Raw genomic sequence first — 57,671 nt, forward strand, 5'->3', positions numbered from 1 at the left:
GTAACGCTTCAAGAAGATGAATTTCGCTTGTACAAAACCATGTTTGACATCATCCACAAAGAAATGCCAAAACCTGATTTGTATGTGTATTTGTATCAAAATACCGAAAGATTGTTGGAAAACATCAAAAAGCGTGGCAGAAGTTACGAGCAAGAAATTCCAGCGGATTATTTAGAAAAAATCAATCAAGGCTACTTAGATTACATCAAAACACAAACCGATTTGAATGTGCTAATTATTGATGTTTCGGATTTAGATTTTGTGAAAAAACAGGAGGATTATGTGTTTTTGTTGAATGAAATTAACAGGAAAATAGTATTAGCACGCGGATGAAACGGATTCGCTTAGCGAAACGCCGATTTTTACGGATTTTCTATATTTACTCTGTAAAGTGCAACGTCTAAAATCAACACAAAGTAACTCTATTGTGTCTATGTGTTTAGAAAATTTATTTCAACTTCTGAAACAAATCCCAAATCACAATTCCAGCACTCACCGAAATATTCAACGAATGTTTACTTCCTAATTGCGGAATTTCAATCACGCCATTGCTTAAATTAATAGCTTCTTGTGAAACGCCTTTTACTTCGTTTCCAAAAATTAAGGCATATTTGGTATTGATTTCTGGTTGAAAATCATCCAACATAATAGCATTTTCGGTTTGCTCCACCGAATACACTTTTACATTTTCTTGTTTCAATTGGTTCGCTACATCTAAAACGTCATTTGCATATTCCCAAGCAACGGTTTCTGTAGCGCCAAGAGCTGTTTTATGAATTTCTTTATTCGGAGGGACAGCCGTAATTCCACATAAATAGATTTTCTCAATCAAAAATGCATCCGAAGTTCTAAAAACCGAACCAATATTGTGCAAACTTCTAATATCGTCTAAGATGACAATAATGGGTGTTTTTTGAGCTTCTTTAAACTCGTTGATGTTTTTACGTTCTAATTCTGCGTTGGCTAATTTTCTCATGTGGCAAAAATAGATATAATGTGGCAATTAGGCAATTAGTTTTTAACCACAAAGAATACAAAGAAGGCACAAGGCTCAATAATTTTTATGGAAATAGCTTTGAGAACTTTGCGAAAAACTTTGCTCCCGAAGCTTCGGGATTTCCGTTAAAATTTTAAACTTGAAATTGAACTTGTTCTTGCAATTGAAAATTGTTCTTGCTCTTGCCCTTGAAATTGTTATTGAAATTATTACCTTCGCAATCATACTTAAAATTTGAAATTGTGGCTAAAAAATCTGCAGCAACTCCCGATAAAACACCCAAGGAAACACCTTTAATGAAGCAATACAACGAGATAAAAAACAAATATCCCGATGCTTGTTTATTGTTTCGTGTGGGCGATTTTTATGAAACCTTTGGAGAAGATGCAGTGCGTGCAGCCGGAATTTTAGGAATTACCTTAACTAAACGTGGTGCAGGTTCTGAAACTGAAACGGCTTTGGCAGGATTTCCGCATCATTCCATAAATACGTATTTACCCAAGTTAGTTAAAGCCGGACTTCGAGTGGCGATTTGCGACCAATTAGAAGATCCAAAAATGACTAAAACCATCGTAAAACGTGGTGTTACGGAGTTAGTTACCCCTGGAGTTTCAATGAATGATGAGGTGTTACAGTCGAAGTCGAATAACTTTTTAGCATCGGTTCATTTTGGGAAGAAAATGGTTGGTGTTTCATTTTTAGATGTTTCTACAGGTGAATTTTTGGTTTCACAAGGTAATGAAGAATACATCGATAAATTATTGCAAAACTTTCGTCCAAGTGAAATTTTAATTCCAAAACAGTTTAAAAATCAGTTTAATTCGGTTTTTGGAGACGATTTTCATACCTTCTTTTTGGAAGATTGGGTGTATAAAGAAGATTATGCGTTAGAAAGTTTAACCAAACACTTTCAAACCAATTCGCTAAAAGGTTTTGGAGTAGAAGAATTAACAGAAGGTTTGATTGCTTCTGGAGCAATTTTGTATTATTTATCGGAAACGCAGCACAATAAAATTCAACATATTACCAATATTCAGCGTATAGCAGAAAATGCTTACGTTTGGATGGATAAATTTACGATTCGAAATTTAGAATTATATCACAGTTATAATCCCAATGCGGTAACGCTTTTGGATGTTATTGATAAAACGCTTTCGCCAATGGGTGCAAGGCTTTTGAAACGTTGGTTGGCGCTTCCGTTGAAAGATATTGCAAAAATTAGAAGTCGTCATGAAGTGATTTCATATTTGAAAACCAATCCAGAAGTTTTACACCAAATTCAATATCAAATCAAACAAATTTCCGATTTAGAACGTTTGATTTCAAAGGTTGCTACGGGAAAAATTTCGCCAAGAGAAGTCAATTTTCTGAAAGATTCGTTAGATGCTATTATTCCAATTAAAACATTGGCTTTAGGTAGTGAAAATGAAGCATTACGAGTAATTGGAGATAGTTTGCATGCTTGTGAATTATTGCGCGAAAAAATCAAAACGACCATTCAAGAAGATGCACCAGTAAGTGTAAATAAAGGAAATGCAATTGCTGTTGGAGTTCATTCGGAATTAGATGAATTGAGAGCGATTTCTTCAACCGGTAAAGGCTATTTGGAAGAATTAGAACAGCGAGAAAGTGCTGCTTCTGGGATTCCCTCATTAAAAATCTCGTTTAATAACGTTTTCGGTTATTATATCGAAGTTAGAAATACGCACAAAGATAAAGTTCCAGCCGAATGGATTCGCAAGCAAACCTTAGTGAATGCCGAGCGTTACATTACGGAAGAACTAAAAGAATACGAATCTAAAATTTTAGGTGCCGAAGAAAAAATCCATCAATTAGAAAATCAGTTGTTTGAGCAATTGGTGAATTGGATTGCGACTTATATCAAACACGTTCAGTTGAATGCCAATTTAGTTGCGCAATTGGATTGTTTGACTTCTTTCACTCAATTAGCGATTGATAACAAATATGTTTGCCCTGATTTAGATGAAAGTTTCGATTTAGAAATTAAAGAAGGTCGTCATCCTGTTATTGAGAAGCAATTGCCTGTTGGTGTGCCGTATATTTCAAATGATGTGTATTTGGATAGAGAAACCCAACAAATCATCATGATTACCGGTCCGAATATGTCGGGTAAATCGGCTATTTTGCGTCAAACGGCTTTGATTGTGTTAATGGCGCAAATGGGGAGTTTTGTTCCAGCAGAAAGTGTTAGAATGGGTGTGGTGGATAAAATTTTTACTAGAGTAGGGGCAAGCGATAATATTTCGATGGGTGAATCTACATTTATGGTGGAAATGAACGAAACAGCTTCTATCTTGAATAATATTTCAGAAAGAAGTTTGGTTTTGTTAGATGAAATTGGACGTGGAACTTCAACTTATGATGGAGTTTCGATTGCTTGGGCGATTTCAGAATATTTGCACGAACATCCAAACAAACCGAAAACCCTTTTTGCCACACATTATCATGAATTAAACGAAATGGAAGTTACATTTGAACGCATTCAGAATTTCAATGTATCGGTGAAAGAATTAAAAGATACCGTTTTATTCATTCGTAAATTAGTTAAAGGCGGAAGCGCACATAGTTTTGGTATTCACGTAGCAAAAATGGCAGGAATGCCTCAAATTGTAATTCAAAAAGCGCAAAAACTATTAAAGCAATTAGAAAAAAGACATTCCAGCGAAGAATTATCAGGAATTAAATCGGCAAATGATGAATTACAATTGAGTTTCTTTAATTTAGATGATCCGCTTTTAGAAGATATTAAAGAAGAAATCATGAATATCGACATCAATACCTTAACTCCTGTGGAAGCTTTAATGAAGTTAAATGAAATAAAACGAATGTTGGTAAAAAAATAATTTTAAAATAAATAATTCGTTATCAAAAGGTTATAAAAAAGTTTCAATTTTTATTTAAAAAGTGCTTGCAAGAATAAAAATATGTACTATATTTGCACTCGCAATACGGAACAAGTATGGCGACGTTCTTTAAAGATTATAATACGAAACGCGAAAATAGCTCAGTTGGTAGAGCGCGACCTTGCCAAGGTCGAGGTCGCGGGTTCGAACCCCGTTTTTCGCTCTATACCAAAATATTTGCTTGAGTGGTGGAATTGGTAGACACGCTGGACTTAAAATCCAGTGGGTAGTAATGCCCGTGCGGGTTCAAGTCCCGCCTTGAGTACAAAAGCTCCGAACAATGTTCGGAGCTTTTTTTGTTTATAAAATTCTTGTTTTAGAATTTTCTGTTATCTTTAAAGAATTCTTTATAAATTATCAATCTAAACTATGGGTACATTTGTAATCGCACAACGATTAAGCGGGGCTTATAAATATGAGTTTGTTTCTAGAAAAGGGAAAACTATTTTTACGAGCAACGATTTCGAATTGCGTTTTGAATGTGAAGAAGAGATAGAAAAGCTTAAAAACTCTTTGGAACGATGTGTTTTTATGCGTTTTAAATCTTCTAGTGGAAAATTTTTCTTCAGATTGTTGTTGAATGGTCATGAAGTGGCTGTTAGCAGAAGGTATACTACGCAATTGCTACTTCAAAAAGGAATTGACGAGATAATAAAATATGCTGATAAGGCAGAATTTTTGGACTTTTCTTCTGCTGAGGATATTTTTGGTTCAGAAGCAAATGAATAGTAATAAAAAAGCCCTACAATTTTTGCAGGGCTTCGTGTTGAAATGTGGTAATGTTACTCGTCAACTCTTTTTAGACTTACTTTAGCTGTTTCTTCAACTTTAGCAACAGTAGAATCTACAACAACAGCAGTAGAATCTACAACAACAGCAGTAGAATCCATAACTTCAGTTGCAGTTTCTTCAACTTCTGTTGTAGTTGAGTCAATAGTGTTTTCAACTTCAGTAGCAGCTTCTTTACAAGAAACGAACATAGCAAATACAATAGCTAAGCTTAATACGATTTTTTTCATTTTATTTTATGTAAAAGGTTATTGTTAAAATGGACTTTGATTAATCTACTTTTTTTATATTAAAAAAGCCCCACTTGGTGGAGCTTAATTTTTTTCTGTCAGCAATTAATTAGTGAGCAGGTGCAGCTTCAGCTGGTGCAGCCTCAGCAGGTGCAGCAGTAGTATCAACTGCAGTAGTATCAGCTACTGGAGCAGCCTCTTCAACTGGAGTTTCAACTACTGTAGAATCTACAGTTTCTGTAGTTTCAGCAGCATTTTCTTTACAAGAAACGAACATAGCAGCAACAATTGCTAAACTTAAAACAACTTTTTTCATCTTACTAAATTATAAAGGTTAATTATTAATTCGGAGCAAAGATATAAATTTTTTAACATGTCAAAATATTTTTAGACATTTTTTTTTATTTTTTTTCTTTGGATTCCGAAATGCTTTATTTCAAATGGCGTGCCAAACTTTTTATTTTTAAAAATATTTGTAATTATTTGGCTTTTTGTGACTTAGGGTAAACAATTGTCATCTCATCAATAAGGTTTTTCGCGCCAGCAAACTTGTCAATTACAAACAAAATGTATCTTGCATCTACCATAATGTTTCTACAGATTTCTGGACTGTAATAAATGTCGCTCATAGTACCTTCCCAAACTCTATCAAAGTTCAATCCAATAAGGTTTCCTTTTGCATCTAAAGCTGGACTTCCAGAGTTTCCACCAGTAGTGTGATTAGTAGCAATAAACGCTAAAGGCATTTTCCCGTTTTTATCGGCATATCTTCCGTAATCTTTTGCATTATACAAATCGATTAGTTTTTTTGGAACGTCAAATTCGTAATCGCCAGGAACGTATTTTTCGATAACTCCATCTAAATAACTTACAGGTTCGTAAATAACTGCATCGCTTGGTTTGTAGCCTTTTACTTTTCCATAAGTTACACGTAATGTGCTATTGGCATCAGGAAAAATCCTATCGTTAGGGAAGAATTCCATAATCCCTTTCATGTAGGTTCTTTGTAAAGCAATGTTTTTTAAATTGATTTCATTAAACTTAGGTGCTACATTTTTTTGGTAACTATCAGCAATCGATTTTACCAATTGATAACCTTTATCCTGATTTAATTTTTCTAAAATCGATTTCGCATCTCCATTTAATAATTCTTTTAAACCATTGTAGTTTGTTAATTTAGAAGAACCAAAAACATTTGCTGTTAAATTTGAAGCATTAACATTAATCAAACTTTCAGGTAAAAACTGTTTTGGTGATTTCGTAGCATACAAATTGATTAATTGCTCAAAAACTTTCTCATCAACTTGAGCACTATAATCTTTATACAAACCTTCGAATCCTGAAATTAAATTGTTTTTTCTATCATTAAATGCTTTTTCACCTTTTGTATTGTAAACTTGTTCCAATTGGTACAAACGGTATCCAAACGATAAAATTTCTGAATTACGTAAAACTACTTCGCTAAAATAGTCTCTCGCAATAGCGTATTCTCTAATGTCTTTGTAGTTCTTTTCGAAATCAGCTAAAATAGTTCCGTATTCAGCTTGTTTTCCTGCTTTGTTAACTCTTTCTTGGAATTTCTTTTCGAAATCTTTTTTGATAGCAACTGCATTCGATTTTTTCAAACCTTTAGTTTCACCAATCCATTTTTTCCAATAATTCGCAACACCAGCGTATTTTGAAGCATATTGAATTTTAATCGCATTATCTTTTCTCATGAAACCATCTTGTACTTTTAAAGCAGCATCACGAATTTCAATTTTAGCCGGATTCAAATCATTTACAATTTGTTCCACTGCGAATGATGGTAAATATTCCTGAGTTCTTCCAGGATAACCCATTACCATTGTAAAATCGTTTTCCTGAATTCCTTTTGCCGAAACTGGGAAAAAGTGTTTTGGTTTGTATGGAACGTTGTCTTTTGAATAGTCTGCAGGACGATTGTTTTTATCAGCATAAACTCTAAATAAAGAGAAATCTCCTGTGTGACGTGGCCAAACCCAGTTATCTGTATCCGAACCAAATTTACCGATTGAACTTGGTGGCGCACCTACTAAACGTACATCTTTGAAATTTTCAGTTACAAATAATAAGTATTGATTTCCATCGTAAAAAGCACGAATCATAACATCTTGCCAAGCTTCTTTTTGGAAACTTTTGCTAACCGTAGCAATATTTTGTTGGATTTTCTTTTGTTTATCACTTTCCGAAGGAAGATTTAAAACACCTTCAAAAATTTTAGTAGTAACATCTTCAATTTTGATAATGAAGGTTACAGTTAAATCTTTGTTTGGTAATTCGTCTTCCATTTTGTAAGCCCAAAAACCATTCGTTAAATAATCGTTTTCAACGGTAGAATGACTTTGAATGTTGTCATAACCACAGTGATGATTGGTTAATAAAAGTCCTTTTGGCGAAATCATTTCTGCTGTACAACCGCCATCAAAATGAGGAACAGCATCTTTTAAGCTGGAATTATTTACCGAATAAATAGCATCGGCACTAATTTTCATGCCTAAAGCTTTCATTTCTTTTTCGTTCGTTCCTTTCAATAGCGAAGGAATCCACATGCCTCCTTGTTGCGCTTGAACTTGGAAAACAACTAAAACAAGTAGTAATTTTAAAAATTTCATATCAATATTATATTTGTGGGTGCAAGTTACAATTTTAGTTTTGGAACAAAAATCAATTTATGGTTTCATTAGTAATATGATTCATAATCGTTTGAGTCGCACCTTTATTCATTTGGACAAATGTGCTGCAAATGTGACCTTTTTCTAATCGTTCATCTTCATTGTGAAGTAATAAATCAAAAGCTTCATTTAATTGGGTTTGATTTTGAATAGAAATACAACCTTCCATATTTACCAAAGCCGTAGCTTCTGCAAAATGCGAGTAATTAGGACCAATCACAACCGGAACTCCAAAAGTCGCTGGTTCTAAAATATTATGAACACCTGGATTTCCAAAACCACCACCTACATAAGCAATGTCAGCGTACGAATAAATTTTGGTTAAAATTCCAATGGTGTCAATGATAAAAACGTTGTATTCCTGTAGAGACGGGATTAATCGCGTCTCAACGTTTTCAGAAAACAAAATCGTTTTCTTTTGAATTTGATTTTTGAGATTTGAAATTTGTTCTTGTTTAATATTGTGGGGTGCAATAATAAATTTCACATCATCCGAACTCTGATTAATGTAATTCACCAATAAAGCTTCATCTTTTGGCCAAGAACTTCCAATTACAACAACTTTGGCTTTTTGATTTACATTTTTGTCAAATCGAGCGGAGTCGAGATTTTTAAATTGTTCGATAAAATCCATTGCATTATCTCGTTCTAAAATCGATACTACTCGGTCAAAACGCGTATCCCCTGAAATTTTCACATTATTGAATCCGATACTTTGAAGAAGTTTTTTAGAACTTTCATTCTGTACAAAAAAGTAATCAAAAGTTTTTAAGGCATTTCTGTAAAAACCGCCATACCACTTGAAGAATGCTTGTTTTTCTCGAAGAATTCCAGAAATTAAATAGGTTTTAGTCCCGAAACTTCGGGATTGTTTCTTAAGTTCGTTCAAATAATTTGGCCAATACTCATACTTTATAAAAAACGCCATTTCTGGATGAACTAATTCAATAAATTGTTTCGCATTTGAAATCGTATCTAAAGGCAAATAAACTGTAACATCAGCAACCATATTGTTTTTTCTAACTTCATAACCCGAAGGTGAAAAAAACGTAACCACAATTTTATGAGTTGGAAATTGTTGTTTTATCGCTTCAATTACGGGTAAACCTTGCTCATATTCGCCCAAAGAAGCCGCATGAAACCAAATCGTTTTATCCGAAGATTGAATTTGATCAGCCAAAGTTTGAAAAACCGAATTTCGTCCATCAACAAAAAGTTTCATTTTTGGACTAAAAAGCGCTACAATTTTCAAAAGTTGGGCTGCTAAAAGCGTAATTATGTTGTATATAAATAGCATAATTGAATTTTATGGTGCTAAAATACGTTTCTTTTTAAGTTAGATAAAATTTGTACTATAGAATTTCATATTTTTGCTAGACTTAATTTTTATTCCAAATGAGAAAATTACAAATGGTTGACTTGAAAAGTCAATACGAAAAAATAAAAGAAGCAGTAAACGCTTCTATTCAAGAGGTTTTAGATACAAATACATACATCAACGGACCTTTGGTTCACCAATTTCAGGCCGATTTAGAAAAATATTTGGGAGTAAAACACGTAATTCCATGTGCTAACGGAACCGATGCGTTGCAAATTGCCATGATGGGATTGGATTTGAAACCAGGTGATGAAGTAATTACAGCCGATTTTACATTCGCAGCTACAGTTGAAGTGATTGCTTTATTACAATTAACTCCAGTTTTAGTAGATGTTGATATGAACAATATGAACATTTCGTTAGAAGGAATTCGTAAAGCCATTACGTCAAAAACAAAAGCAATTGTTCCAGTACATTTGTTTGGTCGCGCTGCCAATATGGATGCGATTATGGAAATTGCTCGAGAACATAATTTATATGTTATCGAAGATAATGCCCAAGCAATTGGAGCTGATTATACTTCAAAAGATGGTTCTAAAAAGAAAGTTGGAACAATTGGACATGTGGCTGCAACATCGTTTTTTCCATCTAAAAACTTAGGTTGTTACGGAGATGGTGGAGCAATTTTCACCAATGATGACGCTTTAGCACACAAAATCAGAGGAATTGTAAATCACGGAATGTATGAAAGATATCATCATGATGTAGTAGGAGTGAATTCGCGTTTAGATAGTATGCAAGCTGGAGTTTTGAAAGCGAAATTACCGCATTTAGATACTTACAACAAAGCACGTCAAGATGCTGCAAGAAAATATAGTTTGGCTTTAGGTGTGAATCCTAATATTTGGGAGCCAACCATATGTGAATCTTGTGATTGTCACGTATTTCATCAATATGTAATCCGTATTTTAAACGGAAAACGCGATGGTTTATTAGAACATTTACAAGCAAAAGGAATTCCATGTGCGATTTATTATCCAATTCCATTACACAGTCAAAAAGCCTATGCAGATGCTCGTTATAATGAAACTGATTTCCCAGTTACGAATCAATTAGTAAAAGAAGTAATCGCGTTACCAATGCATACGGAATTAGATGACGAACAAATTAAATTTATTACAGACGCTGTTTTAGAATACGTATAATAGTGTTCAGTTGCAGTATTCAGTCTCAGTTACTGTTTACTGCGACTGTAACAGAAAACTAAAAAATGAAGATATTAGTTACAGGTGGTTTAGGTTTTATAGGTTCACACACGGTTGTTGAATTACAAAATGAAGGTTTTAATGTAATTGCTATTGATAATCTTTCCAATTCATCTATTGCTGTTTTAGATGGAATTGAGCGCATTACAGGAAAAAAACCTTTGTTTGAAAATATCGATTTACGAGATAAATCGGCTGTTAAAAATTTCTTTTCAATATACCAAGATATTTCAGGTGTCATTCATTTTGCTGCTTCAAAAGCGGTGGGTGAAAGTGTTGAAAATCCTCTGTTGTATTACGAAAATAACATCAATTCTTTAGTTTATTTACTTCAAGAATTACAAAAAAAACCAGAAGCTCATTTTATTTTCAGTTCATCTTGTACAGTTTACGGTCAAGCCCAAAATATGCCAATTACTGAAAATGCACCTATTCAAACTGCGATGTCACCTTACGGAAACACAAAACAAATTGGAGAAGAAATCATAACTGATGTTGCCAAAGTAACTAATATCAATTCCATTTTATTGCGCTATTTTAATCCAATTGGAGCACATCCTTCGGCTGAAATTGGGGAATTGCCTTTAGGTGTTCCTCAAAATTTGGTACCTTTTATTACACAAACAGCATTTGGACTTCGAGAAAAATTATCCGTTTTTGGAAATGATTATCCAACTTCTGATGGGACGGCTATTCGCGATTACATTCACGTGGTAGATTTAGCAAAAGCACACGTAATTGCTTTGCAACGATTATTGAAGAAGCAAAATTCAGAAAAAGTAGAAACATTTAATTTAGGAACAGGAACTGGAAGTTCAGTTTTAGAAGTAATAACTGCTTTTGAAAAAGTGTCCAATCAAAAATTAAATTATCAAATTGTAGGTAGAAGAGAAGGCGATGTAATCGAAGCTTATGCTAATACCGACAAAGCAAATACTGTTCTAGGTTGGAAAGCACAATTTACTTTAGAGGAAGCTTTGGCAAGTGCTTGGAAATGGGAAATGAAAATAAGGTCTAAATAGCCAACTGTTAAAAAATCATCTTTTTTAATTATAAATAAAACCAATATTTTGTTTTTTTCGTAACTGAAAGTAATTAAAACTACAGATTATGAAAAAGACACTACTTTTTGTTACAAGTATCTTATTTACTTTAAATGTTTTCTCTCAAGTTGGAACAACTACTATTCAGAATGGAGTTGAATTCCAAATCGAAAGCAATTCAAAAGGATTGTTAATTCCAAGAGTAGCTTTAACATCAACAATTATTTCAGCACCTGTTGGACCAGCACCTATTGCAACAGGAGTGCTTGTTTTTAATACCGCAACTGCTGGTGTGGGTAGTACCGCTGTTTCTCCAGGATTTTATTATTGGTCTGGTACAGAATGGATTTCATTACGCTCAAGCGGAGGAACACCAAGTTTACAAAACTGGTCATTACTTGGAAATGCGGGTACCAACCCAAATCTTAATTTTTTAGGAACTACCGACAATCAAAGTTTTAGAATTAGAACTAACAACACCAATCGAGTTACTGTTGAAAATGATGGACAGGTTGTCATTGGAACAAATACAGCTCCTATAGCAAACACCTTAACGACAATTAATGCAGATTCAGGGCAAGTTGGTCTTTTTGTAAACAGCAACAATTCACAACGAACCATAAGAGCTTTAAATGCTACCAATACCCAGTTTGTAATTGATGGAGGTAATTTAGATGCCAATGGAGGTAGAGGTGTAATAGGAATTAGTGCCAATTTAGCGGCAAATGCAACTTCAACTGTTATGGGAGTTTTAGGAGTAGGAGGAAGAACAACATTTACTGAATTACCAGGGGAATCGGTAGGAGTTTCTGGTCAAGGGACTACAGGTTTGCATGTTAGAGGTGTAGGCAAAGGAAATGGAGTGGATTATTTTTCAGCTTATTTTGAATACGACCAAGATGATAATTTAGGAACAAGTAATGGTCCATTTGCCAGAATTGCAGGTAAAGACGTGAATTATTTTACTGGAAGTAATGCAACAAGAAGAGATGTTACGTATGGTGGATATTTTGACGCGAACACATCTACTACTGATTTTGTTTTTGTAGGAGCAAGAAATAACAATACTTCATACAAAGTTTTGGGAGGTGGTTCTTTGTCAACTATGGTAGAAGACAGAAATGGAAACAACCGAATTCTTCACGCTACAGAAACACCAGAAATTCTATTTGAAGATTTTGGAACTGGAAAATTAGTTAATGGGGAAGCGTATATTAAAATTGATGAATTAATGAGCGATCATATTTTTGTTGATGAAAGCCATCCAATGAAAGTTTTTATTCAATTAGAAGGGGATTGCAATGGAGTTTACGTTACTGAAAAAACAAAAAATGGTTTTAAAGTAAAGGAATTACAAAACGGTAGATCGAATATTTCTTTTTCATGGAATATGGTTGCGAATAGAGCTGATGTACTTGAAAAAGACGGGACTATAGCTTCAAAACATGTTGATGTTAGATTTCCAATTGGTCCAAAAAAATTAAATCAGGAAAAATCAGTTGAGAAGAAATACGAAATAGAAACTAAGTAAAAATAAAATCCCAAGTAGAATAAGCTACTCGGGGTTCTTTTTTTGCTAATCTTTAAACCAGCTTGAATACATTACATAATTATTTGAAATTCGTTCAATTTCACCGGCAAAATTGCTTTGATCAATATCTTTTACTTTCTTAGCTGGAACACCTGCATAAATACAACCTGATTCAACCACAGTATTTTGTGTTATTACAGAACCTGCAGCAATGATTGAATTACTTTCGATTACACAATTATCCATCACAATAGCTCCCATTCCAATTAAAACATTGTCTTTTATGGTGCATCCATGAACAATCGCGTTGTGACCAATTGAAACATTATTTCCAATAATGGTAGGATGTTTTTGATAGGTACAATGAACCACTGCTCCATCTTGAATATTAACTTTGTTTCCTATTGTTATAGAATTTACATCACCTCTAATTACAGCATTAAACCACACACTACAATTAGACCCAAAAGTAACTTCACCTACAATAGTTGCATTTTCAGCAATATAACAATCTTTAGGAATTTGAGGAAATTTTCCGTTTACTTCTTTAATTAACATATTGAATTCTTTTAAAAAAAATGTCCCGATTTTATCGGGACAAATATAATTGAAATATTTATTTTTAGTTAACAGCTGGACAATTACAATCCCAAGCTTTATCTTTACAAAATATATCCATACCTAATGTAATTTGATGAAAACCACCATTATCAAATTTCACATCACCCATCACATGGCTATAAGTATAAGAAACCATGAATTTTTTATAATTTACCCCAACAATAGGAGATATCCATTGTAATTTTTGATTACCACTATCTTCTGCGCCATCAAAACTTCTCCTGTAAGAAACAGCAGCCCACATTCTACCAAAATCAACTGCTTTATAAACTTTAAGATTTAAATCAATAGAAGATTCTTTTGTTTCAGAAACTCTTTGATACATTAAAGATGGTTCAAAAAGTAACTTATTTTCATCTCCAAAAACAGCTCCAACACTCCATATTAACTTACTCAAATTATCAGACTCAAATCCTTCAGAATATAATTCTCTTCTTTGATTGGCCAAAAAGTTTTTCATAGTTATATGAGTAAAGAAATCCATATAGTGATAAGAAACGCCTAAATCTACATTAAAATAAGCGTCTTTTTGAATTACACCATTTACAATTACAGGGTCAAATCCAGTAAATGTTGATCCATCCAAAGTACTTTGAACAAATGCTGCACTTAATCCAAAAGATAATTGATTTAAATCTAATGTTCCTCTAGAAAACCTTAAATGATGAGCATAAGTTAATTTCGCTCCTCTTTGTGAATGATAACCATTTCTATCATTAAACAATATCATACCAACACCAGACTTTCCATCCTCATCAACAGCTGTATTAAAACTAACAGTTTGTAACGAAGGAGCTTCCTCTTGCCCAAACCATTGTTGACGCCCAGTTAATCTAATTTTTCCACAATTTGCGGCACCAGCCATTGAAGGATGAATTAAATAATAATTATCTGATAAATAATCTGAATAAACAGCTATTCCTTCTTGAGAGAAAGAAAATTGTGTTAATAAAAATGCTAAAATAAAATAACTCTTTTTAAAATTCATTGTAGTTATTGTTTAGTGGAAACATATTTTTATTCTTTCTAATCAAAATTATAAGTTTTAAAATTAGAACCATTATTAGTAAAAAACAACATTTTGTAGTTTTTTACTACGAACTTGCCAAAGATATAAATTTTTAGGGTTCTTTTACAATTCGATTTAAATATTCTTAAGTTAAATTTACATTTTTTTAATGATTAGAATACAAAAAGAGCTTTTATAATTATTTAGTTCATCAAAATCTAATAAAAAGTTAAATAAAAAAGTCTATATCCAAAACAAACTACAAATCTTTTGAACTTTGTATCTTTGCAAAAAAAAAGATATCATGCAAGTAATCGCAACTAAAATAACTCAAAATCCAGCCATTGTAAAATTTGAATTGGATGAAATTATCGTTAGAACAGAGAATTTTGAATTCAAAAACATTGACGAAACTCAAAATTCACCTTTAGCAAAACAATTATTCTTTTTACCTTTTGTAAAAACTGTATACATTTCAGGAAATTTCATTGCTATTGAAAAATTTTCAATTGTAGAATGGGAAGATGTACAGCAAGATGTTGCCAATCAAATTAACGAGTTTATTTCAAATGGAGGTGTTATTCTTCAAGTTGATGAAAATAAAACCAAAAAGCAACCAATCACCGTTTATGCCGAAACCACTCCTAACCCATCAGTTTTAAAATTTGTTTGCAATAAACTTTTAACAAAAACGGCTTTAGAGTGCAAAAATATTGATGAAACTAGTGCATCACCATTAGCAAAAGAATTATTTAAGTTTCCTTTTGTGAAAGAAATTTTTATAGACGAAAATTACATTTCTGTTACAAAATTTGCAGTAACAGAATGGGATGAAATCACTTTAGAGTTAAGAACTTTCATTAAAGAATTTATTGAAAAAGGAAATATTGTAATTGATGAAACTGCCATTGTAAAAACTGAAATCCACCAAAAGCAACAAGAAGCTTATTTTGATACGCTTGATGTAACTTCACAGCAAATAATCAACATTATTGAAGAATATGTAAAGCCTGCCGTTCAAAGTGATGGTGGCAATATAATGTTTGAATCTTTTGACCCAACTGAAAAAAGAGTTAAAGTAGTTTTGCAAGGTGCGTGTAGTGGTTGTCCATCATCAACATTTACTCTAAAAAACGGAATTGAAAACATGCTGAAAGACATGTTAAAAGACGAAGCAATTAAAGTAGAAGCAATTAATGGATAGTGTCAATTTTTTAAATTTTATTAGCTTTTTTATATTACAATTGTATTAAAAATTCTTATAAACAACTTTTTCCTTATGATTTAAGATGGTTTGTAAAACTTCAGGCTCGCTGTTCGTATAGAATATTTGCGAGCCTTTTTCTTTTGAAGAATTAAGTAAGTGATTTTGTTCCATTATTTTTTGGGTTTGTTTGGCAACAGCTTCACCTGAATCAATAATTTTAATATGAGGCGGTATTATTTTTTTTATTTGTGGAATCAAGTATGGGTAATGGCTACATCCCAGAACTAAATAATCAATGTTTTTTTCTATCATCGGATTTAGATAGCTTTTTAATAGTTCTTCCATTTCAGGAGAATCGATATCACCATTTTCGATTAATTGGACTAATCCATGGCCTATTTGTTCAATAATTTTTACGTCTGGATGATTTTCTACACTTTTATGGAATAACTCACTGTTTAAAGTTCCTTTTGTAGCAAGAATTCCTATAGTATGCGTTTTAGATTGTAACGCAGCAGGTTTTATGGCAGGTTCTATTCCTATAAAAGGAATCTTATATTTAGATCTTAGTTCTTTTATCGCATTTGTTGTGGCTGTATTACAAGCTACAATTATTATTTTGCAGTTTTGTTCTAAAAGAAATTCTGTGTTTTTATAACATAGTTCAATAATTTCTTCTTTGGTTTTTAATCCATAAGGAGCATTTTTGCTATCAGCTAGATAGATAGTATTTTCATTTGGTAATAATGAATTTACTTCTTTCCAAATTGAAGTTCCTCCAATTCCTGAATCAAATAGACCAATAGGGTTTTTGTTTATCATAATAACAAAATTAAAAAAAAACTGCTCAATCTTAATTAAGATTGAGCAGTTTTTAAATTTGCATTAGAAATTTAATTAGAAACCTAAAGATTTTTTTACGTCTGCTAATAAATCTGTCCCTTCAGCAACTAAAACACCGCTACCTGTAGTTGCGTCTAGAACATAATTAAAACCTTTCTCTTTAGCAACTTTTTTTATAGCAGCTTGTGCTTTTTCCATAATAGGCTTAATTAAATCCATTTCTTTTTGGCCTAAATCTTTTTGTGCAGTTTGTTGAAATTGTTGAATGCGAGCACCCATATCTTGCATTTCTTTTGAACGTGTTTCGTTTAAAGCGTCACCAGCAGTTGCAGCTTCTTGTTCGTATTTTTGTAATTTAGTTTGGTATTCAGTAACCATGTTTTTGTAGTCTTTGTCATAAGTTTCCTGAATTTTTTTCATTTGATCTTGAGCTGTTTTCATTTCTGGCATTGAAGTCATTAATGCTTGTACATCTATATGAGCAACTTTTGATTGTGCTGAAACTTGAGTTCCAATAAAAAGTACGATTGCAATTGCTAATGTTTTTAATTGTTTCATTTTTTAATTTTTAATTTAGGTTATTTAATCTTTTTTCTCTTGTTCTGTTTTGTTTTCTTTTGCTTTTTTAGCAGCTTCTTTGTCTTCAGCTATTTTTTTCTTTTTTTCTTCTAATGCCTTTTTGCGTTCTTCTAATTTTTTATTTCTTTCTTCAATACTTTTTTGTTTAATTTCAGCTGGAGTTAGTTTTTTAGGTTTATCTATTTTCTCTAATTCTTCATTATTAATAGAATCTTCTACTTTTTTTTCCTCCGTATTTTCAATTTTATTATCCTCGGAAGTTTTGTTTTCAATTACTGTGCCATTTTTTTTGGCATTGCGTTCATCGATTAGTTTTTGTCTTTTTTCAGCCGCATCAGCTTTCTTTTTTTCGGTTGCTAATTTTCGATCTTCTAAAAGTTTTTCTCTAGCAGCTTTTTTTTCATCTAATTTTCTTTGTCTCTCTGTGTATGCTGGATTTTCCTCAAGAGCTTCCTCAAGAGCTTCTTTTGCTTCTAACGCTTTTAATTGTTTTTTAGTCATTTCTTCTCTTTTCTGAGAAGAGGTTAGTTTTTTTACAACAAAATCACTTATATCATATTTTTGAGCTGCAAATAACATCGTTAAGTCTGAAGATTTATCAAAAATGAAATCATATTTTCTTTGTTCAGCTACGTCTTGTACAATTGTAAAGATTTGATCTTGTATAGGTTTTACTAAAACAGTTTTTTGAATAATTAAATCGCCTTTTGGTCCAAATCGGTTTTCTTGATATTCAAATAATTCTTTTTCTAATATAATAATTTCATCTTCTCTCTCTTCAATTAATTCTTTTGTTAGTAAGACTCTTTCTGTTTTTAAAGCTTCCTTTAATTTTAATATTTCAGTTTTTTTTATTTCAATATCTTGTTTCCATTTTTTTGCTTTTTGCTCTAATTGATTTATAGCCTCAGCATAATCGGGCACTTTTTCTAAGATATATTCCATGTCTATATATCCAATTTTTACTCCTCTAGCTGTTTGCGCTTGAATGTAGCTTGAGGATATGACAAGTAAAAACAATAATTTTTTCATTTCTGCTTATTTTTGTTATGTTTTGAATCATTTTTGATTCAGTTTTAATAAGTGTAAAACGCTAATAATGATATAATATTTTTACGAATTTAACAAAAAAGAACTAACAAACCTTAAAATTGTTGCCCAATAATAAAGTGTGTTTGCCAACCGCTTTTAATTGTTTGATTTGGTATTGCATCAAATCCATGCGCAAAATCTATACCTAATAATCCAAAAGCAGGCATGAATACACGTAAACCAACTCCAGCAGAGCGTTGTAATTTAAATGGGTTATAATTACTGAAGTCATTATATGAACTACCAGCTTCTAAAAAACCTAAAGTATAAATAGATGCTGATTGGTTTAATGTAATTGGATATCTTAATTCTACTGAAAATTTATTGTAAACAGTTGCTCCAACTTGCTCCCCTCTTTCGTTAATAGGTGATAGCGAATTGTTTGGATAACCTCTTAATTGAATAACTTCTCTTCCGTCTAATGAAAAGTTTGCTAAACCATCACCCCCTAAATAAAATCGTTCAAAAGGAACAACTCCTCTATCATTATTGTATGCGCCCATATAGCCAAATTCACCTAATGTTCTCAAAACTAATTTGTCCCAAATTCTTGTGTACCAGTCACCTTTAAATTTAATTTTATAGTATTCTAACCAATTGAATCTTTTTTGGTCTACTTTTCCAACATCCTCAGATGCTTGTGTCCAGTCGCTTCCTACTGTCTGGTATTGTCCTGAACCTTCTTCCGTTTCTGCTAAGTAATCTCCAGCTACAGGAACTATACCATCTTCAGTAGGTACAGTAGGGTATTGAGTATTATTTGGATCATATATTAATTTGTAATTTTTTTGATTTTTTAAATCAGCATAATCTACTCCATTGAATGCTGAATATGGTAATGTAAATTTAGCAGAAACACTAAATTCTGAACCTGTAGTTGGGTAAATTGGATTAACACCTTTACTATTTCTTGTTAAGCCAATTGTATATGATAAGTTTCTAGATGAGCCATCTCCAAATGTAAATAAGCCTGTATTATAATTATTTAAATCATAATATTGGAATGATAAAGCCTGAGATAAAACAAAATAATCATCAGGAACAGTTAATCTTTTTGCAAGTCCAGCTGATAAAGCGATAATGTTAAAACTTTGATCTCTTGAAACATCGCGCGTTTGGTAATTGTATAAAAATTGCTTACTGTAAGAGAATGACGATGAAAAGCTAACTGGTTTTTTTCCGCCAAACCATGGTTCAGAAAAAGATAGGCTATAAGTTTGAAAATAACTACTGCCCTGTAGACGTAGAGACATTTTTTGACCATCTCCCATTGGTAATGGTTTATATGCTTCTTTATTAAATATATTTCTTGCCGAAAAATTATTAAAAGATAAACCAAGTGTGCCTATAAACCCACCACCACCATAACCACCTTGTAATTCTACTTGACTAGATCCTTTTTCAACTACATTGTATTCAATATCAACAGTTCCGGCTTGCGGGTCTACATTTTTAAAATCTGGTTTTATAGCCTCAGGGTCGAAGAAGCCTAATTGACCAATTTCACGAATAGAACGAATTAAGTCTTCTTTGCTATATTTTTGACCTGGCTTAGTTCTTAATTCTCTGTAAATTACATGGTCATTTGTTTTGTCGTTTCCAACAACTGTAATTTTATTGAAATAAGCTATCGGTCCCTCAGTAATTCTAATTTCAAAATCAATAGTGTCATTTACAGTTTTAATTTCTACTGGATTAATGCTTGAAAATAAATAGCCATTATTTTGGTAAAGATTTGTAAGATCTTCTCCGTCTGGTTTTTCAGGGTTTGCTATTCTTTCTTGAAGTATTGTCCCATTGTATACATCACCTTTTTTAATGGCTAATATAGAATTTAAAGCTCGATCTGTATATACAGAATTTCCTAAATAGCGAATATTACCAAAATAATATTTTCTACCTTCTTCAAGTTTAACTTTAATAGCTACTGTATTTTTTTTCTTGTTGAAAATAACGGAATCAGCTACGATTCTGGCATCTCTATATCCATTTTCTTTGTATTTTTTTATAACACTATTCAAATCTTCTTTATACATTTCTTTAATATATTTTGAAGATTTAAAAATTCTGAATATACTCTTCTTTTTGGTGTTTTTAAAAGCAGTTTTAAGTTTTGAATTTGTTATTTTTGAGTTGCCTTCAAATGTTATGTCACTTACCTTTACTTTATTGCCTTTATCAATTTTGACAACCATTTTAACATCAGAATCAGTACTATCTTGAAAAGTGTTTATAGTTACTTTTGTGTTATAAAAACCTTCCTTTTTATATTTATTTTCAATGTAATTTTTTGTAGTTGTTAATAAATTTTCATTTACAATTTTTCCTTTTTTAAGGTCTATTTCTTTAAGAATTTCTTCTGTTTTTCCTTTCTTTAAACCTTTGATTTTTACATCACTTAATTTTGGGAGTTCGTTTATGTTAAGTTCTAGGAAAATACTGTCTCCTTTGATTTCTGATACATAAAAATTAACATCTGAAAACAATCCTAATTTCCATAATTTTTTTATTGCTAAACTAATTTCTTCACCAGGAACAATTATAGTTTGCCCTTTTTCTAATCCTGTAAAAGTAGTGACTGTTTGTTCGTTATATGAAATTTTTCCAGTAACATTGATTTTAGCTAATATATACTCTTTTCCACTTTCAAGTTTTGTATCCTGCGCGAAAATTGTTGTGCTATTAAGTAAAATGAAAATCGTAAATAATTGTAATCCTTTTTTAAACATTTTTTTCGGGTATAATTTGTTCGCTGGTTTTTCCAAAACGGCGTTCTCTTTTTTGATAACTAATAATTGCTTCATACAAATGGGTTTCTGAAAAATCTGGCCAAAGCACATCTGTAAAATAAAATTCGGCGTAGGCTATTTGCCATAAAAGAAAATTACTTATTCTGTGTTCGCCACTTGTTCTAATTACTAAATCTACATCTGGTAAATTGTGTGTGTAAAGATGCTGATTAATAATTGATTCGTCAATAGCCTCTTCGGAAATTATATTATTTTTAACTTTGTTCGAAATTTTTTTAACAGCTTGAATGATTTCTTCTCTTGCTCCATAGCTCAGTGCAAGAGTAAGTGTCATCCTAGTATTTGTTGAAGTTTTTTGAATTACTTCTTGTAATTCTTTTTGAACACTTGATGGTAAATTTGTTAAATTTCCAATTGCGTTTAGTTTGATATTATTTGATTGTAAAGTCTTGATTTCTTTCTTTAAAGAAGATATCAAAAGTTTCATAAGTGTATCAACTTCTAATTTAGGTCGATTCCAATTTTCTGTTGAAAAAGCATATAAAGTAAGGTTTTTTATTCCTAATTTAGCGCAAGATTCTACAGTGGTTCTTACAGCTTTGGTGCCACTTTCATGACCAAGTGCTCTAAGCAATCCTTTTTGTTTTGCCCATCGACCGTTACCGTCCATTATTATTGCTAAATGGGTTGGTAAATAATCAGTATTTATTTTTTCTAATAATTCCATTTTATTCTGCACAAAAACAAGGGTTTTGACCAAAAGTATAGGTTAATGTTAAGCCTGAAAACACATACCAATCATTACTGTTTAAATTTCCAAAACGCAAAGTTTCAAAATTATCATTTTTAGGATTACTACCGTCTAAATTATCTGTAAAAGTGTAACGGGCACCAATTTCTGCACCTAATACAAAATTATCAAACAAACGCGCTTTTAAACCTATAGTCATTGGAATTGCAAATGTGCTGCTTTGATAATCTTTTTTACTTTCGTTATTCAAAATATAAATTTCATTATAAATGAAATAATTTACCCCAGTAAATACATAGGGACTTATTTTCTTTTTGCCATTATGTAAATCAAAATTTAAAAAACTAAATTCCATTCCGGCAGAAAGCTCTTTTATTTGATTTTCAAATGAATTTCCTCTTAAATTTCTGCTGGGTACATCGCTATCAATATCTTTAGATTTTAAACTTCCTTGATAGTATGAAAAACGCCACGCATGACGAGGGCTTCTATTCCATTTATAGATAATTCCAATTGCGGGTTCGTTTGGTGCTATGTAAGTCGTTGGACCTACATCACCAATATAATTAACTCCACCAACAAATACACCCAATTCGTTTATTTGAGCATACGTGGTGAACCCGCAGAAAATCAGTGATATATAGATTAAAAAGTATTTCATTTTTTAAAATAGTTTGCAAATATAACAATATAGAATTCTTATCCCTATTTTAAGGGATTTTTTTGTTCTCTTTTGTAGGTTGAAAACGTTAAAAAATGAAAAATGATATAAAAAGTCTGTTAATTTCTTTTGTCGGCACCCCAAAGTAATTTTTTACGAATGGTATTCAAGAATGATTCTTCCTTAAATTCAATGATAGATATTGTAAAAGGGGATTTTTTTATTTTTACAATTGTATCTTTTGAAACGGCAGAAATTCTAGAATCTAATGAAATTAAAAACTGTTCTTCTCTTCCTGAAATTCGAAGTTCAATTTCCATGTCATCTGTAATAACCAATGGTCTAGCATTTAAGTTATGAGGAGCCATTGGAGTTATAACTAAGCTTTCAACGTTTGGAGTAAGAACGGGTCCGCCACAACTTAAAGAATACCCTGTTGATCCTGTTGGGGTTGAAACAATTAAACCATCTGCCCAATACGAAGTAAGATATTCTCCATTTAAATACGTAACAATCGTTATCATCGAAGTAGTGTCTTTTCGAGCTACTGTAACTTCGTTTAATGCAAAATCGAATTCCTTGAAATTTTCATACTCGGGTGTGGTTTTAACCGATAAAAGTGTTCGTTTTGAAATAGCATAATCATTATTCAATAATTTTTGTAAAAGGGGCTCAATATTATCAAACTGAATTGTTGCTAAGAATCCCAACCTTCCTGCGTTAATTCCTATAATTGGTATATTTTTGTTTCTTACAAAAGTTGCGGCTTTTAATATGGTTCCGTCTCCGCCAATGCTAATTAAAGCTTTGAAGTCTGAGTCTAGGTTATTGAAGTTAGAATAAGTATCGTAATTTTTCGTGATGATGTTTTTCTCTTTTAGACTAGCTAAAAAACTAGCTTCAAAAACAATGGTAATGGCGTTTGTTTCAAAAAAAGTAACTACTTTTTGTACGATTTCAGCCGTACTGTTTTGATAATATTGGCCAAATAGCGCTATTTTCATTGGTGTTTTTTTTAAATGTTCAAGTATTTGTCTAAATAATCAGAGCGTTCTTTTAAACTGTTTAAGTAAGAGTCATCTTGATGTTCTGAAATAATTTCATATTCATAACGTCTGAAAGTTTGAATGATGTCATTTAAACCACTTTGACTTATTTTTACAGTAATTTCAACTTTGTTTCCTACTATATTTGAAATAAATAATCCTAAAATTTTAGCATTATTACTTTCAACTATTTGAGCTACTTGACTCATGGAAAGTTTATCTGTTTCTTTTTCTACTACAATAATACCGCCTTCTTCTTTTAAGAAAGGAGTTTCGTGGAAAAATCGAATAACATCTTCTAACTCATAATAGCCTAAATAGGTGTTTTTATCATCTAAAACCGGAATTAAATTACTTTCGTATTTGGCAAAAATTTCCAAAACATCAAGCCATATCGTAGAACTTCGAACAAAAAAATGCTCAAAATGAAAGCGTGTTTCGTTTACAATGGCATCGCTATTTAAAAGTTCAACGTTTTCTTTGCTTACACAACCAATATATATGCCATCTTCAGTGACTGGAAAATGGGTGTAAGGAAAATCTAAAAACAAATCCTGTGCATCAGCAATAGAATTGGTGTGTTTTAGCGGCTTTATTTCGTTATTTATATAGCTTGTAAGATTATTCATTTGAAGATGTGATAAAAATATATCGCAAAATAATCAAAAAATACCATATGCTTGCTAACTTATACTTTGTATTTTTGTATAAATTATAAATTATTATGACAAAGTTATCTGTAAATATTAATAAAATTGCTACTCTTCGTAATTCGAGAGGAGGTAATGTGCCTGATTTATTGAAAGTTGCAAAAGACATTCAGCAATTTGGAGCAGAAGGAATTACGATTCATCCAAGACCAGACGAAAGACATATTCGTTATCAAGATGCACGCGATTTAAAACCTATTGTGTATACCGAATACAACATTGAGGGAAATCCACAACATAATTTTATTGATTTGGTTTTAGAATGTAAGCCAACTCAAGTGACTTTAGTTCCTGATGCTATAGGTGCTTTAACTTCAAATGCAGGTTGGGATACCATCAAACATCAATCGTATCTAATTGAAGTAATTCAAGAATTTCAAAGAAACGGAATCAGAACATCCATCTTTGTAGATGCTGACGAAAAAATGATCGAAGGAGCAAAAGCAACAGGGACCGAAAGAATCGAATTATATACCGAATCTTACGCTCACGAATATGGTTTGGGAAACAAAAACGGAATTGAGCCTTATGTAAAAGCAGCCATTAAAGCGAATGAGTTAGGTTTAGGAATAAATGCGGGACATGATTTGAGTTTGGATAATATCAAATTTTTTAAAGATAATATTCCGGGTTTGCTTGAAGTTTCGATTGGTCATGCCTTGATTTCTGAGTCTTTATATCTAGGAATAGAAAATGTCGTAAATATGTATCTTCAAAAATTGAAATAAAATGTTGTTGCATTCAAGAATAGAAGGCGAAGGAAAGCCGTTGGTAATTATTCATGGTTTTCTTGGGATGTCTGATAACTGGAAAACATTAGGAACTCAATTTGCTAATGATGGTTTTCAAGTGCATGCTTTAGATTTGAGAAACCATGGAAAAAGTTTTCATTCTGATGATTTTTCGTATGAAATCATGGTGGAAGATGTTATACAATATTGCGAATTTCATCAATTAAAAGATATCACAATAATTGGACATTCTATGGGCGGAAAGGTTGCGATGCTTTTAGCTACAACTTATCCCGAATTGGTTTGCAAATTAATTGTGGCTGATATTGGTCCAAAATATTACGCACCACATCACCAAACAATTTTAGCTGCATTAAATGCGGTAGATTTTTCAAAGAAACCAAGTAGAGCAGAAGTTGAAGAAATAGTTTCAGGTTATATTAAAGATTTTGGAATAAGACAATTTTTGCTCAAGAATTTGTATTGGGAATCACCGGAACAACTTGCATTTCGTTTCAATTTAAAGGTTTTCAATGAAAAAATAGAAACCATTGGAACAGCTTTACCATTTGAGAATGTTTTTTCTAAAGAAACATTGTTTTTAAGAGGCGATAAATCAGATTATATTTTAGATAGTGATTTTGAAACTATTTACCATCATTTTCCTGAAGCAAAGATTGAAACAATTAAGAATGCTGGACATTGGTTACATGCTGAAAACCCAAAAGATTTTTATTCATTCGTACTTAATTTTATTAAATAAAGAAGCTAAAAAATTATGCATGCATAATTTTTTAGTTAAAAAAATTGTAAAATTCATATTTTGTTATAATTTTGAAGTATAGATTTTTATAAACAAAGAAAAAACTAACACATTTTTACATTATGAGAAAATTACTTTCTTTAACATTATTGGCTTTGGCTGGCTCTACTGCATTTGCAGGTGGATATAGAGTAAGTATTCAAGGACAAAAACAATTAGCTATGGGGCACACAGGTGTTGCTGTGGTAAATAGTGCAGAGGTTGCCTTTTTCAATCCTGCCGGTATGGCTTATTTAGACAAGAAATTTAATTTGTCTGTTGGAGGTAATGCTTTATTCGCAAATACAAAATTTCAAAATTCTCAATACAATTGGGAAGCAGAAACTAAAAACATGGGTACTCCATTTAGTGTGTATGCAACTTATAAACTAAATGATTGGTTTACTGCTGGTATCGCTGTTTACACGCCTTATGGAAGTTCTGTAGAGTGGGATCAAGATTGGGAGGGGTCTCATTTAGTTAATAATATCGATTTGCAAGCTATTTTTTTTCAACCAACTGTTTCAGTAAGAATTGGGGAACACTTTAGTCTTGGTGGTGGACCAATTTACGCTTCTGGGTCGGTTAATTTTAACAGAAACGTTGATAGATCAACAACAAATGCTGATGGAGAGAGAACAGATTTAACAATTGAATCAAAAGGAATTTCTGCTTGGGGATATACTGCTGGTTTTATGTTTAATCCAACTGATAAATTAAGAATTGGTATGAACTATCGTTCTGAAATTATTATGGAAGCAAGAGATGGAGATGCAACTTTTAATGATTATCCAACTACTGCACCAGATACAAAATTTAATGCTGATTTGCCTTTGCCTGCAGAGTTAACTGTAGGATTATCTTATAAATTTACCGATAAATTTTTAATGGCTTTTGACTATAACAGAGCAATGTGGAGTGTTTATGAAAACTTAAATGTTGATTTTACAAATCCAGCACTTCCAGATTCAAATAATCCAAGAAATTACAAAAACTCTAATACTTATAGAGTAGGTATGCAGTATGCTGCAAATAATAAATTTACATTCAGAGCAGGTTGGTATTTTGACGAAAGCCCAGTACAAGACGGATATTTTGCTCCAGAAACACCAAGAAATGATTCTATGGGTTATACAGGTGGTTTAACGTATCAATTAAATAGTAAATTAGGAATAGATGTTTCTTTCTTATATCTACATTTTGACGAAGTTGATAATTCTTATGATTATGTAAGTGATGGTAGTAGTTTTGGAGGTACTTATAAATCAGTTGTATTTTCTCCAGGTATAGGTATTACTTATGGTTTCTAATTTTAAATTAAAGAAAAATGAAAAATAAATTTATATATTTAGCTGTATTAGCTGCTGGTTTTGCTTCTTGTGAGCCAGAATTTGAAAATGAAGTAGATGCAAACTACACTTCAGGTGATGCAGATTTCACAACTTATGTTGCTATCGGAAATTCATTAACTGCAGGTTATATGGATGGAACGGTTTCAAGAGGAAGTCAGGCAAATTCATTTCCAAATTTATTAGCACAGCAATTTACATTAGTAGGTGGAGGTGAATTCACTCAACCGTCTTTTGCAGATGATGTTGATAACTTAGGTGGATTAATGTTAGGTGGAATTCCAATTGGAAGCACTCGTTTAGTTATTGATGCTTCAGAAGGAAGACCAGAAACAATTGTAGGTACTTCTACAATTGAAGTGTCTAATAATTTGCAAGCTACTGCTTATAATAACATGGGTGTTCCTGGAGCAAAATCGTTTCATTTAGTAGCGTCTGGTTATGGTAATTTAGCGGGTGTGTCATTAGGACAATCAAATCCTTATTTTGTTAGACATGCAACTTCACCTACTGCTACAATTTTAGATGATGCAATGACAAAAAATCCAACTTTCTTTACCAATTGGATTGGAGCAAATGATGTTTTATCGTATGCAACAAACGGTGGTGCGCAATCTGATGGCGAAACTCCAGCTGCAGATCACAATACAACAGGTAATTTAGATCCATCAACTTATGGAGGAAATGATATTACAAATTCTAATGTTTTTGCAAGTGTTTATTCGACTATCATTAACACATTAATTTCTGGTGGTGCTGGTGCTAAAGGAGTTGTAGCTACAATTCCAAGTGTAACATCTATTCCGTATTTTACAACAGTTCCATATAATCCACTTTCTCCTACAGCTTTAGGAGGCGCTACTAATATCAATACATTAAATGCGCAATTATATGGACCTTTAAATCAAATTTTCTCAGCTTATGGTGAACCAAGTAGAGTAAAATTATTGTCAGCTACTGCAGCTAATCCAATTTTAATTTACGATGCAGATGCAGCTGATAGATCGGCTGAGATTACAGGTGCATTAACACCAACATTAGGTGCTCCAACGGCTACTGCATTTGGAATGGTGTTTGGAAAAGCGCGTCAAGCAACTCGTGAAGACTTAGTGGTTTTACCAGCTTCTTCAGTTATTGGAACTCCAAATACTTCTTCACCTTCAACTTTAATTAATATCAATGGAGTTTCTTATCCAATGGCTAATAAATGGGTTTTAACTTCTAACGAAAAAGCAAAAGTTGCTAATGCTACTGCTTCTTATAATAGTTCTATTCGATCAATTGCAGCTGCTAATGGGTTAGCTGTTGCGGACATGAATGCTATTATGAATCAATTGGTTGGAGGTTTAAGAATAGAAGATGGTACAATTTATACTGCGAACTATTTCTCTTCAGCTACAGCAAGTACTGTGTTGTTTTCATTAGATGGAGTTCATCCTAATGCAAAAGGTTATGCTGTAATTACAAATGAAATTATTAAAGTAATTAACAGACATTATAATGCAAATTTACCTTTTGTTTATGCTTCAAGTTTTCCTGGGGCAACTATTTTGCAAACAAACTAAAATTTGTAACAATATGTAAAAAAGGCATCATTATTGATGCCTTTTTTTGTAACTTTAAATTTCTAAAAAAGATAAAATGAATTTAATAATTAAACTTTGTATTAGTACAGTTGTAGTTTTTGTACTTTCTTATTTTTTACCAGGTGTGCATGTTACTAGTTTAACAGGAGCTTTAATGGTAGCTGTTGTGTTAGGTTTGTTAAATACTTTTCTAAAACCAATACTAGTATTATTTACAATTCCAGTTACTTTGCTTACGTTAGGCTTGTTCTTATTGGTTATCAATGCGATTATCATTTTAATCTGTGATTATTTTATTGTTGAGTTTAGAGTAGATGGTTTTTTAACAGCATTAATTTTTAGTATTCTGTTATCAATTACTCAGTCAATTTTGAATAAAATCTTTATCGACGAAAAATAAAATTATAGCGAATTGAATTTCAATAAATTAAAAACTTGTTTGGGTTGTAAAAATTCTATAATTTTGCAACCCAAATTTTATGGTATTTAAATAAACAGATAATGAACATTACAAAAACGCAAGTTGATGCATTAAATGCTATTGTAACAGTAGCAATCACTAAAGAAGATTATTCGGATAAAGTAGAAAAAGTATTAGCTGACTATAGAAAAAACGCTGCAATTTCTGGTTTCAGAAAAGGAGCTGTTCCAATGAGTTTAATCCAAAAACAATATGGTAAAGCTGTTTTGTTAGAAGAAGTAAACAAAGTATTACAAACTTCTCTTAATAACTATTTAACTACTGAAAAATTAGATATTCTTGGAAATCCACTTCCAAAAGTAACCGAAAGTATCGATTGGGATGCAGAAAATTTCTCTTTTGATTTCGAATTAGGATTAGCTCCTCAGTTTTCTGTTGATTTAACAGCTAAAAATAACGTTACAAAATTCAACGTTATTGCAGATGATAAAATGTTGAATGATCAAGTTGAAAGAATTCAAAAACAATACGGAAAATTAATTTCTCAAGCGGAAGTAAAAGCTGACTTTGAAGTTAGAGGAACTTTTACAAATGAAGAAAAAGGAATCAATGCTCCTGCTAACTTTGGTTTAGATATTTTTGCTGATAAAAAAGTAGCAAAAGCGTTCATTGGTAAAAAAGTAGGTGATGTAGTAACTATCGGAACTAAAGGTTTATTCGATGACGATCACAAATTAATGGATTACTTAAAAGTAGGTCATGATGATGTTCACGGTTTGGATATCAATGTTGATTTTACAATTGAAGAAATCAACGAAATTGAAAAAGCAGAATTAAACCAAGAATTACTAGATAAATTATTCGGACCTGGAGTTCTTTCTTCAGTAGAAGATTTAAAAGCGAGAATTAAAGAAGATGCTGAAGCACAATTTACGCAACAAGCAGATCAAAAATTCTTAAACGATGTTACGGAATTTTTAATAGAAACTACAAAGTTTGATTTACCAGAAGCATTCTTAAAAAGATGGATTCAAAATGTAGGTGAAACTCCTTTAACTGCTGAACAAGCGGAAGAAGAATTTGCTAAATCTGAAAAAGGATTACGTTTCCAATTAATCGAAGGAAAAGTAATGGCTGATAATAATTTACAAATTACTTTCGAAGATTTAAAAGCACATACTGCTGAGTTAATCAAGAAACAGATGGCACAATTTGGTCAGTTAAATCCATCAGAAGATGAAATTAACGGAATTGTAGCTCGTGTAATGTCAAACCAAGATGAGGTAAAACGTTTATCAGAGCAAGTAATGAGCGAAAAAATGTTAGGTCTTTACAAAGAAAAAGTAAAAACGAAAACTAAAGAAGTAAATTACGATCAATTCATCAAAGAAATGTACGGAGAATAATTTCTCACAAAAAATAATTATCTTTGAGCGTCAGACTAGTTTTGGCGCTTTTTTATTCTGTATTCAACAGCAGAATTTCTAAATATTAATTATTTAAACCATACAAAAATGAACTACGGAAAAGAATTTAAAAAATATGCTACTAAGCATCACGGAGTAAACAGTTTATATTACGATAAAATTGTTGGAAGTATGACGCCATATATTATTGAAGAACGTCAATTAAACGTGGCTTCAATGGATGTTTTCTCTCGTTTAATGATGGATAGAATCATTTTCTTAGGAACGGGAGTTGACGATTACGTTGCCAATATTATTCAAGCACAATTGTTGTTTTTAGAAAGTGTTGATGCTTCTAAAGACATCAGTATTTATATCAATTCTCCAGGAGGAAGTGTATATGCGGGATTGGGAATTTACGATACAATGCAATTCGTAAAACCAGACGTAGCTACAATTTGTACAGGAATGGCTGCTTCAATGGGAGCGGTTTTATTATGTGCTGGAGCAGAAGGAAAACGTTCGGCATTACCACATTCAAGAGTTATGATTCACCAACCATCTGGAGGCGCACAAGGTGTAGCAACTGATATGGAAATCAACTTAAAAGAAATGTTGAAATTAAAAGATGAATTATATGAAATCATTTCTAAGCATTCTGGACAATCGTTCGAAAAAGTGCACAAAGATTCTGAGCGCGATTATTGGATGATTGCTGCTGAAGCAAAAGAATACGGAATGATTGATGAGGTTTTAACAAGATAATTTTAAAAAAGTAATTAGTGATTAGTAAATAGTGAAGAGCTAGTTACTAATCACTTTTCACTAATCACTAAAAAATGGCTAAAGAAGTATTAGAGTGTTCATTCTGCGGAAGGAAAAAGCCTGAAACCAATTTATTAATTGCAGGGATTAATGCGCATATTTGCGACAAGTGTATCGAACAAGCACACGGAATTGTATTAGAGGAATTAAAACAATCGGGTAATTCCAATTTGGTTGCTGATTTAATTCTGTTGAAACCAAAAGAAATTCGTGCGTTTTTAGATGATTATGTTATTGGACAAGATCAAACTAAAAAAGTAATGAGTGTAGCGGTTTACAATCACTACAAGCGTTTGATGCAAATTCAATTGGAAGACGAAGTTGAGATTGAAAAAAGTAACATCTTAATGGTGGGTCAAACCGGAACAGGTAAAACATTAGTAGCAAAAACGATTGCAAAAATGTTGAATGTTCCATTGGCTATTGTTGATGCAACTGTTTTAACCGAAGCTGGTTATGTAGGAGAAGACGTAGAAAGTATCTTAACTCGTTTATTACAAGCTGCAGATTATGATGTGGCTAAAGCCGAAAGAGGAATTGTATTTATTGACGAAATCGATAAAATTGCTCGTAAAAGTGATAATCCATCCATTACACGTGATGTTTCAGGAGAAGGTGTGCAACAAGCCTTGTTGAAATTATTAGAAGGAACAGTGGTTAATGTACCGCCAAAAGGAGGAAGAAAACATCCTGACCAAAAATTTGTAGAAGTAAATACGCAAAATATTTTATTTATCGCTGGTGGTGCTTTCGACGGAATTGAAAGAATTATTTCAAAACGTTTGAACAGACAAGCAGTTGGTTATAGTTCGTCTATTGGAACAGACCAAATTGATAAAGATAATTTGTTGCAATATTTAATTCCAAAAGACGTAAAAGATTTTGGATTAATTCCAGAAATTATTGGTCGTTTACCAGTTTTAACACACATGGATCCTTTAGATGCAGAAACGTTAAGAGCTATTTTAACGGAACCTAAAAATGCCTTAGTAAAACAATACAAAAAGTTGTTTGAAATGGATGAGGTGACTGTTGATTTTGAAGAAGAAGCTTTGGATTATATTGTTTCAAAAGCTTTAGAGTATAAACTTGGAGCCAGAGGTTTACGATCGTTATGCGAAGCTATTTTAACCGATGCAATGTACGAATTGCCAAGCTCTGATGAAAAACATTTACAAGTTACAAAAGAATATGCTGAAAACAGTTTGAGTAAAAATTTATTACAACGGTTGAAAGCTGTTTCTTAATAGTATTTAAATAATGAGGTTTTAAAACCTCATTATTTTTTACTTAATTTCTTTACATAAAATTTATAGGTCAAACTATTTTTTTATTTTTCTACAGATTCTTTTAATTTTTTCGCTCCTTCTTCCACTTTTTCAGCCCCTTTGGCAATAATAACTTTTGCTTTTTCACCTACTTTTGAAGAATCTATTGCATTTTTAGCTTTTACTTTTGCCGAGTCTGCGGCTTGTTTTAAATCGGCTCCAACGGCTTCAGAAGCTTCTTTTACTTTTTCTTTAGTTTCTTCTTTACAAGAAAGTAAAGTGGAAGCGATTGCAATTCCTAAAAATATTTTTTTCATGGTCGAATTTATTTATGAAAATAAAGTTACAAAATTAATGCCAATTCTATCAAACAATTTTTAATAGTAAATTGGGGTCTGGACAATTTGATTTGTAAAATGAAAGTGTTTTTTCACTACAAACTCCAGGATAATCACCAGTTTTTCCTTCCATATCCATAATGATTTGAAAATGCAAATGAGGAGCGTAGTCGCCATTGATTGGTGGTAAACCTAAAGTAGCTATTTGTTCTCCTTTTTTTACAATGTCTCCAACTTTTTTACTATTCAAACTATTTTCACTTAAATGCCCATAAAGCGTATGGAATTTAATTCCTTCAAATTCATGTGCTAAAATTATTGTTGGACCATAATCACCTAAGGCTGTATTGTTTTGAAAACTGTGGATAGTTCCATCTAAAGCCGCGTGAATTGGAGCCGATTTGTTAATCCATAAATCCAATCCAATGTGAATATTGCGTTCGTCTGAATGGGTATTTTTAAAAACAGTGCTTCTTTGGTATAACTTTCGAGTTTCAATATAACCGCCAAAAGCAATTTTATCTTGATTTTTATCTAAATGGTTTTGGATGAAAATTTCATAATCTTCAGCAGTTTCTAATTTTTGTTGATGCAAATCAAGATTTGATACTGACAAATTTAAAGGAACATATTCAGAATAATCAATTTCAGGAGCAATAACTTTAGCCGCTTCAATTGATTTAAAAAGTGCAATTAGATTTTCCATATTTTCTTTTTCCCAAAAATAAAAATTCCTCACGAATAAAACTTCATGAGGAATTCTATTTTAAAAGTATTTTATTTCTAATTAAGCCGAAATCGTTTCAACTTCTTTATCTATTTTATTTACTAATCCAACCAATACTTTTCCTGGGCCAACTTCTGTGAAACTCGTTGCGCCATCTTTAATCATTTGTTGTACCGATTGTGTCCATTTTACTGGAGCAGTTAATTGAATGATTAGATTTTTCTTAATCTCATCAGCATCAGAAACCGCACTTGCCGTTACATTTTGATAAACAGGACAAACTGGAGTTGAAAAAGTAGTTGCTTCAATCGCTGCTGCTAATTCTTCTCTTGCTGGTTCCATCATTGGTGAGTGAAATGCTCCACCAACAGGCAAAATCAAAGCACGTTTTGCTCCAGCTTCTTTCATTTTTTCACAAGCTAATTCCACCGCTTTGTATTCTCCAGAAATCACTAATTGTCCCGGGCAGTTGTAATTGGCAGCCACAACAACACCATCAATCGAAGCACAAATATCTTCTACAATTTTATCATCTAAATTCAAAACCGCAGCCATAGTTGAAGGTCTAATTTCACAAGCTTTTTGCATAGCGATTGCTCTTTGTGAAACCAATTTTAATCCGTCTTCAAAAGATAAAGCTCCATTGGCAACTAAAGCTGAAAATTCACCTAATGAATGTCCAGCAACCATTTCTGGTTTAAAGTTTTCTAATGTTTTTGCCAAAATTACTGAATGTAAAAATACCGCTGGTTGCGTTACTTTGGTTTCTTTTAATTCTTCAGTCGTTCCTTCAAACATGATATCTGTAATTCTAAAACCTAATATTTCATTGGCTTTTTCGAATAATTCTTTGGCTAAAGTTGAATTTTCATATAAATCTTTTCCCATTCCTGAGAATTGTGCTCCTTGACCTGGAAATACGTATGCTTTCATAAATTTTGTTTCAAGTTTAAAGTTTCAAGTTGTTCTTGAAAGGCAAAAATAACATTTTTATTATAATTTGATTGAATTTACAATTTCCATTAATTGGTTTTTCAATTCTGCATTTGTAATTCCTTTTTCAGCGTCAAAATTATCATTGAAACTTGGTAATGAAAAACTCCCTTTTATAATGCCACCTTGAAATGGAAAACGTTTAGTAGCAATCTCTAAAACAGAACTTCCACCGCGAGCACCAGGAGAAGTTGCTAATAACAACATTGGTTTTTCTTGAAAAGTTTTAGCGTTTATTCGAGAAGCCCAATCTAAAATATTTTTAAATGCGGACGAAAAATTTCCATTATGTTCTGCAAACGAAATCACGATGAAATCGGCACTTCCTAATTTAGCATAAAAATCTTGCGCTAATTGAGGAATTCCATTTTCTTTTTCTCTATCAACAGAATATATTGACATTTCATAAGCATTCAAATCTAAAACTTCTACAGTTGAATTTTCAAATTGATTGGCTACATAAGTTGCCAACTGTTTATTTATAGAATGCTTACTCGAAGAAGCTCCAAAAGCGATGATTTTTTTCATAGTTTATTTTTTTTACTGAACACTAAAAACTGATTACTGAACACTTATTTACTGTTCCATCGGAATTTCCATTACCAAAAACTTCGCATTTGTATTGGCTTTGATTTCAATTTCGGAAGCTTCCCAAATTCCAATTGCGTCTCTTTTTTCTAATTTTTCTCCGTTAACTTCAATTTCACCTTCAATATTCATGATGTAAAATCCGTTTCCTTCTTTTTTCAAACTTAATTTTTTTGAAAAACCGTTGTCAAAATCACTTAAATAAAACCAAGCATCTTGATGAATCCAAACACCTTCATCGTCTGCATTTGGTGATAAAATTTGCGCAAAATCATTTTTTTGTAACGATTGGTCTAAGGTAATTTGTTGGTAACGAGGTCCCACGTTTCTATATTTTGGAAACAACCAAATTTGAAACAATTTTGTGTGTTGATCATGATTTGGGTTAAATTCGCTGTGTTGAATTCCTGTTCCAGCACTCATTACTTGCACATCACCTGTTTTGATAGTTGCGGCATTTCCCATACTGTCTTTGTGCGCCAAATCACCTTCTAGCGGAATAGTGATAATTTCCATATTATCGTGAGGATGCGTTCCAAAACCCATTCCGGCTGCAACGGTATCGTCGTTTAAAACGCGTAACATTCCAAACTGAACTCTTTCTGGATTGTACCAACTGGCAAAACTGAAGCTATGATAGGCATTTAACCAACCATGATCAGCGTGACCTCTTGAAGCTGCTTTGTGTAAAACTGTATTGCTCATAATGTATAAATTTAGTAATTATTATGTTACAAATTTACAGCGATAAGATTTTGTAAGCACTTAATGTAGATTAAGAAATCATTTCTTGAACAACCTGCTTTTCATTTTACTAAAAAACTCGGGCGTTACTCCAATATAAGAAGCAATGTGTTTTTGAGGCACTTTTTGAATTAAAGTAGGATATTTAGAACAGAATTTTTCAAAACGTTCTTCGGCTGCTAAACTCAAATTATCCATTAAGCGTTCTTGATGAGAAACCAAGGAGTTTTCGGCTAAAATTCTGAAAAAGCGTTCTAATTTTGGAATTTCTTTATAAAGTTCTTTTTGATTTTCTTTAGTAATAATTACTATTTCGGCATCTTCTAAAACTTCTATGAATAAGTTTCCTGGTTTTCCTGAAATATAGCTGTACATATCACCAATCCACCAACCTTCGCAAGCAAAATGCAAAACGTGTTCAATAATATTGTCATTAATATTGAAATTTCTCAAAATTCCCGAATTCACAAAATATGTGCAAGTCGCCACTTCGCCAGCGCTTAATAAAATGGTTTTGGCTTTGAATTGTTTGGTTTCGGTTTTAGACAAAAACAACTTTTGCTCTTCAGGAGTTAGAGCAACATGTTTGGTGATATTTTCTAAAATGGATTGCATTACTCCAAAAATACAATTTAATTTTGGTATTCCAGAAAAGAAAAAACCGATGCCTTACACATCGGTTTCTATATTAATGAAAGTGATCTTCTTCAATTTCAAATTCGGCATCTTTTTCCCAAATTTCCATTTCGCAAGGTTTACAATTGAATTTTAGTTTGTATTCCAATTCACCTTGTTTTAAAACTAAAGGTTCTTTTACTTTTTTATCCATGTTTTCACGATGGTATTTTGGGCAACGTTCTAATTCGTATTTGATGCAATATTTAGTGGTCATTACACGCGATTTTCCTGGATCCCATTGTAATTCGAATGCTTTTTCAATTTCGGTTACACCATGACGTTCGTAAAATTTACGTGCCGTTTTGTTGGCAACATTGTACATGAAATCCAGTTTAGTTTCTGGATACGGATGCGATGTTTTAACCAATTGATGTTCTTTACGAACGTAATTTTTCAAACGAATTTCCGATAATTGTTCGTAAACCGTTCTTCGCATTTCATTGATTTTTGAAATAGGAAGAAACCAATTTCCAGAAAATTCAATCGTAATTTCATCAGCAGTATAAGGTGTAAAGCCAGTTTTTGCTAAGTTAATTTTGAAATTTTCTGCTAAAGATTCGTTGTTTTTTGTTTGTTCTTTCGGGTGAACCAAATGTACAACGCTTACATTTCCATCTTCATCCGTTGCAATTAATTCGAAACCATTTTCGTTTTCTTTTAATAGTAAAGTGGTGCTGATTTTTCTCACCGCGCTATCTTCTCTTTCAACTAATTTAATGAAAGCCGCATCATTATTTCTGTAAATGAAAGTACCTTCTTTGATTTCTTTCAATACATTTGGATATACAAATCCGTTTTCGGCACGATTCACGTAAATTCCTTCGGCTTCGTTGTTTTCGTTTATAAAACACAATCCGTCACCATTATTAAGTAATTCACCATTTTCAATTACATAGGAGTTTCCAATGGTTTTAATCAGTTTTCCTATGTATTGCCCTTTTGATTTCGGACTTTCCCAAGAACCAATGGTTTGATGTCTTTCGTTTACAAAATAATCGGTATAACCACGATTGAACGTTCTATCTAATGATGAATCAAATAAATACGTACATTTTCCAGAAGAAGCTTTGGTATATTTATCGCTGTTTTCGTTTAAGAAAGCATCTAATTTCTGACGTAAATACGAAACGTTATTTTTTACATACACAATGTCCTTCAAACGACCTTCAATTTTGAAAGAAACAATTCCAGCTTCCACTAAATTTGGAATTTGGTTCGAAACATCAAAATCTTTTATCGAAAGTAAGTGACTATTTTTGATTAAAGTATCGCCATTTCCGTCAATTAAATTATATGGTAAACGACAGTTTTGTGCGCAAGAACCTCTGTTTGCCGAACGTTCTCCATTGGCAACACTCATATAACAATTTCCGCTAAACGAAACACATAAAGCACCCGTAACGAAGAATTCTAATTCAACATCAGAAGCTTCGCTGATTTCTTTGATTTGATGCAAGTTTAACTCACGCGCTAAAACCACACGTTTGATTCCAGCATCCGCTAAGAATTTAATTTTATCGGCATCACGATTGTTGGTTTGCGTACTTGCATGCAATACGATAGGAGGTAACTCCATTTCCATAATCGCCATATCTTGAATGATTAAAGCATCTACTCCAATATCATACAATTTCCAAATCAATTGACGACAAGGTTCTAATTCGTTATCATATAAAATGGTATTGATAACCACAAAAACTTGAGCGTTATATAAATGTGCGTATTTAACCAACTCGGCAATATCTTCAACAGAATTGGTTGCGTTTGATCGAGCACCATATAAAGGAGCGCCAATATAAACTGCATCAGCACCACTATTTATGGCAGCAATTCCTTGTGTTAGATTTTTTGCAGGAGCTAAAATTTCAATCTTCTTTTTCATCTGTTCTGATTATAATTTTTCAGAGGTAACATATGGAATCGCCTTTTTTTTATTGTGATTGCTTACGCAATCTTTTTATTGTGGCGATTTCATTTGTAAATCTTTAATCTTTCGGGAATTACCGAAAAAAAGTGTGCAAAGTTCATACAAAAAATCCAAGATTTCTAATTCTAAGAAGTTTTTTTGTGTTTTACGAATGAACTTTAACTAAGCTGGAAGCATATTTTGCCTTTTCAACAACTTCTTGAACGGAGCTATTTACGGTGTCATAAGTTAAAGCAACGCCCATTCTTCTGTAAGGTCTTGATGTTGGTTTACCAAACAATCTGAAGTCGGTTTTTGGTAATCCTGCAATATCTTCAATTCCAGAAAAAGTAGGATTGGTTGAGTTTTCAGATGCTAAAATTACTGCACTAGCCCCATTTCTTTCCAATGTAATTTCTATAATTGGTAAACTTAAGATAGCACGTAAATGCAATTCAAATTCGTTAAAATTTTGTGTTCCGGCTAAAGTTACCATTCCAGTATCATGAGGTCTTGGTGATAATTCTGAAAAGTAAACGCCTTCATTTGTTAGAAAAAATTCAACACCAAAAAGACCAGCACCACCTAATGCTTCGGTCACTTTTTTAGCCATGTCTTGAGCATCAGCTAGATCTGCATCTGAAACTTTTGCTGGTTGCCAACTTTCTTGATAATCACCTCTTTCTTGTCTGTGTCCAATTGGTGCACAAAACAAAGTTGGATTGTTGTTTTGGGTAACAGTTAATAAGGTAATTTCAGAATGAAAGTCTACGAAAGCTTCCACTATTACTTCAACAACATCGCCACGAGAACCTTCAACGGCATATTTCCATGCTTTTTCAATATCTTCTTCCGATTTTATAGTTGATTGTCCTTTGCCAGATGAACTCATTAACGGTTTAACAACACATGGAATTCCAACTGCTTCAACACTCAATTTTAATTCTTCGGCAGTAGTTGCGTATTGATATTTTGCTGTTCTTAGCCCTAAGTCTTTGGCTGCTAAATCTCGAATAGCTTTTCTATTCATAGTAAAGTTTGCCGCTTTAGCAGATGGAACAACTGTTATTCCTTGTTTTTCATAATCATAAAATCGTTCTGTACGAATGGCTTCGATTTCAGGAACAATAAAATCAGGATTGTGTTTTGCAATTATTCTGTCTAATTCAGTACCATCTAACATGTTAATTACTTCAAAGCTATCTGCAACTTGCATAGCAGGGGCATTTTCATAACTGTCTACAGCAATAACTGTTTGACCTATTCGTTGGGCAGCAATAACAAACTCTTTTCCAAGTTCTCCTGATCCTAGTAATACGATTTTTTTATTCATAATTTTTTTTAAAAAAGCCCCAAGAAACTTGGGGCATATTTATTAAGCTACTGCTTCTTTAATTCTTTTAACTGCTTCTCTTAATAGCTCTTCGCTAGTGGCATAAGATAGACGGATACAATTTGGATTACCAAATGCATCTCCGGTTACTGTTGCAACATTTGCTTCGGCTAATAAGTACATTGCAAAATCATTTGCATCTTTGATTTCGGTTCCTTTGATCGTTTTTCCAAAATAAGCCGATACATCTGGGAAGAAATAAAAAGCTCCTTCTGGACGCGTTACTTTAAAACCTGGAATTTCGTTTAATAAATCGTAAACCAATTTGCTACGATACTCAAACGCATCAACCATGTACTTGATTTCTGAAGGATCTGCTTCAATTGCTGCAATAGTAGCGCGTTGTGCAATAGAATTAGCTCCAGAAGTAACTTGTCCTTGAATTTTTGTACATGCTTTTGCAATAAATTCGGGTGCTCCTAAATAGCCAATTCTCCAGCCAGTCATTGCAAACGCTTTTGCTACACCGTTAACTGTAATCGTGTTGTTTTCCATCCCTGGAATTGAACCTATACTACAATATGAACCAGTATAATTTATATGCTCATAAATTTCATCTGAAACTACATAAACATGTTGGTGTTTTTTTAATACTTCAACCAATCCTTCTAATTCTGTTTTGCTATAAATCATTCCAGAAGGATTACAAGGAGAGCTAAACCACATCATTTTAGTTTTTGGAGTAATAGCAGCTTCTAATTGCGCAGGAGTAATCTTAAAGTTAGTTTCGATAGAAGTTGGAACTTCAACAGGAACACCTCCAGATAATTTCACAATTTCTGAATATGAAACCCAATATGGTGCAGGCAAAATAACTTCGTCACCATCATTTAGCATTACTTGTGCAATATTGTATAAAGATTGTTTTGCTCCTGTAGAAACAACAATTTGAGATGGTGAATAATTTAAGTTATTATCTCTTTTGAGTTTTTTGCAAATAGCTTCTTTTAATTCTGCATAACCTTCTACTGGTGTGTAAGCAGAATAGTTGTCATCAATTGCTTTTTTTGCAGCTTCTTTAATATAGTCTGGAGTATTGAAATCTGGTTCTCCTAAACTTAAGCTAATAATGTCTTTTCCTTGTGCTTTTAATTCTCTTGCTAAAGCAGCCATTGCTAATGTTTGCGAAACGGCTAAGTTGTTGATTCTGTCCGATAACGGGTTCATTGTGTGTTAGTTATTATAGTTAATACAAAAGACGCGATTCCTCGCGTCTCTTCTTTATTATGCTAATTGTGGTTTTCTTCCTAGTTCTCTCAAATGCTTGAAGTGAGAAGCGATGGCCGATCGAGTAGTTTTGAACTCGTGATACGGTAAGTTACACTCTGCTGCCGTTTGTTTTACAATTTCAGCAATTTTGTTGTAATGAATGTGACTGATATTTGGGAAAATATGGTGTTCAATTTGGTGATTTAATCCACCTGTATAATAATTTACAATCCAATTTTTTGGTGCGAAGTTTGCCGTTGTAAACAATTGGTGAATTGCCCAAGTGTTTTCGATTTCTCCACTTTCATCTGGAATCGGATTGATAGTATCTTCTACAACGTGTGCTAATTGGAATACTACACTCAAGATTAATCCCGCAGTATAATGCATTACAGCAAAACCTAAAATAACTTTCCACCAAGTAACTCCTAAAACCATTGGTAAAACTAACCAAATTGAAAAGTAGATTATTTTTGTAATGACTAATGTTGTCCAAAGAATGGTTGGTTTTTTGAATTCACCATACGATAAATTTCTTTTTAAGTAACGTTTCATTTGAAGGAAATCAGTTGTGATAGCCCAGTTAAATGTTAGTAATCCGTATAAGAAAACAGAATAATAATGTTGGAATCTGTGGTGGCTGTACCATTTAGCTGTTTTAGAAAAACGTAAAATTCTTCCCGCTTCTAAATCTTCATCGTGACCAATAATGTTGGTATACGTGTGGTGTAAAACGTTATGTTGTACTTGCCAGTTATACACATTTCCAGCTAAGATGTAGATACTTCCGCCCATTAATTTGTTTACCCAAGACTTGTTTGAATAAGCACCATGATTACCATCGTGCATTACATTCATTCCTACTCCAGCCATTCCAATTCCAATTACTACGTTAAGTAATAAATAGGTCCAAAAAGGCATATCCATTGCAAGTAAAAAGAAGTATGGTGTAAGGAAAAGACCAAACATTACAATCGTTTTCAAGTGAAGTTTCCAGTTTCCTGTTTTGTCAATTTTATTTTCTTTAAAATAATCGTTTACTCTTTTATTTAATGTTCTGAAAAACTTCAGATTATCTTCTTTTGAGAAAATTGGGGTTGTGGTACTCATAAATATTCTATTCAAATTTTGTCAAAGATAATTATTATAATTTTTTCATTTATGATATTCGTCATTTTTTATTCACTAAAAAGCGTATTTTTGTGCAAAATTTAACGAATGGAAGCCATTTTAAAGCAATTTCCTGATTTATCTGATAATCAAATACTTCAGTTTCAAAAATTACAATCATTATATGAAGATTGGAATGCTAAAATTAATGTAATTTCAAGAAAAGATATCGACGAATTATACACGCGTCACGTTTTGCATTCGTTAGGAATTGCAAAAATTATTGAATTCCGTCCAGGTTCTAAGATTATGGATGTGGGAACGGGTGGTGGTTTTCCTGGAATTCCATTGGCGATTTTGGATCCAGAAGTTGATTTTTATTTGATTGATGTTATTGCGAAAAAAATCAAAGTAGTGAATGAAGTTGCTGCCGGTTTAGGCTTAAAAAACGTTAAAGCTGAACAAAAACGTGCCGAATTAGTCAAACAAGAATTTGATTTTATTGTAAGTCGCGCCGTAACTAATATGCCTGATTTTGTAAAATGGGTCGATGATAAAGTTTCAAAAAAGCAGAATCACGAATTAGCCAACGGAATTTTATATCTAAAAGGCGGCGATTTAACTGAAGAATTAAAAGCTTTTCCAAAAGCTACTGAATATAATTTGTCGGATTTCTTTTCGGATGAGTTTTTTGAAACTAAGAAAGTGGTGCATTTGCCGTTGAAGTATAAGAAGTAGTTTTATTAAAGATTAGTGTTTTCTATGAAAAAAATTATTTTAGTTTTTTTGTTTTCTTTTCTCTTTTCTTGTGAAGGTTCTGATATTTACAGAGGAAAATGGAAAGCCCTAGATAAAGAAGAGAATAAATTGGAAATTGAATTTTTTCCTAAAAAAATGACTCTGTTGGATAGTTTAGGAAAATCAATAAATTATGATTATACTCAAAATTCTATTGAATCTGATGACTCAATAAAAACTTATGGAATTACTTTAAGTGATGGAAGAATATATCAAATTTATTTTCCTAAAAAAGATTGCAGTATTGGTTTGATTTTGGACGAAAATGATAATCAAATATTTACATTAAGTAGAGATGCTTATGTTGATTTTGACGAAATTTATAAGCTATATTAATTAAAAATAAAAAGGGTTAAGAAAACAAATCTTAACCCTTTTTGTGCTTTTTGCTTCGTACTTTGAATTATCCTAAAAACGGATATTTATAATCTTCTGGTGTTACGAATGTTTCTTTAATTGTTCTAACAGAAGCCCAACGCAATAAGTTTTGTGATGAACCTGCTTTATCGTTAGTTCCAGAACCTCTTGCTCCTCCAAATGGTTGCATTCCTACAACAGCACCTGTTGGTTTGTCGTTGATGTAGAAGTTTCCTGCTGCATTTTGTAACGCTACGGTTGCTTCTTCCACCGCATAACGACATTGGCTAAATACCGCACCTGTTAAAGCGTATTCTGAAGTTTCGTCTACTAATTTTAATGTTTCTGACCATTTCGCATCTTCGTAAATATAAATCGTAACTACTGGTCCGAATAATTCCGTACACATTGTGTTGTATTTTGGATTTGTAGTTAAGATAACCGTAGGTTCAATGAAATATCCTTTTGATTTATCATAATTTCCACCCATGATTATTTCAGCATCGCTATCATTTTTAGCTTGGTCAATATAACGTGCTAATTTATCAAATGAAGCTTCTGAAATAACTGCTGTAATAAAATTACTCATGTCTTCAGGAGAACCCATTTTCATTGATTTCAAATCCGCTTCTAATTTCGCTTGAACTGCTGGCCATAAACTTTGTGGTATATATACACGAGATGCAGCACTACATTTTTGTCCTTGGAACTCAAAAGCACCACGAGCAATTCCTACTGCAACTTGTGCTGGATTTGCTGATGGATGAGCAATGATGAAATCTTTTCCACCTGTTTCTCCAACGATTCTTGGATATGTTTTATAAGTAGCGATATTATTTCCGATAGTTTTCCAAATATCATTGAAAACACCAGTCGAACCTGTAAAGTGAACTCCAGCTAAATGTGGGCTTGATAAAACTACGTCAGAAACCATTCCAGAATCACCCATTACCATATTGATAACACCATCTGGTAAACCTGCTTCTTTGAAAACTTGCATAATTACATTAGCAGAATATACTTGTGTTGCAGCTGGTTTCCAAACCACAACATTCCCCATTAATGCAGCGCTTGACGGTAAATTACCTGCGATAGCTGTAAAGTTGAAAGGTGTAATTGCATATACAAAACCTTCTAATGGTCTGTATTCAACTCGGTTCCACATGTCTGATGTAGAAGCTGGCTGATCTGCATAAATTTTAGTCATGAATTCTACGTTGTAACGTAAAAAGTCAATCAACTCACAAGCGGAGTCAATTTCTGCTTGGTGAATGGTTTTTGATTGTGCAATCATAGTTGCTGCATTGATTTTAGCACGGTATGGACCTGCTAATAATTCAGCTGCTTTTAAGAAAATTCCAGCTCTGTTTTCCCAAGCCATAGCTGCCCATTTTTTGCGAGCTTCTAATGCTTCGGTAATTGCTTTTTCAACTAAAGCTCTGTCTGCTTGATGATAAATACCTACGATATGTTGGTGATCATGTGGTGCTGACATTTTTTTGGTATCGCCCGTTTTGATTTCTTCGCTACCAATATATAAAGGAACTTCTACTTGAGAATTCCACATTTTTGTATAAGTTGCTGCAACGGCTGCTCTTTCAGGAGAACCTGGTGCGTACGATTTTACGGGTTCGTTAACCGCTTTTGGGACATTAAAAAATCCTTTTAACATGGTTTTGAATTTTAGCTTCGCTCATTTCGGACAAAGTCCTTGAGTGAAAATTAGACAATTTTGTGTGTTGATTTACTAGTTTTTATTAAACGAATACAAAAATACAAAGTATATTTTGAATAATCGATAACAAAAGTTACTTAGCTGAAATGAAAGTTAATTAATAGCAAAAGGAGCACTTAACTTGAAAGTAGGGATGGTAACTCTAAAACTTCTAGTTGAGGTAAAGTTTACCATGTTGAAATAGCCTTTCATGGCGCCAATAGGAGAAGAAAGTAAGCATCCAGAAGAATAAGTATAGCTTTCACCTGGTTTTATTACTGGTTTTTTTCCAATAACACCTTCCCCATCTACTACTTCAATATTATTTAATGCATCGTAAATTTCCCAATGACGAGTGGTTAATTGTACCGAATCTTTACTTTGGTTTTCGATAGTAACATGATACGCAAAGGCAAAGTGAATCTTATAGTTTTTGAAGTAAGTACCTTCAAAACTAGTTAAAACTGAAATCTTTATGCCTTTTGTAATTTGACTTACCATATGTTAAAATAAAATTATTCCTATTAGCATCATAATTAAAGTGCAAATACTTAAGAATAAAAAGAATAGCGGATTCAAAATTAAGAATTTTAAAACAGTTATCCAACGGCTTTGTTGATAAAAATTTCTTAAAGATTTATAGAAATAAATTGGGAATAAAAATGCAAATGAGATTCCTTCAATGAATGTGGCAACATTGTCATTTAATAATGATATAAGATTAAATATCATTAAACACATAAATATAAAAGAAAAAAACGTATAAGAAAAGACTAAATGTTCGGTGTAATTAATTTTTTTGGAATAAAAAATCAACCAAAACATAAGTGTTAATATGGGTAAAGAAAGAAAAATAAAAAACGGAAGTTTTTGGTAAAAGTAATCGAAAACTTCACCTTCAATATCGTTTGATTTGAAAAGTTTAGATTTATTAAATAAGGTTTTAGTATAAAAAGTAACTTCGTGTCCTAGTTCTTTTAAAGCATGTTCAGTAGTTTTTTCTGGATATTTTCTGTTAAAATTTCGAAAAGAAAGAACAGTGTAAATGACTGGTTTTAATCCTGAAGAAATATTTTCATCTATAAATTGTTTGGTATAAATAGAGTCTCTGTTATGATTGATTTCTTTTCTATTTAAACTACTAATTAATCCTTTTACATTTGAATTTTTGCCTATTGCTTTTATTGATAAGCTGTCGAGTTTTTTTAAATCTTGCTTTTGATTCTCTGTTAATTCATTATCAACAACTAAGGGGTCAACATTGTTTGGACTCCTGTCTCCTTCTACAAAATTAAATGTTATAAAAAGAATTAGCGAAACACTCAAAAACAATCGAAACGGATTAGCATATGTATGTCTTTTGCCTTCGTTAAATTCACGAGCTAAAACTCCTGGTTTTGTGAAAATAGAAATGATTGAGTTGCGTAATCTGGAATCGTACGCATAAAAATTAGCGAAAAACTCTTCAATAAAATCTCTAATTTCTAGTTTTTTTGTTGAATTTAATTGACCACAGTGATGACAATATTTTTCACTAATATCCAAAGCTGTTTCACAGTTGATACACTGAGTTCCTCTGTATTTTATGTCTTTTCTGCTCATTCTTAATTTCGGATAACTTCACTGTTTGTGTTTGCAATTCCAATTACTCTGTCGTATCGGTCGTTATTTCCTCTATAATATACAATTGCAGTATAATTATTTTCTGTTTGAAAGAAATTGCCATCAACAGCATTTTCGTAATCTACTTTTCCGGATTTATCGGTAATGACGTATTGGTAATTAGTAAATCCTTGTTTTAATAAAATTGCTTTTTCGTACAATCCAGAATTTTTATTAAACTCCATTTTGTATTCATCCGTTAACGCATAATTGTTGAACATACCCACAATGTAAATGTTTTTGTCTGCTAAATTTAGTGTGTTAAGCGCAAAGTATACCCAAGAATAATCAGCTTCAACTTGCGGATTTGCACTATTAGCATTCTGAATAAAAAAGTTGCCATTAATATCTGGAAAATAAGTATAAGGAACATTTTTCCTTGGCGTGTTTACATATAAAAAGGTATTGTATATATTTTCGCCAGAAGTCACTTTTGCTACTGTGTTATTAGTTCCTCTGATTATTTTGTTGTCAATGCTATATGCTTCATTACCTGCCCAAAATTGAGTTTCCTTATTGTATCTGTAAATTAATTCTGAACCTAAAGTGTATTGTGGTTTAATGTTAGAAAGACTGGTTTTCCAATTTCCGTTTTGAAAAAGAGTAACTTTTACATTTTGAATTGGATTTTGAAGTATTCTGTCTCCGTAATTTATTGTCATTTCAATGTTCTGTTTTTCATTGATGCTGTCAAAATCACGAGCTCTTCTAACTAGTAAACCTACTGATACTTGTTCTTCATAAATCACAACTCTTCTTGAAAATACAATTTCGCTTTCATCATTTAAAACAGTAATCATGTAGTTGCCGCTTTTTGTAATTTGATTGAATCTATTAGGAAAAAATTGTTTGTAATGCGAATACAATTGCAAAGTGTTGAAGGAATTTTCGTAAGTAATAATACGCTGATTGTCCATTCCGTTTAGATATTCAACTTTTCCTAAATCAGATGGAGCAGACCAATCGTAGTTGTATTGCGTTATAGTATAATAGTAATCAGCTTCGTCTCCGTATAAATCATCAAAACTCAATTCAAAAGTTTCGCCGAGTTTAAAAAACGGAATAACATTATTACCATTTATACGAAATGAAATGGTTTTGATATTAAATGTAGGTTCTTGTTCAATTCCTGCTTGTGAGAAAATAAATTGAAAATAAAAAAAAGAAATTATGAAAGCAATTTTGTTCATTTTTGTACCTATAAAGACGTAAAAATAGTAAAACTTTAGGTACAAACGTAATTCCTTTTGATTTATTAGTAATTTGCAATTTAGATTAATTATAAATAAATCAAATCTCCGTCTTTATTTTTGGTAAGGTGTTATGTATTTGATTAAATTTGCACGTTTTATAGTAAATTTTTTAACAATCATATCTTCAAAAATATGTCAAAAGACATTCGAATTAAAAAAGGTTTAGACCTTAAGTTGAAGGGTGAAGCGGCTCAAAAGATAGCTGATACCACTCGCTCGAAAGTCTATGCTGTTAAACCTTCTGACTTCCATGGTGTAACTCCGAAAATGGTAGTAAAAGAAGGAGATAACGTTAAAGCGGGAGAAGTAATTTTCTATTCTAAATCAGATGAGAAAGTTAAGTTTGTTGCTCCTGTAAGCGGAAAAATTCAAGAAATCAAACGTGGTGAAAAAAGAGTCATTTTAGAGATTCTTATTGCTGCAGATTCTCAAGATGTTTTCGTTGAGCATAGCAAGAAAAATCCTAACGATTTATCAACAGAAGAAGTAAAAGCACATTTGTTAGCTTCAGGTTGTTGGCCATTTATCAATCAACGTCCGTATGATGTGATTGCTAATTCAGCCGATTCGCCTAAAGCTATTTTTGTTTCTGGAATTAATTCTGCGCCATTAGAGGCTGATTTGGATTTTACATTAGCGGATAAGAAAGAATTCTTAAAAGCAGGTTTTGAGGCTTTGGCTAAATTAACTTCAGGTAAAGTTCATGTAACAGCTAAGAAAAAAGCAGATTATTTACCTCAATCGGATGCTTTTGTGCTTCACAAAGGTTCAGGTTTGCATCCTGTTGGATTAGTTTCAACTCAAATCGCTAAAATTGATCCTATCAATAAAGGCGAAAAAGTTTGGGTAGTGCAAATGGAAGATGTTGCTGTAATTGGAGAATTGTTTTTAACAGGTAAATTCAATGCTAAAAGAGTTTTAGCTTTAGCAGGAACAGGATTTGAAAATCCATCATATGTTACAGCTATCATTGGTGCCCAAATTACTGATGTACTTGCTGGTAATTTAAAAGAAGGGAATTTCAGAATTATCAACGGAGATGTTCTAACAGGTGAACAAAAATCGAAAGATGGTTTCTTAGGTTTTTACCACAATATGTTTACGGCAATTCCAGAAGGTGATGATTATGATTTCTTTGGTTGGAATATTCCACGTCCAAATAAGTTTAGTGTGTATAGAGCAAATATGTTTTCATTCTTAACGCCAAATAAAAAATACGATTTGAATACCAATACTAATGGTGAACATCGTGCTTTTGTATTAACAGGTGATTATGAAAAAGTATTTTCTTTAGATATCTATCCAATTCAATTATTAAAATCTATTTTAGTTAATGATATTGATCAAATGGAAGCTTTAGGGATTTATGAAGTAGCTCCAGAAGATTTTGCATTAACAGAATACATTTGTGTATCTAAGCAAGATCACCAAAGAATTGTGAGACACGGATTAGATGTAATGATAAAAGAAGTTGGTTAATCTTATAAATTTATAAAATCACAAAAATGGGATTAAAACAAAATTTACATAATTTAAAAGAGAAGTATAGAGGAACAAAATTTGAACAAGGATTCAATGCGTTACATACTTTTCTTTATTTGCCAAACATGACAACACATGGTGGAACGCACGTAAAAGATGCTACCGATTTAAAACGTGTGATGAATACTGTAATTATGGCAATGATACCAGTTTTGATATTTGGTATGTTCAATGCAGGATATCAACACTACCTTCAAATTAATGGTACAGCTGAGTTCTTAACGATGGATAATTTAATCGTTGGACTTAAAAAAGTATTACCAATGTTGTTGGTTTCTTATGGAGTAGGATTAGGAATTGAATTCATTTTTGCTACCGTAAAAAAACACGAAGTAGAAGAAGGATACTTAGTTACAGGTATGTTAGTGCCTTTGATTATGCCGGTAGACCTTCCTTTATGGATGTTAGCTGTTGCTGTTGCTTTTGGAGTAGTTATTGGTAAAGAATTATTCGGAGGAACTGGTATGAATATTTTAAATCCAGCTTTAACCATTCGTGCGTTCTTGTTCTTTAACTGGGCGGCTTGGATGTCTGGAGATAAAGTATGGGTTCATGGTGCAGTTGATGGAGTAAAAAATGCTGCTGGAACTGACGCAATTTCAGGTGAAACTATTTTAGGAGCATTAGCTGCTAATAAAGAAGTTATGCATTCTTGGCAAGATATGTTTGCAGGATTTATTCCAGGTTCTATTGGAGAAACTTCTACACTTTTAATTTTAGTAGGAGCTGCTTTTTTAATTCTAACAGGAATTGGAAGCGCAAGAATCATGCTTTCTGCAGTTATTGGTGCCGCTGTAATGGGATTAATATTTAATGGATTAGTTGATTCTGGAGTAATTGTAGAAGGAAGTAAATTCTATAGTTTAATGAATTTTCCATTTTGGCAACATTTATTAGTTGGAGGTATTGCATTTGGTATTGTTTTTATGGCAACAGACCCAGTTTCTGCTGCACAAACAAGTACAGGTAAAATTATTTATGGATTCTTAATTGGATTGTTCAGTATTTTAATCAGAGTTTTCAATCCTGCTTACCCAGAAGGAGTAATGATGGCAATTCTATTAATGAACGTGTTTGCGCCTACTATTGATCACTATGTGGTTCAAGCCAATGTAAAAAGAAGAATGAAACGTTTAAAAGTTAAAACTACTTAATTATGTCAGCAAAACGTACAGATTCAAATAGTTATACTATCATTTTCTCATTGGTTATGGTAGTTGTTGTAGGTTCATTGTTGGCATTCTTTGCAAATTTTACAAAAGACCTACGTGTTAAAAACGATCAAGTTAAAGCACAAATCGATATATTATCAGCAATAGGTGTGCCTGCCGAAAGAAGCAATGCTACTGAAATGTTTGAAAAATACATCAAATCTCAAAAAGTTATCAAAGGAACTGAAGTTTCTGACGATGATAAAGCATATTTAATTGATGTAAAAAAAGAATTAGATATTGCAAAAAACGGTGGTGTTCAAAGATTACCATTATTTGTTGCTGAAAAAGATGGTAAAACAATTTATATTTTACCAGTTAGAGGTAACGGTCTATGGGATGCAATTTGGGGATATATTGCTTTGAATGACGATTTAAAAAGCATAAGTGGAGTGTATTTTGACCATAAAGGTGAAACACCTGGTTTAGGTGCAAACATTACTGAAACTTTTTTTACAGACGATTTTAAAGGAGAATTCATTTACGATGCTTCAAACACATTTAAAGGAGTTGAAATTTCAAAATCAAATGCAGATCCAAACAATCAGGATAAAAAAGACAATCAGGTAGATGCTATTTCAGGTGCTACAATTACTGGGAACGGTGTTGGAGCAATGATTAACTCTGGTATACGCTCTTATTTACCTTATTTTGAAACTTTAAAAAAATAAAAATGGCAGAAAATAAAACACAGTCTGAACCATTGTTTTCAAAGAAAAACATAGGTTTATTAAAAGATCCTTTAACAGATAACAATCCAGTTACTGTTCAAGTATTAGGAATTTGTTCTGCACTTGCAATTACAGCCGAACTAAAAGCATCTGTTATTATGGGGCTTTCAGTAATATTCGTTTTAGGAGCTGGAAATGTTGTTATTTCTTTATTACGTAACCTTATTCCAAGTTCAATTCGTATTATTGCTCAATTAGTTATCGCTGCTGCATTAGTAATTTTGGTAGACTTAACATTAAAAGCATATGTGCCTGATTTAGCAAAGAAACTTTCAGTATTTGTTGGATTAATCATTACAAACTGTATTATCATGGGACGTTTTGAAGCATTTGCTTTAGGAAATGGACCATGGAAATCATTCCTTGACGGAGTTGGTAATGCTTCTGGTTACGCTTTAATTTTGGTTATTGTAGGTTTCTTCAGAGAATTATTAGGTTCTGGAAAATTATTTGGTTTCCCAGTATTTGGTGATCCAGTAGAAAAAACAGGACTTTATGCATTAGGTTATGAAAACAATGGTTTTATGTTGTTAGCACCAATGGCGTTAATTACATTAGGACTTATCATTGGTTTCCAACGTTCAAGAAATAAAAGTTTAATAGAAACACACTAAGAAAATGGAATTATTACAATTATTTTTAAAATCAATTTTTATTGATAATATGGTATTCGCAACATTCTTAGGAATGTGTTCGTACTTAGCGGTTTCTAAAAAAGTATCAACCGCTGTTGGTTTAGGTGCTGCTGTTGTCTTCGTAATGTTGGTTACAGTTCCTTTAAACTACTTATTAGATCAATATATTCTTCGCCCAGGCGCTTTAGTTTGGTTAGGAGAAGAATATGCAGAATACGATTTAAGTTTCTTAACCTTCATTTTGTTTATTGCTACGATTGCTACAATGGTACAATTAGTTGAAATGGTTGTTGAAAAATTCGCTCCTGCTTTATATAACTCTTTAGGTATTTTCTTACCGCTTATTGCTGTAAACTGTGCCATTTTAGGAGGTTCTTTATTTATGCAACAAAAAGAATTCAATAACATTACTGAAGCTACTGTTTATGGTGTAGGTTCTGGAATTGGATGGTTCTTAGCTATTTTAGCAATTGGTGCAATTAGAGAAAAAATTAGATATTCAAATGTACCACCTGTGTTTAGAGGTTTAGGTATGACGTTTATTTTAACCGGATTAATGGCTATTGGTTTCATGTCTTTTGGAGGGATGTTAACTGGTGGTGATGAAGCACCTAAGAAAGAAGTTGTAGAAAATGTAACTCCTGCTGAAACAGTAGAAACTAATCAAGTAGCAACAGATTCTACTGCTTTAGAAACAAAAACAGATTCATTAACAAAAACCGTTCAACAATAATTATGATAGCACTAGAAGTAAGTACAACTGGTTTAATCAGTACCACGGTAATTGCCTTTTTGGTTTTATTATTGATTTTGGTTGCTGTTATTTTGTTTGCTAAAGCAAAATTAGTTCCATCCGGACCAGTTAAAATTAAAATTAACGGAGAAAACGAAATTGAAGTAAGTTCGGGAAGTTCTTTATTATCTACTTTAGGAGGTTCTAAAATTTTCTTACCATCTGCATGTGGTGGTGGTGGAACTTGTATTCAGTGTAAATGTAAAGTTATTGATGGTGGTGGTGAAGCACTTCCAACAGAAATACCGCATTTTAGCAGAAAAGAATTAGCTGATGGTTGGCGTTTAGGATGTCAAGTAAAAGTGAAGTCTAATATGGTTATCGAAGTACCAGAAGAAGTTTTTGGTATTAAAAAATTCGAAGCAAAAGTATATTCTAACTACAACGTAGCTTCTTTTATTAAAGAATTTATTGTTGAGTTGCCAGAAGATATGCACTACGAAGCAGGTGGATATATCCAAATTGAAATCCCTAAATGTGAAGTTAAATTCTCAGATATGGATATTATGGCGCACCCAGAAGAACATCCTGGTGATCCAGAAAAATTCAAGGCAGAATGGGATAAGTTCAAATTGTGGCCATTAGTTATGAAAAATGACGAATTGGTAGAAAGAGCTTACTCAATGGCTTCTTACCCAGCGGAAGGAAGAAAAATTATGTTGAACGTTCGTATTGCAACGCCTCCTTTTGATAGAGCTACAAACGATTGGATGAAAGTAAACCCAGGTATTGCTTCTTCATACGTGTTCTCAAGAAAAGCAGGTGATCCAGTAGTAGTTTCAGGACCTTACGGAGAATTCTTCATCAACGAATCAGAAGCAGAAATGTTGTATGTAGGTGGTGGAGCTGGTATGGCGCCAATGCGTTCGCACTTATACCACTTATTCCGTACAGTTAAAACAGGAAGAAAAGTTACCTATTGGTACGGAGGTCGTTCTAAACGTGAATTGTTCTATACAGACCATTTCAGAGCGTTAGAGAAAGATTTTCCAAACTTTAAATTCTATTTGGCTTTATCTGAACCACAACCAGAAGATAACTGGAAAGTGAAAGAAGGAATCGACGGAGAAGGTGACGGATTCGTAGGATTTATTCACAATGTGGTAATTGATAATTATTTATCAAAACACGATAATCCAGAAGATATTGAATTGTATTTCTGTGGCCCACCAATGATGAACAAAGCAGTTCAAAAAATGGGTGAAGACTTCGGTTTAGACCCAGAAAACATTAGATTTGACGACTTTGGAGGTTAATCCAAATTTTAAATACCAAAACCGATTCAGAAATGAGTCGGTTTTTTTATGCTTTCAAATAGAATAACTACCTTTGTATTATGGAACCATTATCATTACAAGACTTACATCATTTGGCGATGAATCACGTTGGAAAAGAACTAGAAAAGCAAGGATTTGAGTTCATTGCCATTAATAGTCAATTGAAAAAACACCCACAATTTGTTTGCGTTGATAAACCTACGAATACCTTACATTTTGTAATGCTCAAAGCCGTTACGTATCCTGATAATCCTGCCGAATACGATGTTTTGTTTATGGAAACTTTCATCAATCACGCCAAAGGAAAAAAAGCTAAAGTGTTGTATGCAGGAGTAGGTTTTGCCAACGCAGAAGATTTCGAAAAACCGATTTTAAAAAATCAAGATTATATTTTAAATTATGAAGGAATTAAAGAGATTTTGTAGTTTTCTAATAGTAGCATTTTTATTCATTTCATGTAATGAAAACTCAGATTTTTATACTATCCAAGGTGAGGCGCAAGGGAGTACTTATTCTGTAAAATATATTGCAGCTGAAGAAAAAGTAACCAAAAATCAAATTGATTCATTGTTAACTGCATTCGATTTATCACTTTCCACTTACCGACCTGATTCTAAAATTTCTAAAATCAATTCAGGAGATTCAACGGTTGTAGTCGATAATTTTTTTATAGAAACATTCCAAATTTCAAATCAAATTCACATAGAAACTAATGGTTTGTTTGACCCAACAATCGGTGTTTTAGTGAATGCTTATGGTTTTGGTCCTAACAAGCAGCAACAAGATTTGTCACCAAGGCAAATAGATAGTTTGTTACAGTTTGTTGGTTTTGATAAAATTACTTTAAATGCCAACAAAACCATTTCAAAAAAATACAGCCAAACTTTTATCGATTTTAATGCAATTGCGCAAGGTTATTCGGTTGATGTAGTGGTTAACTATTTAAAATCGAAAGGAATTGAAAATGCCATTGTAGAAATTGGCGGTGAACTATTTGCTTTGGGTAAAAACACGATTGAGAATAAAAATTGGGTTGTAGGAATAGACGATCCTTTACAAAAGCCAGAAGAACGCACTTTAATAGCTAAAGTAAATTTAGAAAATCTTGGAATGGCAACCTCTGGAAATTATAGAAAAGTAATGATTGACGAAAAAACAGGAGAAAAATTTGTTCATATAATCAATCCAAAAACAGGTTTAGCACAAAAAAATAATGTATTAAGTGCAACCGTTTTATCAAAATCATCTGGTTTGTCTGATGGTTATGCTACAGCATTTATGTTAATGAGTTTAGAAGAAAGTAAGTTGTTCTTACAAAAACATCCAGAATTATATGTGATGCTTTTATATGCAGATTCAAATAATAAAATGCAACGTTTTACTACAGAGAATTTTAATAAATTAATCAAAGAGTAATAAAAAAGGCTTTCAAATCGAAAGCCTTTTTTTATTTATAGCAAACCGGAATAATTTCTCCTTTTGCTAAACAATATTTTTCTACTAATTCTGGAGCAATTGTTTTGGTGTAATCTACTTCTTCTACTTTAAATCCAATGCTTCTTAGTTTATCAAAGTAATCTCTACCATAAACTCTAACGTGATCATATTGTCCGAAGATTTTAGCTCTTTCTTTTGGGTCAGTTATCGAATCATCTGCAAAAGTGGTGGCTCTTGATAAATCTTGTGGTATTTGAAAGATTCCCATTCCACCTGGTTTTAAAACACGATATAATTCTTGCATGGCTTTCGTGTCATCTGGAATGTGTTCCAAAACATGATTACATAAAATCATATCATATGAATTATCTTCAAAAGGTAAATTACAAATATCTGCTTTTACATCAGCCAAAGGTGAAAATAAATCGGTAGTTGTATAATCTAAATTTGATTGTTTTTTAAAACGCTTGTAAAATTCTTGTTCAGGTGCAAAGTGTAATACTTTTTTTGAGGCTGAAAAGAAATCGGTTTCGTTTTGTAAATACAACCACAATAAACGATGTCTTTCCAATGAAAGCGTACTTGGCGATAAAACGTTGTTTCGTTGTGTTCCATAGCCATAAGGTAAAAACATGCGAAAGCTTTTGCCATCAATTGGATCCGTAAAACGACTTCCCTTTAATAAAAAAGCTAAAACTGGACGTACTACAATACTCAATCGAATCAATATCGGACGAGGAATGGTATTTAATATAAGTTTGAAAAGTTTTTTCATAGGTTATTACACAGAGACTCGCAAAGTTTCACAGAGTTTCACGAATTTTTTATGTGTTTATATATCGTTTAATATTATTTTTTAGAATTTTAGAATGAAAGTTAATTAAGAGCCCTAAAGGAAAATTGCCAAGTTTCAAGTAGGTTAATACTTGAGCTTTATGAACATCTGTTAATTCTTCAACTGTTTTTAATTCAATTACAATTTGATTATTCACAAGTAAATCAATTCTATAACCATGATCTAATTCAATACTTTTGTAAGTGATTGGTAAGCTAATTTCTTTTTCAACTTTTAAGCCTACTTTTTTAAGCTCAAAAATCAAACAATTTTGATAAGCTGATTCTAAAAGTCCTGGACCAAGTATTCTGTGAACTTCAATAGCGCAACCAATTATTTGGTAAGACAAGTTATTTAATTCTTCACTAAGTTCATTCATTTTTAGCATTTTTTGCGAATCTCTGTGATTTCTTTGTGAATCTCTGTGTTATAGCACCAATGGTTTTTGTCTCAATCCATCTTCTTCATTACTCACAATTCCTAAAGCATCATATATGTAAGCAAAAGTGGATAACAATTCAGGTTTCCCATTTACAATAGCAACATCGTGTTCAAAGTGAGCACTTGGTTTTCCGTCGGCAGTTGTAATTGTCCAGCCGTCTTTATGTTGTTTGATGTTTTTAGTTCCCTGATTAATCATCGGTTCGATTGCGATTACCATTCCGTTGACTAATTTTTTTCCGCGACCTCGTTTCCCATAATTAGGAACTTCTGGATCTTCGTGCATTTTTCTTCCTAAACCATGTCCGCACAATTCACGAACAACTCCATAACCATGACTTTCGCAATAATGTTGAATAGCATGTCCGATATCTTCAACTCTATTTCCAACTTTAGTTTCACGAATACCAACGTATAATGATTCTTTGGTAACTTGTAATAGTTTTTTTGTTTCAGTAGCTACTTCTCCAACCTCAAAAGTATAAGCGTGATCACCATAAAAACCATTTTTTAAAGCGCCACAATCAACTGAAATAATATCTCCATCTTGTAATGGAACATTATTGGGAATGCCATGAACCACTTGCGTATTTGGGCTCATACAAAGCGAATTTGGGAATCCATACATTCCTAAAAATGCAGGCTCAGCTCCATGCGAACGAATAAAATCTTCCGCTAATTTGTCTAAATATAAAGTAGTTACGCCAGGTTTAATTTCCTTAGCAATCATTCCTAATGTTTTAGAAACTATTAAAGCACTTTCGCGCATTAATTCTATTTCTTCTAAGGTTTTAATTACAATCATAATGCAAAATTTCGAGGCAAAAATACAAATTCAAGTTCAATTTCAAT

The 57,671-nt window shown here is 32.4% G+C and carries 57 protein-coding genes and 2 tRNA genes (1 of these 59 cut by a window edge); 27 read left to right on the plus strand and 32 right to left on the minus strand.

Annotation, left to right across the window (positions count from 1 at the left end; genetic code table 11):
- Positions 1-333: the 3' end of a 2-amino-4-hydroxy-6-hydroxymethyldihydropteridine diphosphokinase gene (folK, locus tag GFJ94_RS09780; RefSeq protein WP_153201351.1), read on the plus strand. Its footprint begins 810 nt before the window's first position; the window shows 333 of its 1,143 coding nt (coding positions 811-1,143); its start codon lies off the left edge, out of view; its stop codon occupies positions 331-333.
- A 115-nt stretch (positions 334-448) separates the two neighbouring features.
- Here folK and GFJ94_RS09785 read toward each other — a convergent pair whose 3' ends face one another.
- Positions 449-976 carry an RNA methyltransferase gene (locus GFJ94_RS09785; protein ID WP_153201352.1) on the minus strand — a complete coding sequence of 176 codons (528 nt, stop codon included), beginning with the start codon at positions 974-976 and terminating at the stop codon, positions 449-451.
- Between the two features lie 317 nt (positions 977-1,293).
- Between GFJ94_RS09785 and mutS the strand changes: the two genes are divergently transcribed.
- The 4 genes from mutS (at position 1,294) to GFJ94_RS09805 (ending at position 4,650) form a co-directional block, all read left to right on the plus strand.
- The gene (mutS, locus tag GFJ94_RS09790) at positions 1,294-3,861 is read left to right on the plus strand and encodes a DNA mismatch repair protein MutS (RefSeq protein ID WP_153201653.1); all 2,568 of its coding nucleotides are present in this window, start codon (positions 1,294-1,296) and stop codon (positions 3,859-3,861) included.
- A 150-nt stretch (positions 3,862-4,011) separates the two neighbouring features.
- Positions 4,012-4,084: transfer RNA gene (locus GFJ94_RS09795), tRNA-Gly, on the plus strand.
- A 16-nt stretch (positions 4,085-4,100) separates the two neighbouring features.
- Positions 4,101-4,186 (plus strand) — tRNA-Leu (locus tag GFJ94_RS09800).
- Between the two features lie 104 nt (positions 4,187-4,290).
- Positions 4,291-4,650: a DUF1508 domain-containing protein gene (locus GFJ94_RS09805; RefSeq protein WP_153201353.1), complete on the plus strand. Its 360-nt coding sequence runs from the start codon at positions 4,291-4,293 to the stop codon at positions 4,648-4,650.
- 53 nt (positions 4,651-4,703) lie between these two features.
- Here GFJ94_RS09805 and GFJ94_RS09810 read toward each other — a convergent pair whose 3' ends face one another.
- The 4 genes from GFJ94_RS09810 to GFJ94_RS09825 form a co-directional block, all read right to left on the minus strand.
- Complete coding sequence (locus GFJ94_RS09810) at positions 4,704-4,940, minus strand: hypothetical protein (protein WP_153201354.1); 237 nt, start codon at positions 4,938-4,940, stop codon at positions 4,704-4,706.
- 109 nt (positions 4,941-5,049) lie between these two features.
- Entirely contained in the window at positions 5,050-5,256 is a 207-nt protein-coding gene (locus tag GFJ94_RS09815) for a hypothetical protein (RefSeq protein ID WP_153201355.1), read from the minus strand.
- A gap of 163 nt (positions 5,257-5,419) precedes the next feature.
- Positions 5,420-7,573 (minus strand): S46 family peptidase, encoded by a 2,154-nt coding sequence (locus tag GFJ94_RS09820; RefSeq protein ID WP_153201356.1) that lies wholly within the window; start codon positions 7,571-7,573, stop codon positions 5,420-5,422.
- Positions 7,574-7,625: 52 nt separating this feature from the next.
- The gene (locus GFJ94_RS09825; RefSeq protein WP_153201357.1) at positions 7,626-8,930 is read right to left on the minus strand and encodes a 3-deoxy-D-manno-octulosonic acid transferase; all 1,305 of its coding nucleotides are present in this window, start codon (positions 8,928-8,930) and stop codon (positions 7,626-7,628) included.
- Positions 8,931-9,028: 98 nt separating this feature from the next.
- Here GFJ94_RS09825 and GFJ94_RS09830 point away from each other — a divergent pair, with 98 nt between their 5' ends.
- The 3 genes from GFJ94_RS09830 (at position 9,029) to GFJ94_RS09840 (ending at position 12,790) form a co-directional block, all read left to right on the plus strand.
- Positions 9,029-10,156, plus strand: coding sequence for a DegT/DnrJ/EryC1/StrS aminotransferase family protein (locus GFJ94_RS09830; protein ID WP_153201358.1), 1,128 nt, complete (start codon positions 9,029-9,031; stop codon positions 10,154-10,156).
- Positions 10,157-10,221: 65 nt separating this feature from the next.
- Positions 10,222-11,238, plus strand: coding sequence for a UDP-glucose 4-epimerase GalE (galE, locus tag GFJ94_RS09835; protein WP_153201359.1), 1,017 nt, complete (start codon positions 10,222-10,224; stop codon positions 11,236-11,238).
- Between the two features lie 88 nt (positions 11,239-11,326).
- Entirely contained in the window at positions 11,327-12,790 is a 1,464-nt protein-coding gene (locus GFJ94_RS09840; protein WP_153201360.1) for a hypothetical protein, read from the plus strand.
- Positions 12,791-12,835: 45 nt separating this feature from the next.
- Here the strand turns inward: GFJ94_RS09840 and GFJ94_RS09845 are convergent, their stop codons facing one another.
- Together GFJ94_RS09845 and GFJ94_RS09850 are read right to left on the minus strand one after the other, a co-directional pair.
- A complete protein-coding gene (locus GFJ94_RS09845) occupies positions 12,836-13,348 on the minus strand; it encodes a gamma carbonic anhydrase family protein (protein WP_153201361.1) in 513 nt (170 codons plus the stop codon).
- Positions 13,349-13,412: 64 nt separating this feature from the next.
- Entirely contained in the window at positions 13,413-14,399 is a 987-nt protein-coding gene (locus GFJ94_RS09850; RefSeq protein WP_153201362.1) for a type IX secretion system membrane protein PorP/SprF, read from the minus strand.
- A 325-nt stretch (positions 14,400-14,724) separates the two neighbouring features.
- On the opposite strand from GFJ94_RS09850, the gene GFJ94_RS09855 reads away from it, so the two are divergent.
- Positions 14,725-15,624, plus strand: a complete 900-nt coding sequence (locus tag GFJ94_RS09855; RefSeq protein ID WP_153201363.1) for a NifU family protein — start codon at positions 14,725-14,727, stop codon at positions 15,622-15,624.
- A gap of 45 nt (positions 15,625-15,669) precedes the next feature.
- On the opposite strand, the gene murI is transcribed toward GFJ94_RS09855, so the two are convergent.
- The 8 genes from murI to GFJ94_RS09895 form a co-directional block, all read right to left on the minus strand.
- Complete coding sequence (murI, locus tag GFJ94_RS09860) at positions 15,670-16,449, minus strand: glutamate racemase (protein WP_153201364.1); 780 nt, start codon at positions 16,447-16,449, stop codon at positions 15,670-15,672.
- Between the two features lie 75 nt (positions 16,450-16,524).
- Complete coding sequence (locus GFJ94_RS09865) at positions 16,525-17,028, minus strand: OmpH family outer membrane protein (protein WP_153201365.1); 504 nt, start codon at positions 17,026-17,028, stop codon at positions 16,525-16,527.
- Between the two features lie 24 nt (positions 17,029-17,052).
- Positions 17,053-18,081 carry an OmpH family outer membrane protein gene (locus tag GFJ94_RS09870; protein ID WP_153201366.1) on the minus strand — a complete coding sequence of 343 codons (1,029 nt, stop codon included), beginning with the start codon at positions 18,079-18,081 and terminating at the stop codon, positions 17,053-17,055.
- Between the two features lie 113 nt (positions 18,082-18,194).
- Complete coding sequence (gene bamA, locus GFJ94_RS09875; RefSeq protein ID WP_153201367.1) at positions 18,195-20,945, minus strand: outer membrane protein assembly factor BamA; 2,751 nt, start codon at positions 20,943-20,945, stop codon at positions 18,195-18,197.
- Complete coding sequence (locus GFJ94_RS09880; RefSeq protein ID WP_153201368.1) at positions 20,863-21,618, minus strand: isoprenyl transferase; 756 nt, start codon at positions 21,616-21,618, stop codon at positions 20,863-20,865. The genes bamA and GFJ94_RS09880 overlap by 83 nt, the downstream gene beginning before the upstream one ends.
- 1 nt (position 21,619) lies before the next feature.
- A complete protein-coding gene (locus GFJ94_RS09885) occupies positions 21,620-22,303 on the minus strand; it encodes a DUF6089 family protein (protein ID WP_153201369.1) in 684 nt (227 codons plus the stop codon).
- Between the two features lie 119 nt (positions 22,304-22,422).
- Positions 22,423-23,307 (minus strand): NAD kinase, encoded by an 885-nt coding sequence (locus GFJ94_RS09890; protein WP_153201370.1) that lies wholly within the window; start codon positions 23,305-23,307, stop codon positions 22,423-22,425.
- An 11-nt stretch (positions 23,308-23,318) separates the two neighbouring features.
- On the minus strand, positions 23,319-23,978 hold the full coding sequence (locus GFJ94_RS09895; protein ID WP_153201371.1) for a CBS domain-containing protein: 660 nt from the start codon (positions 23,976-23,978) through the stop codon (positions 23,319-23,321).
- Positions 23,979-24,073: 95 nt separating this feature from the next.
- Between GFJ94_RS09895 and GFJ94_RS09900 the strand changes: the two genes are divergently transcribed.
- The 8 genes from GFJ94_RS09900 (at position 24,074) to clpX (ending at position 32,426) form a co-directional block, all read left to right on the plus strand.
- On the plus strand, positions 24,074-24,787 hold the full coding sequence (locus GFJ94_RS09900) for a pyridoxine 5'-phosphate synthase (protein ID WP_153201372.1): 714 nt from the start codon (positions 24,074-24,076) through the stop codon (positions 24,785-24,787).
- Positions 24,788-24,791: 4 nt separating this feature from the next.
- Positions 24,792-25,553, plus strand: a complete 762-nt coding sequence (locus GFJ94_RS09905) for an alpha/beta fold hydrolase (RefSeq protein WP_153201654.1) — start codon at positions 24,792-24,794, stop codon at positions 25,551-25,553.
- A gap of 122 nt (positions 25,554-25,675) precedes the next feature.
- Positions 25,676-26,902, plus strand: a complete 1,227-nt coding sequence (locus GFJ94_RS09910; RefSeq protein ID WP_153201373.1) for an OmpP1/FadL family transporter — start codon at positions 25,676-25,678, stop codon at positions 26,900-26,902.
- Positions 26,903-26,919: 17 nt separating this feature from the next.
- A complete protein-coding gene (locus tag GFJ94_RS09915) occupies positions 26,920-28,506 on the plus strand; it encodes a G-D-S-L family lipolytic protein (protein WP_153201374.1) in 1,587 nt (528 codons plus the stop codon).
- Between the two features lie 76 nt (positions 28,507-28,582).
- Positions 28,583-28,927 carry a phage holin family protein gene (locus tag GFJ94_RS09920; protein ID WP_153201375.1) on the plus strand — a complete coding sequence of 115 codons (345 nt, stop codon included), beginning with the start codon at positions 28,583-28,585 and terminating at the stop codon, positions 28,925-28,927.
- 101 nt (positions 28,928-29,028) lie between these two features.
- Positions 29,029-30,354: a trigger factor gene (tig, locus tag GFJ94_RS09925; protein WP_153201376.1), complete on the plus strand. Its 1,326-nt coding sequence runs from the start codon at positions 29,029-29,031 to the stop codon at positions 30,352-30,354.
- A 108-nt stretch (positions 30,355-30,462) separates the two neighbouring features.
- Positions 30,463-31,119: an ATP-dependent Clp endopeptidase proteolytic subunit ClpP gene (clpP, locus tag GFJ94_RS09930; RefSeq protein ID WP_111566130.1), complete on the plus strand. Its 657-nt coding sequence runs from the start codon at positions 30,463-30,465 to the stop codon at positions 31,117-31,119.
- Between the two features lie 74 nt (positions 31,120-31,193).
- A complete protein-coding gene (gene clpX, locus GFJ94_RS09935) occupies positions 31,194-32,426 on the plus strand; it encodes an ATP-dependent Clp protease ATP-binding subunit ClpX (protein WP_153201377.1) in 1,233 nt (410 codons plus the stop codon).
- Positions 32,427-32,509: 83 nt separating this feature from the next.
- On the opposite strand, the gene GFJ94_RS09940 is transcribed toward clpX, so the two are convergent.
- The 10 genes from GFJ94_RS09940 to GFJ94_RS09985 form a co-directional block, all read right to left on the minus strand.
- Positions 32,510-32,764, minus strand: a complete 255-nt coding sequence (locus GFJ94_RS09940) for a hypothetical protein (protein WP_153201378.1) — start codon at positions 32,762-32,764, stop codon at positions 32,510-32,512.
- A 49-nt stretch (positions 32,765-32,813) separates the two neighbouring features.
- Positions 32,814-33,491 carry a peptidoglycan DD-metalloendopeptidase family protein gene (locus GFJ94_RS09945; protein ID WP_153201379.1) on the minus strand — a complete coding sequence of 226 codons (678 nt, stop codon included), beginning with the start codon at positions 33,489-33,491 and terminating at the stop codon, positions 32,814-32,816.
- A gap of 81 nt (positions 33,492-33,572) precedes the next feature.
- The gene (fabD, locus tag GFJ94_RS09950; RefSeq protein ID WP_153201380.1) at positions 33,573-34,445 is read right to left on the minus strand and encodes an ACP S-malonyltransferase; all 873 of its coding nucleotides are present in this window, start codon (positions 34,443-34,445) and stop codon (positions 33,573-33,575) included.
- A gap of 60 nt (positions 34,446-34,505) precedes the next feature.
- Positions 34,506-35,033 carry an NADPH-dependent FMN reductase gene (locus GFJ94_RS09955; RefSeq protein ID WP_153201381.1) on the minus strand — a complete coding sequence of 176 codons (528 nt, stop codon included), beginning with the start codon at positions 35,031-35,033 and terminating at the stop codon, positions 34,506-34,508.
- A 48-nt stretch (positions 35,034-35,081) separates the two neighbouring features.
- On the minus strand, positions 35,082-35,798 hold the full coding sequence (locus GFJ94_RS09960) for a pirin family protein (protein WP_153201382.1): 717 nt from the start codon (positions 35,796-35,798) through the stop codon (positions 35,082-35,084).
- 78 nt (positions 35,799-35,876) lie between these two features.
- Positions 35,877-36,452, minus strand: a complete 576-nt coding sequence (locus tag GFJ94_RS09965; protein ID WP_153201383.1) for a Crp/Fnr family transcriptional regulator — start codon at positions 36,450-36,452, stop codon at positions 35,877-35,879.
- Between the two features lie 73 nt (positions 36,453-36,525).
- Entirely contained in the window at positions 36,526-38,397 is a 1,872-nt protein-coding gene (locus tag GFJ94_RS09970) for a U32 family peptidase (RefSeq protein ID WP_153201384.1), read from the minus strand.
- 190 nt (positions 38,398-38,587) lie between these two features.
- Complete coding sequence (purT, locus tag GFJ94_RS09975; protein ID WP_153201385.1) at positions 38,588-39,754, minus strand: formate-dependent phosphoribosylglycinamide formyltransferase; 1,167 nt, start codon at positions 39,752-39,754, stop codon at positions 38,588-38,590.
- 42 nt (positions 39,755-39,796) lie between these two features.
- Positions 39,797-40,981, minus strand: coding sequence for a pyridoxal phosphate-dependent aminotransferase (locus GFJ94_RS09980; protein WP_153201386.1), 1,185 nt, complete (start codon positions 40,979-40,981; stop codon positions 39,797-39,799).
- 57 nt (positions 40,982-41,038) lie between these two features.
- A complete protein-coding gene (locus tag GFJ94_RS09985) occupies positions 41,039-42,133 on the minus strand; it encodes an acyl-CoA desaturase (RefSeq protein ID WP_153201387.1) in 1,095 nt (364 codons plus the stop codon).
- Between the two features lie 108 nt (positions 42,134-42,241).
- Here GFJ94_RS09985 and rsmG point away from each other — a divergent pair, with 108 nt between their 5' ends.
- Together rsmG and GFJ94_RS09995 are read left to right on the plus strand one after the other, a co-directional pair.
- Positions 42,242-42,871 (plus strand): 16S rRNA (guanine(527)-N(7))-methyltransferase RsmG, encoded by a 630-nt coding sequence (rsmG, locus tag GFJ94_RS09990; RefSeq protein ID WP_153201388.1) that lies wholly within the window; start codon positions 42,242-42,244, stop codon positions 42,869-42,871.
- A 24-nt stretch (positions 42,872-42,895) separates the two neighbouring features.
- Positions 42,896-43,267 (plus strand): hypothetical protein, encoded by a 372-nt coding sequence (locus GFJ94_RS09995; RefSeq protein WP_153201389.1) that lies wholly within the window; start codon positions 42,896-42,898, stop codon positions 43,265-43,267.
- A 67-nt stretch (positions 43,268-43,334) separates the two neighbouring features.
- Here the strand turns inward: GFJ94_RS09995 and pruA are convergent, their stop codons facing one another.
- The 4 genes from pruA to GFJ94_RS10015 form a co-directional block, all read right to left on the minus strand.
- Entirely contained in the window at positions 43,335-44,960 is a 1,626-nt protein-coding gene (gene pruA / locus GFJ94_RS10000; RefSeq protein ID WP_153201390.1) for an L-glutamate gamma-semialdehyde dehydrogenase, read from the minus strand.
- Positions 44,961-45,116: 156 nt separating this feature from the next.
- Positions 45,117-45,503: a Co2+/Mg2+ efflux protein ApaG gene (apaG, locus tag GFJ94_RS10005; RefSeq protein ID WP_153201391.1), complete on the minus strand. Its 387-nt coding sequence runs from the start codon at positions 45,501-45,503 to the stop codon at positions 45,117-45,119.
- Between the two features lie 3 nt (positions 45,504-45,506).
- The gene (locus GFJ94_RS10010) at positions 45,507-46,604 is read right to left on the minus strand and encodes a DUF3667 domain-containing protein (RefSeq protein WP_153201392.1); all 1,098 of its coding nucleotides are present in this window, start codon (positions 46,602-46,604) and stop codon (positions 45,507-45,509) included.
- Positions 46,605-46,606: 2 nt separating this feature from the next.
- Positions 46,607-47,854: a DUF5103 domain-containing protein gene (locus GFJ94_RS10015; protein WP_153201393.1), complete on the minus strand. Its 1,248-nt coding sequence runs from the start codon at positions 47,852-47,854 to the stop codon at positions 46,607-46,609.
- A 195-nt stretch (positions 47,855-48,049) separates the two neighbouring features.
- Between GFJ94_RS10015 and GFJ94_RS10020 the strand changes: the two genes are divergently transcribed.
- The 8 genes from GFJ94_RS10020 (at position 48,050) to GFJ94_RS10055 (ending at position 55,522) form a co-directional block, all read left to right on the plus strand.
- A complete protein-coding gene (locus GFJ94_RS10020) occupies positions 48,050-49,396 on the plus strand; it encodes a Na(+)-translocating NADH-quinone reductase subunit A (protein ID WP_153201394.1) in 1,347 nt (448 codons plus the stop codon).
- Between the two features lie 26 nt (positions 49,397-49,422).
- The gene (locus tag GFJ94_RS10025; protein WP_153201395.1) at positions 49,423-50,613 is read left to right on the plus strand and encodes an NADH:ubiquinone reductase (Na(+)-transporting) subunit B; all 1,191 of its coding nucleotides are present in this window, start codon (positions 49,423-49,425) and stop codon (positions 50,611-50,613) included.
- Between the two features lie 2 nt (positions 50,614-50,615).
- Entirely contained in the window at positions 50,616-51,341 is a 726-nt protein-coding gene (gene nqrC / locus GFJ94_RS10030) for an NADH:ubiquinone reductase (Na(+)-transporting) subunit C (protein WP_153201396.1), read from the plus strand.
- A gap of 2 nt (positions 51,342-51,343) precedes the next feature.
- Positions 51,344-52,015 carry an NADH:ubiquinone reductase (Na(+)-transporting) subunit D gene (locus GFJ94_RS10035; protein ID WP_153201397.1) on the plus strand — a complete coding sequence of 224 codons (672 nt, stop codon included), beginning with the start codon at positions 51,344-51,346 and terminating at the stop codon, positions 52,013-52,015.
- Between the two features lie 4 nt (positions 52,016-52,019).
- Positions 52,020-52,769 (plus strand): NADH:ubiquinone reductase (Na(+)-transporting) subunit E, encoded by a 750-nt coding sequence (gene nqrE / locus GFJ94_RS10040; protein ID WP_153201398.1) that lies wholly within the window; start codon positions 52,020-52,022, stop codon positions 52,767-52,769.
- 2 nt (positions 52,770-52,771) lie between these two features.
- The gene (gene nqrF, locus GFJ94_RS10045) at positions 52,772-54,085 is read left to right on the plus strand and encodes an NADH:ubiquinone reductase (Na(+)-transporting) subunit F (RefSeq protein ID WP_153201399.1); all 1,314 of its coding nucleotides are present in this window, start codon (positions 52,772-52,774) and stop codon (positions 54,083-54,085) included.
- 80 nt (positions 54,086-54,165) lie between these two features.
- On the plus strand, positions 54,166-54,531 hold the full coding sequence (locus GFJ94_RS10050; RefSeq protein ID WP_153201400.1) for a Na(+)-translocating NADH-quinone reductase subunit F: 366 nt from the start codon (positions 54,166-54,168) through the stop codon (positions 54,529-54,531).
- Positions 54,506-55,522, plus strand: a complete 1,017-nt coding sequence (locus GFJ94_RS10055; RefSeq protein WP_153201401.1) for an FAD:protein FMN transferase — start codon at positions 54,506-54,508, stop codon at positions 55,520-55,522. Before GFJ94_RS10050 ends, GFJ94_RS10055 begins: the two co-directional genes overlap by 26 nt.
- Before the next feature lie 31 nt (positions 55,523-55,553).
- Here GFJ94_RS10055 and GFJ94_RS10060 read toward each other — a convergent pair whose 3' ends face one another.
- The 3 genes from GFJ94_RS10060 to map are packed head-to-tail and all read right to left on the minus strand — an operon-like array spanning position 55,554 to position 57,624.
- On the minus strand, positions 55,554-56,318 hold the full coding sequence (locus GFJ94_RS10060) for a class I SAM-dependent methyltransferase (protein ID WP_153201402.1): 765 nt from the start codon (positions 56,316-56,318) through the stop codon (positions 55,554-55,556).
- Between the two features lie 49 nt (positions 56,319-56,367).
- On the minus strand, positions 56,368-56,757 hold the full coding sequence (locus GFJ94_RS10065) for a GxxExxY protein (protein ID WP_153201403.1): 390 nt from the start codon (positions 56,755-56,757) through the stop codon (positions 56,368-56,370).
- A gap of 48 nt (positions 56,758-56,805) precedes the next feature.
- Positions 56,806-57,624 carry a type I methionyl aminopeptidase gene (gene map / locus GFJ94_RS10070; protein ID WP_153201404.1) on the minus strand — a complete coding sequence of 273 codons (819 nt, stop codon included), beginning with the start codon at positions 57,622-57,624 and terminating at the stop codon, positions 56,806-56,808.
- Positions 57,625-57,671: the final 47 nt, after the last annotated feature.

Source organism: Flavobacterium sp. LMO8 (assembly GCF_009495755.1).
Taxonomy (GTDB): Bacteria; Bacteroidota; Bacteroidia; order Flavobacteriales; family Flavobacteriaceae; genus Flavobacterium.

Coding starts and splice junctions, on each gene's coding strand:
- GFJ94_RS09785 (WP_153201352.1), bottom strand. CDS start 976: ATGAGAAAATTAGCCAACGCAGAATTAGAACGTAAAAACATCAACGAG.
- mutS (WP_153201653.1), top strand. CDS start 1,294: ATGAAGCAATACAACGAGATAAAAAACAAATATCCCGATGCTTGTTTA.
- GFJ94_RS09805 (WP_153201353.1), top strand. CDS start 4,291: ATGGGTACATTTGTAATCGCACAACGATTAAGCGGGGCTTATAAATAT.
- GFJ94_RS09810 (WP_153201354.1), bottom strand. CDS start 4,940: ATGAAAAAAATCGTATTAAGCTTAGCTATTGTATTTGCTATGTTCGTT.
- GFJ94_RS09815 (WP_153201355.1), bottom strand. CDS start 5,256: ATGAAAAAAGTTGTTTTAAGTTTAGCAATTGTTGCTGCTATGTTCGTT.
- GFJ94_RS09820 (WP_153201356.1), bottom strand. CDS start 7,573: ATGAAATTTTTAAAATTACTACTTGTTTTAGTTGTTTTCCAAGTTCAA.
- GFJ94_RS09825 (WP_153201357.1), bottom strand. CDS start 8,930: ATGCTATTTATATACAACATAATTACGCTTTTAGCAGCCCAACTTTTG.
- GFJ94_RS09830 (WP_153201358.1), top strand. CDS start 9,029: ATGAGAAAATTACAAATGGTTGACTTGAAAAGTCAATACGAAAAAATA.
- galE (WP_153201359.1), top strand. CDS start 10,222: ATGAAGATATTAGTTACAGGTGGTTTAGGTTTTATAGGTTCACACACG.
- GFJ94_RS09840 (WP_153201360.1), top strand. CDS start 11,327: ATGAAAAAGACACTACTTTTTGTTACAAGTATCTTATTTACTTTAAAT.
- GFJ94_RS09845 (WP_153201361.1), bottom strand. CDS start 13,348: ATGTTAATTAAAGAAGTAAACGGAAAATTTCCTCAAATTCCTAAAGAT.
- GFJ94_RS09850 (WP_153201362.1), bottom strand. CDS start 14,399: ATGAATTTTAAAAAGAGTTATTTTATTTTAGCATTTTTATTAACACAA.
- GFJ94_RS09855 (WP_153201363.1), top strand. CDS start 14,725: ATGCAAGTAATCGCAACTAAAATAACTCAAAATCCAGCCATTGTAAAA.
- murI (WP_153201364.1), bottom strand. CDS start 16,449: ATGATAAACAAAAACCCTATTGGTCTATTTGATTCAGGAATTGGAGGA.
- GFJ94_RS09865 (WP_153201365.1), bottom strand. CDS start 17,028: ATGAAACAATTAAAAACATTAGCAATTGCAATCGTACTTTTTATTGGA.
- GFJ94_RS09870 (WP_153201366.1), bottom strand. CDS start 18,081: ATGAAAAAATTATTGTTTTTACTTGTCATATCCTCAAGCTACATTCAA.
- bamA (WP_153201367.1), bottom strand. CDS start 20,945: ATGAAGCAATTATTAGTTATCAAAAAAGAGAACGCCGTTTTGGAAAAA.
- GFJ94_RS09880 (WP_153201368.1), bottom strand. CDS start 21,618: ATGGAATTATTAGAAAAAATAAATACTGATTATTTACCAACCCATTTA.
- GFJ94_RS09885 (WP_153201369.1), bottom strand. CDS start 22,303: ATGAAATACTTTTTAATCTATATATCACTGATTTTCTGCGGGTTCACC.
- GFJ94_RS09890 (WP_153201370.1), bottom strand. CDS start 23,307: ATGAAAATAGCGCTATTTGGCCAATATTATCAAAACAGTACGGCTGAA.
- GFJ94_RS09895 (WP_153201371.1), bottom strand. CDS start 23,978: ATGAATAATCTTACAAGCTATATAAATAACGAAATAAAGCCGCTAAAA.
- GFJ94_RS09900 (WP_153201372.1), top strand. CDS start 24,074: ATGACAAAGTTATCTGTAAATATTAATAAAATTGCTACTCTTCGTAAT.
- GFJ94_RS09910 (WP_153201373.1), top strand. CDS start 25,676: ATGAGAAAATTACTTTCTTTAACATTATTGGCTTTGGCTGGCTCTACT.
- GFJ94_RS09915 (WP_153201374.1), top strand. CDS start 26,920: ATGAAAAATAAATTTATATATTTAGCTGTATTAGCTGCTGGTTTTGCT.
- GFJ94_RS09920 (WP_153201375.1), top strand. CDS start 28,583: ATGAATTTAATAATTAAACTTTGTATTAGTACAGTTGTAGTTTTTGTA.
- tig (WP_153201376.1), top strand. CDS start 29,029: ATGAACATTACAAAAACGCAAGTTGATGCATTAAATGCTATTGTAACA.
- clpP (WP_111566130.1), top strand. CDS start 30,463: ATGAACTACGGAAAAGAATTTAAAAAATATGCTACTAAGCATCACGGA.
- clpX (WP_153201377.1), top strand. CDS start 31,194: ATGGCTAAAGAAGTATTAGAGTGTTCATTCTGCGGAAGGAAAAAGCCT.
- GFJ94_RS09940 (WP_153201378.1), bottom strand. CDS start 32,764: ATGAAAAAAATATTTTTAGGAATTGCAATCGCTTCCACTTTACTTTCT.
- GFJ94_RS09945 (WP_153201379.1), bottom strand. CDS start 33,491: ATGGAAAATCTAATTGCACTTTTTAAATCAATTGAAGCGGCTAAAGTT.
- fabD (WP_153201380.1), bottom strand. CDS start 34,445: ATGAAAGCATACGTATTTCCAGGTCAAGGAGCACAATTCTCAGGAATG.
- GFJ94_RS09955 (WP_153201381.1), bottom strand. CDS start 35,033: ATGAAAAAAATCATCGCTTTTGGAGCTTCTTCGAGTAAGCATTCTATA.
- GFJ94_RS09960 (WP_153201382.1), bottom strand. CDS start 35,798: ATGAGCAATACAGTTTTACACAAAGCAGCTTCAAGAGGTCACGCTGAT.
- GFJ94_RS09965 (WP_153201383.1), bottom strand. CDS start 36,452: ATGCAATCCATTTTAGAAAATATCACCAAACATGTTGCTCTAACTCCT.
- GFJ94_RS09970 (WP_153201384.1), bottom strand. CDS start 38,397: ATGAAAAAGAAGATTGAAATTTTAGCTCCTGCAAAAAATCTAACACAA.
- purT (WP_153201385.1), bottom strand. CDS start 39,754: ATGAATAAAAAAATCGTATTACTAGGATCAGGAGAACTTGGAAAAGAG.
- GFJ94_RS09980 (WP_153201386.1), bottom strand. CDS start 40,981: ATGAACCCGTTATCGGACAGAATCAACAACTTAGCCGTTTCGCAAACA.
- GFJ94_RS09985 (WP_153201387.1), bottom strand. CDS start 42,133: ATGAGTACCACAACCCCAATTTTCTCAAAAGAAGATAATCTGAAGTTT.
- rsmG (WP_153201388.1), top strand. CDS start 42,242: ATGGAAGCCATTTTAAAGCAATTTCCTGATTTATCTGATAATCAAATA.
- GFJ94_RS09995 (WP_153201389.1), top strand. CDS start 42,896: ATGAAAAAAATTATTTTAGTTTTTTTGTTTTCTTTTCTCTTTTCTTGT.
- pruA (WP_153201390.1), bottom strand. CDS start 44,960: ATGTTAAAAGGATTTTTTAATGTCCCAAAAGCGGTTAACGAACCCGTA.
- apaG (WP_153201391.1), bottom strand. CDS start 45,503: ATGGTAAGTCAAATTACAAAAGGCATAAAGATTTCAGTTTTAACTAGT.
- GFJ94_RS10010 (WP_153201392.1), bottom strand. CDS start 46,604: ATGAGCAGAAAAGACATAAAATACAGAGGAACTCAGTGTATCAACTGT.
- GFJ94_RS10015 (WP_153201393.1), bottom strand. CDS start 47,854: ATGAACAAAATTGCTTTCATAATTTCTTTTTTTTATTTTCAATTTATT.
- GFJ94_RS10020 (WP_153201394.1), top strand. CDS start 48,050: ATGTCAAAAGACATTCGAATTAAAAAAGGTTTAGACCTTAAGTTGAAG.
- GFJ94_RS10025 (WP_153201395.1), top strand. CDS start 49,423: ATGGGATTAAAACAAAATTTACATAATTTAAAAGAGAAGTATAGAGGA.
- nqrC (WP_153201396.1), top strand. CDS start 50,616: ATGTCAGCAAAACGTACAGATTCAAATAGTTATACTATCATTTTCTCA.
- GFJ94_RS10035 (WP_153201397.1), top strand. CDS start 51,344: ATGGCAGAAAATAAAACACAGTCTGAACCATTGTTTTCAAAGAAAAAC.
- nqrE (WP_153201398.1), top strand. CDS start 52,020: ATGGAATTATTACAATTATTTTTAAAATCAATTTTTATTGATAATATG.
- nqrF (WP_153201399.1), top strand. CDS start 52,772: ATGATAGCACTAGAAGTAAGTACAACTGGTTTAATCAGTACCACGGTA.
- GFJ94_RS10050 (WP_153201400.1), top strand. CDS start 54,166: ATGGAACCATTATCATTACAAGACTTACATCATTTGGCGATGAATCAC.
- GFJ94_RS10055 (WP_153201401.1), top strand. CDS start 54,506: ATGAAGGAATTAAAGAGATTTTGTAGTTTTCTAATAGTAGCATTTTTA.
- GFJ94_RS10060 (WP_153201402.1), bottom strand. CDS start 56,318: ATGAAAAAACTTTTCAAACTTATATTAAATACCATTCCTCGTCCGATA.
- GFJ94_RS10065 (WP_153201403.1), bottom strand. CDS start 56,757: ATGAATGAACTTAGTGAAGAATTAAATAACTTGTCTTACCAAATAATT.
- map (WP_153201404.1), bottom strand. CDS start 57,624: ATGATTGTAATTAAAACCTTAGAAGAAATAGAATTAATGCGCGAAAGT.